Source organism: Methylocella sp. CPCC 101449 (genome assembly GCF_031921685.1).
GTDB lineage: Bacteria > Pseudomonadota > Alphaproteobacteria > Rhizobiales > Beijerinckiaceae > Terripilifer.
In genome coordinates, this window is sequence record NZ_JAPDHU010000001.1 from 461374 (window position 1) to 519044 (window position 57671).

The 57671-nt window shown below is 60.7% G+C and carries 38 protein-coding genes (2 of these 38 only partly in view); 7 read left to right on the plus strand and 31 right to left on the minus strand.

Annotated features, from left to right (window positions below; genetic code table 11):
- The 10 genes from OIM99_RS02125 to OIM99_RS02170 form a co-directional block, all read right to left on the minus strand.
- On the minus strand, window positions 1-449 hold the start of the coding sequence (locus OIM99_RS02125; RefSeq protein ID WP_311848662.1) for a cyclic peptide export ABC transporter. Its footprint begins 1240 nt before the window's first position; only the first 449 of its 1689 coding nucleotides appear in the window; it begins with the start codon at window positions 447-449; its stop codon lies off the left edge, out of view.
- A gap of 425 nt (window positions 450-874) precedes the next feature.
- Window positions 875-1159: a hypothetical protein gene (locus tag OIM99_RS02130; RefSeq protein ID WP_311848663.1), complete on the minus strand. Its 285-nt coding sequence runs from the start codon at window positions 1157-1159 to the stop codon at window positions 875-877.
- A gap of 65 nt (window positions 1160-1224) precedes the next feature.
- Window positions 1225-1809 (minus strand): invasion associated locus B family protein, encoded by a 585-nt coding sequence (locus OIM99_RS02135; protein ID WP_311848664.1) that lies wholly within the window; start codon window positions 1807-1809, stop codon window positions 1225-1227.
- 113 nt (window positions 1810-1922) lie between these two features.
- Complete coding sequence (locus OIM99_RS02140) at window positions 1923-14444, minus strand: MBG domain-containing protein (RefSeq protein ID WP_311848665.1); 12522 nt, start codon at window positions 14442-14444, stop codon at window positions 1923-1925.
- 10 nt (window positions 14445-14454) lie between these two features.
- A complete protein-coding gene (locus tag OIM99_RS02145) occupies window positions 14455-16185 on the minus strand; it encodes a ShlB/FhaC/HecB family hemolysin secretion/activation protein (RefSeq protein WP_311848666.1) in 1731 nt (576 codons plus the stop codon).
- Window positions 16186-16497: 312 nt separating this feature from the next.
- On the minus strand, window positions 16498-17406 hold the full coding sequence (locus tag OIM99_RS02150) for a hypothetical protein (protein WP_311848667.1): 909 nt from the start codon (window positions 17404-17406) through the stop codon (window positions 16498-16500).
- The gene (locus OIM99_RS02155; RefSeq protein WP_311848668.1) at window positions 17384-18340 is read right to left on the minus strand and encodes an AraC family transcriptional regulator; all 957 of its coding nucleotides are present in this window, start codon (window positions 18338-18340) and stop codon (window positions 17384-17386) included. Before OIM99_RS02155 ends, OIM99_RS02150 begins: the two co-directional genes overlap by 23 nt.
- A 208-nt stretch (window positions 18341-18548) precedes the next feature.
- Window positions 18549-19541: a tripartite tricarboxylate transporter substrate binding protein gene (locus tag OIM99_RS02160; RefSeq protein ID WP_311848669.1), complete on the minus strand. Its 993-nt coding sequence runs from the start codon at window positions 19539-19541 to the stop codon at window positions 18549-18551.
- Window positions 19542-19719: 178 nt separating this feature from the next.
- A complete protein-coding gene (locus tag OIM99_RS02165; protein WP_311848670.1) occupies window positions 19720-20472 on the minus strand; it encodes a 3-oxoacyl-ACP reductase family protein in 753 nt (250 codons plus the stop codon).
- A gap of 32 nt (window positions 20473-20504) precedes the next feature.
- Entirely contained in the window at window positions 20505-21905 is a 1401-nt protein-coding gene (locus OIM99_RS02170) for an aldehyde dehydrogenase family protein (RefSeq protein WP_311848671.1), read from the minus strand.
- A 325-nt stretch (window positions 21906-22230) separates the two neighbouring features.
- On the opposite strand from OIM99_RS02170, the gene OIM99_RS02175 reads away from it, so the two are divergent.
- Entirely contained in the window at window positions 22231-23142 is a 912-nt protein-coding gene (locus OIM99_RS02175; RefSeq protein ID WP_311848672.1) for a LysR substrate-binding domain-containing protein, read from the plus strand.
- 2 nt (window positions 23143-23144) lie between these two features.
- Here the strand turns inward: OIM99_RS02175 and OIM99_RS02180 are convergent, their stop codons facing one another.
- The 8 genes from OIM99_RS02180 to OIM99_RS02215 form a co-directional block, all read right to left on the minus strand.
- Window positions 23145-24404, minus strand: a complete 1260-nt coding sequence (locus tag OIM99_RS02180; protein WP_311848673.1) for an FAD-binding oxidoreductase — start codon at window positions 24402-24404, stop codon at window positions 23145-23147.
- A 34-nt stretch (window positions 24405-24438) separates the two neighbouring features.
- Window positions 24439-25938 (minus strand): tripartite tricarboxylate transporter permease, encoded by a 1500-nt coding sequence (locus OIM99_RS02185; protein WP_311848674.1) that lies wholly within the window; start codon window positions 25936-25938, stop codon window positions 24439-24441.
- 12 nt (window positions 25939-25950) lie between these two features.
- Complete coding sequence (locus OIM99_RS02190) at window positions 25951-26406, minus strand: tripartite tricarboxylate transporter TctB family protein (protein WP_311848675.1); 456 nt, start codon at window positions 26404-26406, stop codon at window positions 25951-25953.
- A complete protein-coding gene (locus OIM99_RS02195) occupies window positions 26390-28765 on the minus strand; it encodes a molybdopterin-dependent oxidoreductase (protein ID WP_311848676.1) in 2376 nt (791 codons plus the stop codon). Before OIM99_RS02195 ends, OIM99_RS02190 begins: the two co-directional genes overlap by 17 nt.
- A 20-nt stretch (window positions 28766-28785) precedes the next feature.
- Window positions 28786-29757: a tripartite tricarboxylate transporter substrate binding protein gene (locus OIM99_RS02200; RefSeq protein ID WP_311848677.1), complete on the minus strand. Its 972-nt coding sequence runs from the start codon at window positions 29755-29757 to the stop codon at window positions 28786-28788.
- Between the two features lie 104 nt (window positions 29758-29861).
- Entirely contained in the window at window positions 29862-30641 is a 780-nt protein-coding gene (locus OIM99_RS02205) for an SDR family oxidoreductase (RefSeq protein WP_311848678.1), read from the minus strand.
- An 11-nt stretch (window positions 30642-30652) separates the two neighbouring features.
- Window positions 30653-31600, minus strand: a complete 948-nt coding sequence (locus OIM99_RS02210) for a 4-hydroxy-tetrahydrodipicolinate synthase (RefSeq protein ID WP_311848679.1) — start codon at window positions 31598-31600, stop codon at window positions 30653-30655.
- 183 nt (window positions 31601-31783) lie between these two features.
- A complete protein-coding gene (locus OIM99_RS02215) occupies window positions 31784-32494 on the minus strand; it encodes a TetR/AcrR family transcriptional regulator (RefSeq protein ID WP_311848680.1) in 711 nt (236 codons plus the stop codon).
- Window positions 32495-32790: 296 nt separating this feature from the next.
- Between OIM99_RS02215 and OIM99_RS02220 the strand changes: the two genes are divergently transcribed.
- The 4 genes from OIM99_RS02220 to OIM99_RS02235 all read left to right on the plus strand — a co-directional run bounded on the left by OIM99_RS02220 (window position 32791) and on the right by OIM99_RS02235 (window position 38315).
- On the plus strand, window positions 32791-33291 hold the full coding sequence (locus OIM99_RS02220; RefSeq protein ID WP_311848681.1) for a sigma-70 family RNA polymerase sigma factor: 501 nt from the start codon (window positions 32791-32793) through the stop codon (window positions 33289-33291).
- A 34-nt stretch (window positions 33292-33325) separates the two neighbouring features.
- On the plus strand, window positions 33326-34258 hold the full coding sequence (locus tag OIM99_RS02225) for a FecR family protein (protein ID WP_311848682.1): 933 nt from the start codon (window positions 33326-33328) through the stop codon (window positions 34256-34258).
- Between the two features lie 400 nt (window positions 34259-34658).
- Complete coding sequence (locus OIM99_RS02230) at window positions 34659-36935, plus strand: TonB-dependent siderophore receptor (RefSeq protein ID WP_311848683.1); 2277 nt, start codon at window positions 34659-34661, stop codon at window positions 36933-36935.
- Between the two features lie 75 nt (window positions 36936-37010).
- A complete protein-coding gene (locus tag OIM99_RS02235; RefSeq protein ID WP_311848684.1) occupies window positions 37011-38315 on the plus strand; it encodes a PepSY-associated TM helix domain-containing protein in 1305 nt (434 codons plus the stop codon).
- Window positions 38316-38356: 41 nt separating this feature from the next.
- Here the strand turns inward: OIM99_RS02235 and OIM99_RS02240 are convergent, their stop codons facing one another.
- From OIM99_RS02240 to OIM99_RS02255, 4 genes are read right to left on the minus strand one after another with little or no spacing between them, the layout of a single operon-like run.
- Window positions 38357-38731: a hypothetical protein gene (locus OIM99_RS02240; protein ID WP_311848685.1), complete on the minus strand. Its 375-nt coding sequence runs from the start codon at window positions 38729-38731 to the stop codon at window positions 38357-38359.
- A 25-nt stretch (window positions 38732-38756) separates the two neighbouring features.
- On the minus strand, window positions 38757-40130 hold the full coding sequence (locus tag OIM99_RS02245; RefSeq protein ID WP_311848687.1) for an MFS transporter: 1374 nt from the start codon (window positions 40128-40130) through the stop codon (window positions 38757-38759).
- A 43-nt stretch (window positions 40131-40173) separates the two neighbouring features.
- Window positions 40174-41973, minus strand: coding sequence for a hydantoinase B/oxoprolinase family protein (locus OIM99_RS02250; RefSeq protein ID WP_311848688.1), 1800 nt, complete (start codon window positions 41971-41973; stop codon window positions 40174-40176).
- Window positions 41970-44066, minus strand: a complete 2097-nt coding sequence (locus OIM99_RS02255; protein ID WP_311848689.1) for a hydantoinase/oxoprolinase family protein — start codon at window positions 44064-44066, stop codon at window positions 41970-41972. Before OIM99_RS02255 ends, OIM99_RS02250 begins: the two co-directional genes overlap by 4 nt.
- Before the next feature lie 235 nt (window positions 44067-44301).
- On the opposite strand from OIM99_RS02255, the gene OIM99_RS02260 reads away from it, so the two are divergent.
- Window positions 44302-45105, plus strand: coding sequence for an IclR family transcriptional regulator (locus OIM99_RS02260; RefSeq protein ID WP_311848690.1), 804 nt, complete (start codon window positions 44302-44304; stop codon window positions 45103-45105).
- Between the two features lie 56 nt (window positions 45106-45161).
- Here the strand turns inward: OIM99_RS02260 and OIM99_RS02265 are convergent, their stop codons facing one another.
- The 9 genes from OIM99_RS02265 to OIM99_RS02305 form a co-directional block, all read right to left on the minus strand.
- A complete protein-coding gene (locus tag OIM99_RS02265) occupies window positions 45162-46748 on the minus strand; it encodes an aldolase/citrate lyase family protein (protein WP_311848691.1) in 1587 nt (528 codons plus the stop codon).
- Window positions 46749-46808: 60 nt separating this feature from the next.
- A complete protein-coding gene (locus OIM99_RS02270) occupies window positions 46809-47534 on the minus strand; it encodes a hypothetical protein (RefSeq protein ID WP_311848692.1) in 726 nt (241 codons plus the stop codon).
- A 40-nt stretch (window positions 47535-47574) separates the two neighbouring features.
- Window positions 47575-49188, minus strand: coding sequence for an ATP-dependent acyl-CoA ligase (locus OIM99_RS02275; RefSeq protein ID WP_311848693.1), 1614 nt, complete (start codon window positions 49186-49188; stop codon window positions 47575-47577).
- Window positions 49185-50264 carry an LLM class flavin-dependent oxidoreductase gene (locus OIM99_RS02280; RefSeq protein WP_311848694.1) on the minus strand — a complete coding sequence of 360 codons (1080 nt, stop codon included), beginning with the start codon at window positions 50262-50264 and terminating at the stop codon, window positions 49185-49187. The genes OIM99_RS02275 and OIM99_RS02280 overlap by 4 nt, the downstream gene beginning before the upstream one ends.
- A gap of 113 nt (window positions 50265-50377) precedes the next feature.
- Window positions 50378-51106: a GntR family transcriptional regulator gene (locus tag OIM99_RS02285; RefSeq protein ID WP_311848695.1), complete on the minus strand. Its 729-nt coding sequence runs from the start codon at window positions 51104-51106 to the stop codon at window positions 50378-50380.
- Window positions 51087-52931, minus strand: a complete 1845-nt coding sequence (locus tag OIM99_RS02290) for an ABC transporter ATP-binding protein (RefSeq protein WP_311848696.1) — start codon at window positions 52929-52931, stop codon at window positions 51087-51089. Before OIM99_RS02290 ends, OIM99_RS02285 begins: the two co-directional genes overlap by 20 nt.
- A gap of 1 nt (window position 52932) precedes the next feature.
- Window positions 52933-53814 carry an ABC transporter permease gene (locus OIM99_RS02295; protein WP_311848697.1) on the minus strand — a complete coding sequence of 294 codons (882 nt, stop codon included), beginning with the start codon at window positions 53812-53814 and terminating at the stop codon, window positions 52933-52935.
- Window positions 53811-54830 (minus strand): ABC transporter permease, encoded by a 1020-nt coding sequence (locus OIM99_RS02300; protein WP_311848698.1) that lies wholly within the window; start codon window positions 54828-54830, stop codon window positions 53811-53813. The genes OIM99_RS02295 and OIM99_RS02300 overlap by 4 nt, the downstream gene beginning before the upstream one ends.
- Window positions 54831-54898: 68 nt before the next feature.
- Window positions 54899-56395: an ABC transporter substrate-binding protein gene (locus tag OIM99_RS02305; protein WP_311848699.1), complete on the minus strand. Its 1497-nt coding sequence runs from the start codon at window positions 56393-56395 to the stop codon at window positions 54899-54901.
- 392 nt (window positions 56396-56787) lie between these two features.
- Here OIM99_RS02305 and OIM99_RS02310 point away from each other — a divergent pair, with 392 nt between their 5' ends.
- On the plus strand, window positions 56788-57671 hold the 5' portion of the coding sequence (locus OIM99_RS02310; RefSeq protein ID WP_311848700.1) for an NADP-dependent oxidoreductase. Its footprint extends 58 nt past the window's final position; the window shows 884 of its 942 coding nt (coding positions 1-884); its start codon is at window positions 56788-56790; the stop codon falls past the right edge of the window.

The following is a 57671-nucleotide window of genomic DNA, read 5'->3' on the forward strand; positions in this document are numbered from 1 at the left end:
TAAGCAAAACAACCCGTCACGATGACCAGCGAGATGGCGAGCGGTGTCGCCATGAAGGCGGCATCGCTGATCATGTCGACATCATGCGTCAGCACCGGCAGGATTTTATGGGCCTTGTAGCGCTCCAGCGCCTCGACCGGCGCGCTCAAGATTTTACGGCCGAGCCAGGTGCGGACCTCGGCCACGAGCTTCTGGCCGATGAGATTGGTGGCGATATCCGATCCGGCACGGGTGAGCAGCGTGACCGCGCAAAGACCGGCGAAGGCCAGCAGGAGACCACCGGCCAGACCGGCTTCGCCCACCAGCGCCTGATTGATCAATGACAGCAGGTAGACAGTGCCAAGCCCCGACACCAACCCCATGACCACCGAAGCGCCGATGAGAGCCGAAAACGGCTTGAGACGGTGTCGAAACCAACCCTGCGTCGGAAAAACCTTCAAACTGAACATCGATGGTTGCTTTGACTCACACCTTTTGGGGCAAACCACCCCCTTACTGGTTAGACGTATGACGGCCGGAAAATCTGACCCCGGATCGCAACTTTTGATGAGAAAAAGACCAGGGTCGTTCAGAGCCGCGCTTAACCGTCTGATAGCATTGGCGAACCCCTCCCGCTTTCCACGGCTCGCCAGTGGGGAACGCACAGTGTTCGTTTGGCGTGGGACCGTCTGAGCGGTGGGCGCAACGGCATGACCGCGCTGCATTCTCCGGCGATCCAAACAAAGGAATCGCGGCGGCCTTCGATTTCGGCCGGAGTTTGAAGATTTTCGCTGAGAAGCCCCGAGCCTTCATCGGCTGTTTCGGCGCGATAGAGCAAGATGGCAAGGAACGCATCCTGCACGATGTCGACGACAAGGAATGCGCCTCGGCAAAATCAAGCGCTTGAAGAAACTCGCACTTTTCCATCCCGCTCACGCGTCGGGCTCATCTGTTCTTGCAAATCGATGATCCACCCACGCAAGTCGTCCCATTTGAGCTTGAGACGAGCCAGTCGCCCGCGCATGTCCGGATCATCGGCGTCGATCAGACCTTTTTCCAGCAGGTCAACCAGATGGAGCAGGCCTGCCTTGGCATCGGTATGGGCATGACAGAGATGAATCAGGCGCTCCGTCGCCTGCCCTTCGCATCCGGCGGCGAGATTCAGATGGTCCTTCAGCATAGCTTGCACGCGCTCTGGCTGTGGGGCGTGGGTGGGAGGGGCTTGCCCTCCCACCCTGATATAGATCAGCGCGATAGCGTTCCCACTCGGTCCAGCGCGGTGCCAAAGCCCTGCAGCGAGATCGAGAACGGAGCGTTGGCGCCGCCATCGGCCGTCGCTTTCACCTTCAGCGCCGAACCCGCGCGCAGAGCTGCGAGCGTCGACGCGTCGAAATTGACAGCGACAAGGCAGCCACCCGGCATGCAGGTGCGGAAACGGATCGGCTGCATGGCCGGCTTCTCGTCGATCTGGAACGTCACGCCGGAATCGAGTGCGAGCCCAAACGGCAGGACGAGCGCGCCAGAGACCGTGTTGCTGTTGGGCGCATTCAGTTCGATCGCCAGGACGCGCTGACCGTTCTGCTGCGATTGGATCTGCGACAGTACGCATTGCTTCTGCGTGCCCTGCTGAGCGCAGGCCACGCGCCAATCCCTATAAGTTTCATTGAGCGATGACGCACCGCCCGGAAGGGTGGACGCGGCGCTCGCGGTCTGGCTTCCGGACTGAGCCTGCGCCGGAGCAGCGCCCGACACCAGGGAGAACATTACGCCGGCGGCGACCGTGAAGGCCGCGGCCATGGAGCGGCCAGGAACGCGGTTTGTCTTACTCATCAGAACACCTTTCTTCATTTTCGTCTTTCTTTTGCGCGCCGCGCATAGAGATCAACAAGATTCCACCAGTTCATTCGCACGAGTCCTGCGTCGTCCGATGAGTGGCGAGATGGTTATGGCCTGGCCTGGGAGAGAAGCGGACGGCAGCTGGCCTGCCCCTCGAGACAGATCAACGTTCCATCGAAACGCGGATCGACAATGCGGAACTGGTTGCCATCTCCGCCGTCGGCAAAGACAGGCCGGATCGGCACCGAGCGACCCGCGTCGAACGCAGCGGCGATCGATCCCGCCAACGTACCCGGATCGGGACTCAGGACTCCTTCCACAGTCAGCTCACCGGGAATGAAGCTCATGCGATAGTTCGCAGATGCAGCCAACGTTCCCTGGGTGATCGCATATTGGCCCGGCTCGCTGAAGCTCGTCGCTGATGTCACGAGACTTCCAAACAATGTATCGCCATTGACCAGGCCTGCCCCACCAACCGCATAGGTGAGAGCCGGATTGGCGGCACCGGCAGTACGGCTGAAGGAATTGGCGATAACGATGATATCTCGCGGATTCACCGTGAGGTTCGCACCCGTATAGGTGATCGCGTAATTGGCGTTGGCGAGCGAGCCCTGATTGACCGCATAGGTGCCGACACCCGAGAACTGGCCTGCCGAAGTCGACAGCGCGCCGGAGAGCGTGTCGTTGTTGACCAATCCTGTAGCCGTATAGGTGAGTGCCGGATTGACGTCACCGTAGACCTTGCTCTGTGCATCTGCTGCCACCGTGATCGCCTTCGGCGTGATCGAGAGATCGGCGCCCGTGTAGGTGATCGTGTAGTTGGCGTTGGCGAGCGTACCTTGATTGATGGCATAGGTGCCAACGCCCGAGAACTGGCCGGCCAGGGTCAAGAGAGAACCGGAAAGCGTGTCGTTGTTCACGAGGCCCATCGCCGTATAGGTCAACGACGGATTGAGATCGCCATAAACCTTGCTCTGCGCATCCGCCACCACCGTGATCGCTTTCGGCGTGATCGACAGATCGGCGCCCGTGTAGGTGATCGTGTAGTTGCTCGAGGCAGACAGCGAACCCTGGTTGATGGCGTAGATACCGACACCCGAGAACTGACCGCCCAAGGTCGATAGCGATCCCGTAAGGGTATCGTTATTGACGAGACCCGTGGCCGTATAGGTCAACGACGGATTGAGATCGCCATAGACCTTGCTCTGCGCATTGGCCACGATCGAGACCGTCTTTGGCGTTACCGACAGATCGGCACTCGTATAAGTGATCGTGTAGTTCGCGTTCGCCAGGGTGCCCTGGTTGATCGCATAGGTGCCGACACCCGAGAACTGGCCAGCCGATGTCGACAGCGCGCCCGTCAGCGTATCGTTGTTGACCAAGCCTGTCGCCATATAGGTCAGGTTAGGATTGACGTCGCCATAGACCTTACTCTGTGCGTCCGCCGCCACCATGATCGCCTTCGGCGTTACCGACAGGTCGGCGCTCGTGTAGGTGATCACGTAGTTGGCGTTGGCCAGGGTTCCTTGATTGATCGCATAAATGCCAACGCCCGAAAACTGGCCGGCGGAAGTCGAGAGAGAGCCGGAGAGCGTATCGTTATTGACCAACCCCGTCGCCATATAGGTCAACGACGGATTGACGTCGCCATAGACCTTACTCTGTGCGTCCGCCGCCACCATGATCGCCTTCGGCGTTACCGACAGGTCGGCGCTCGTGTAGGTGATCACGTAGTTGGCGTTGGCCAGGGTTCCTTGATTGATCGCATAAATGCCAACGCCCGAAAACTGGCCGGCGGAAGTCGAGAGCGCGCCGGAGAGCGTGTCATTGTTGACGAGCCCCGTCGCCACATAGGTCAGACTCGGATTAACGTCACCATAAACCTTACTTTGCGCGTCCGCCGCCACCGCGATCGCTTTCGGTGCTATCGACAGATCGGCACCGGTGTAGGTGATCGAGTAATTGGCGTTCGCCAAGGTTCCTTGATTGATCGCATAGGTGCCGACGCCCGAGAACTGGCCGGCGGAAGTCGAGAGCGCGCCGGAGAGCGTGTCATTGTTGACGAGACCCGTCGCCACATAGGTCAGGCTCGGATTGACGTCGCCATAAACCTTGCTCTGTGCGTCCGCCGCCACCGTGATCGCCTTCGGTGTGATCGACAGATCAGCGCCGGTGTAGGTGATCGAATAATTGGCATTCGCCAATGAGCCCTGGTTGATCGCATAGGTGCCGACACCGGAGAACTGACCGGCCGAAGTCGAGAGCGCGCCACTCAGCGTGTCGTTGTTGACCAGGCCCGTAGCCACATAGGTCAGCGGCGGATTGACCTCGCCATAGACTTTGCTCTGAACATCGGCTGCTACCGCGATCGCCTTCGGTGTGATCGACAGATCCGCCCCAGTATAGGTGATCGCATAATTGGCATTGGCCAATGAGCCCTGGTTGATCGCATAGGTGCCGACACCGGAGAACTGACCGGCCGAAGTCGAGAGCGCGCCACTCAGCGTGTCGTTGTTGACCAGGCCCGTAGCCACATAGGTCAGCGGCGGATTGACCTCGCCATAGACTTTGCTCTGAACATCGGCTGCTACCGCGATCGCCTTCGGTGTGATCGACAGATCCGCCCCAGTATAGGTGATCGCATAATTGGCATTGGCGAGCGAACCTTGATTGATGGCATAGGTGCCGACACCCGAGAACTGGCCGGCAAAGGTCGAGAGTGCCCCACTGAGCGTGTCGTTGTTGACCAAGCCCGTCGCCACATAGGTCAGCGACGGATTGACATCGCCATAGATCTTGCTCTGGGCGTCCGCCGCCACCGTGATCGCCTTCGGCGTGATCGACAGATCGGCGCCTGTGTAGGTGATCGAGTAGTTCGCATTGGCGAGCGAGCCCTGCGCGATGGCGTAGGTGCCGACGCCGGAGAACTGGCCGGCAGAGATCGACAGCGAGCCGCTCAGCGTGTCGTTATTGACCAGTCCCGTCGCCACATAGGTCAGCGACGGATTGACATCGCCATAGATCTTGCTCTGGGCGTCCGCCGCCACCGTGATCGCCTTCGGTGTGATCGACAGATCGGCGCCTGTGTAGGTGATCGAATAATTGGCGTTCGCAAGCGAGCCTTGATTTATGGCATAGGTGCCGACACCCGAGAACTGGCCTGCGGAAGTCGAGAGCGAACCGCTCAAAGTGTCATTGTTGACCAGCCCCGTCGCCACATAAGTCAGCGACGGATTGACGTCGCCGTAGACCTTACTTTGAATATCGGCTGCCACCGTGATCGCCTTCGGCGTGATCGACAGATCGGCGCCCGTATAGGTGATCGCATAATTGGCATTGGCCAATGAGCCCTGGTTGATGGCGTAGGTGCCGACACCCGAGAACTGGCCGGCCGAAGTCGACAGAGCTCCTGTCAGCGTATCGTTGTTGACCAGTCCTGTGGCTGTATAGGTCAGCGATGGATTGAGATCCCCGTAGATCTTATTCTGCGCATCCGCCGCCACCGCGATCGCCTTCGGTGTGACCGACAGATCGGCGCCTGTGTAGGTGATCGAGTAGTTCGCATTGGCGAGCGAACCTTGATTGATGGCATAGGTGCCGACACCAGAGAACTGGCCCGCGGAGGTCGAGAGCGAGCCACTCAGTGTGTCGTTGTTGACCAGCCCCGTCGCCACATAGGTCAGGCTCGGATTGAGATCGCCGTAGACTTTGCTCTGGGCGTCCGCCGCCACCGTGATCGCCTTCGGCGTGATCGACAGATCAGCGCCGGTGTAGGTGATCGAATAATTGGCGTTCGCCAATGAGCCCTGGTTGATGGCGTAGGCGCCGACACCGGAGAACTGGCCGGCTGAAGTCGAGAGCGCGCCACTCAGCGTATCGTTGTTGACGAGACCCGTCGCCACATAGGTTAGCGACGGATTGAGATCGCCGTAGACCTTGCTCTGCGCATCCGCCGCCACCGTGATCGCCTTCGGTGTGATCGACAGATCGGCGCCTGTGTAGGTGATCGAATAATTGGCGTTCGCCAATGAGCCCTGGTTGATGGCGTAGGCGCCGACACCGGAGAACTGGCCGGCTGAAGTCGAGAGCGCGCCACTTAGCGTATCGTTGTTGACGAGTCCCGTCGCCACATAGGTCAGCGACGGATTGAGATCGCCGTAGACCTTGTTCTGCGTATCCGCCGCCACCGTGATGGCCTTCGGTGTGATCGAGAGATCGGCGCCTGTGTAGGTGATCGTGTAATTGACGTTCGCAAGCGAGCCCTGGTTGATGGCGTAGGCGCCGATACCGGAGAACTGGCCGGCCGAGGTCGACAGCGAACCGCTCAGCGTGTCGTTGTTGACCAAACCGGTCGCGACGTAAGTCAGAGATGGGTTGATATCGCCATAGATCTTGCTCTGAGCTTCCGCCGCCACCGTGATCGCCTTCGGTGTGACCGACAGATCCGCGCCCGTATAGCTCATCGCGTAGTTGCTGGAGGCCGATAAAGAACCCTGGTTGATGGCATAAGCGCCAACACCCGAGAACTGACCGGCCGAGGTCGACAGAGAACCGCTCAGCGTGTCGTTGGCGACGAGACCGGTAGCCGTATAGGTCAGCGAGGGGTTGACGTCGCCATAGACCTTGCTCTGGGCGTCGGCTGTCACCGTGAGAGTGCGCGGCGTGATCGACAGATCGGCGCCCGTGTAGACAATATTGTAATTCGCATTGCCCAACGACCCGATGTTGATGGCATAGTTGCCGACATTGGTGAACTGCACCGCCCCTGTCTCCAGCGAGCCACTCAACGTGTCGTTGTTGACGAGGCCCGTCGCCGTATAGGTCAGCGACGGATTGACGTCGCCATAGGCCCTGTTCTTGGCATCGGCCACCACCGTGATGGTGCGCGGCGTGATCAACAGATTGTTGCTGAGATAGACGATGTTGTAGTTGGCGTTCGCCAAGCTACCCCGCTCGATAATATAGCTGCCGACACCCGAGAACTGGCCCGCCGAGGTCTCCAGCGAACCGGAAAGGGTATCGTTGTTGACAAGGCCCGTGGCTACATAGGTCAGGGATGGATTGACATCGCCATAGGCTTTGCTTTGGGCATCCGCCGCCACTATGATCGTCTTCGGAGTGACCGACAGGTTCGCACCCGTGTAGGTGATCGCGTAATTGGCGTTGGTCAGAGTGCCCTGGCTGATGGCGTAGGCGCCGACATTGGAGAACTGGCCTGCCGAGGTCTCCAGGCTGCCCGAGAGCGTATCGTTGTTGACGAGGCCCGTCGCCGTATAAGTCAGGGATGGGTTGAGATCACCATAGGTTTTGCTTTGGGCATCGGCTGCCACCGTGATCGCCTTCGGTGTGATCGACAGATCGGCGCCCGTATAGGTGATCGAGTAATTGGCGTTCGCAAGCGAGCCTTGATTGATAGCGTAAGTGCCAACTCCCGAGAACTGACCGGCTAAGGTAGACAGCGAGCCACTCAGCGTGTCGTTGTTGACGAGACCCGTCGCTACATAGGTCAGGCTCGGATTGACGTCGCCGTAGACCTTGCTTTGAATATCGGCTGCCACCGTGATCGCCTTCGGTGTGATCGACAGATCAGCGCCGGTGTAGGTGATCGCATAATTGGCATCGGCCAATGAGCCCTGGTTGATCGCGTAGGTGCCGACACCCGAGAACTGACCGGCCGAAGTCGACAGAGCTCCTGTCAGCATATCGTTATTGACCAGTCCTGTGGCTGTATAGGTCAGCGACGGATTGAGATCGCCGTAGACCTTGCTCTGCGCATCGGCCACCACCGTGATCGCCTTCGGCGTGATCGACAGATCGGCGCCCGCATAGGTGATCGAGTAGTTCGCATTGGCGAGCGTACCCTGGTTGATGGCGTAGGTGCCGACGCCGGAGAACTGACCGGCCGAAGTCGACAGAGCTCCTGTCAGCGTATCGTTGTTAACCAGTCCTGTGGCTGTATAGGTCAGCGATGGATTGAGATCCCCGTAGATCTTATTCTGCGCATCCGCCACCACCGTGATCGCCTTCGGTGTGATCGATAGATCGGCGCCTGTGTAGGTGATCGCGTAATTGGCGTTCGCAAGCGAACCCTGATTGATGGCGTAGGTGCCGACATCGGAGAACTGGCCGGCAGAGGTCGAGAGCGCGCCACTCAGCGTGTCGTTGTTGACCAAGCCCGTAGCCGTATAGGTGAGTGCGGGATTGACGTCGCCGTAGACCTTGCCCTGAGCATCCGCCGCCACCGTGATCGCCTTCGGCGTGATCGAGAGATCGGCGCCCGTGTAACTGATCGCGTAATTAGCGTTCGCAAGCGAACCCTGGTTGATGGCGTAGGTCCCGACACCAGAGAACTGGCCGGCGGAGGTCGAGAGGTCACCGGAAAGCGTATCGTTATTGACGAGACCAGTTGCCGTATAGGTCAGGGACGGATTGACGTCACCATAGACCTTGCTCTGCGCGTTCGCAGCCACGGTGATCGTCTTGGGCGTGATCGACAGATCGGCCCCCATATAGCTGATCGTGTAATTGGCGTTAGCGAGCGAACCTTGGTTGATCGCATAGGTGCCGACACCCGAGAACTGGCCTGCGGAGGTCGAGAGTGCCCCACTCAGCGTGTCGTTGTTGACCAAGCCCGTCGCCACATAGGTCAGGGACGGATTGGTGTCGCCGTAGACCTTGCTCTGCGCGTCCGCCGCCACCGTAATCGCCTTCGGCGTGATCGACAGATCGGCGCCAGTATAGCTAATCGAATAATTGCTCGAAGCAGCCAGGCTGCCCTGGTTGATGGCATAGACACCGACACCTGAGAACTGGCCGGCAGAGGTCGAAAGGTTGCCAGAAATCGTGTCGTTATTAACGAGACCCGTCGCCGTATAGGTCAGCGACGGATTGACGTCGCCATAGATCTTGCTCTGCGCGTCCGCCACCACCGTGATCGTCTTCGGTGTCACCGACAGGTCGGCACCGGTATAGTTGATAATGTAGTTATTCGACGCGGACAGGCTACCCTGGTTGATGGCGTAGGCGCCGATGTTCGCGAACTGACCTGCAGAGGTCGCGAGATCGCCGGAGAGTGTGTCGTTATTGACGAGACCGGTCGCCGTATAGGTCAGGTTCGGATTGAGATCGCCATAGATCTTGCTCTGCGCATCCGCCACCACCGTGATCGCCTTCGGCGTCACCGACAGGTCGGCACCGGTGTAATTGATAATGTAGTTGTTCGAGGCGGACAGGCTGCCCTGGTTGATGGCGTAAGTGCCGACCCCCGAGAACTGACCGGCGGACGTCGATAGAGAACCGCTCAGAGAGTTGTTATTGACGAGGCCAGTCACCGTATAGGTCAGGGACGGATTGGCGTCGCCATAGGTCTTGCTCTGCGCATCCGCCACCACGGTGATGGTGCGCGGAGTGACCGTCAAACCGCCGGAGCCATAGGCGATATAGTAATCGCTCGCCGAACCCTTGGCATAAGAGAGCGACAGAACGTTCGCGCCGTTCCAGGCGTAGGTGCCGACGTTGGTGGAGCCGGAGATGGCGTATCCCCAATTGACGATGAGGTTATTCGTACCGACGCCCTGGAGCGGCACGTTATTGGCGGAAGCGACATCGCCATAGGTGGTGGAAAGATTGCCGTCGATCCGGACATAATAATTGTAGATCGGCGTGGCAGTCATGCCCCGCAGCACCGGCGGGCCGCCGGCCTTCCGCGTGGCCCAGACCGAAGCGAAATCCCAGCCCGCATCGATGAAACGGAAAGGATCGTTCATCTGGGCTGTGGCGAGGCCGGTGGCCGCGCAGCTGCTGTAGGTGGCGCCGCAAGCATTGCTTCGGCCGCTCGTCTGAGCGTTCCAGAAGCTGTTGGCGAAAGAGCCATCGCCTATGGCCATGCCGGCCAGGCCGCCACTCATATTCCCGGAAACGAGGCCACTCGCGTAAGCGTTTGCGACAGCCGCCTGATTTTGCCCGATCAGTCCGCCGACGTATTGGTTGCCAGAGACATTGCCCGTCGCATAGACATTGGTGATCGAATTATGAGCCAGTCCGATCAGTCCGCCGACGAATTGGTTGCCGTAAACATTACCCGTCGCATAAGCGCCATTGATCGGGGCGTTGCTGATTCCCAGCAGGGCGCCGACGTTATTATTCCCGCTGACCGCCACATTCGCCGCATAGATATTCTGGAACGAGCCTAGGTTCGCATTGCCCACCAAAGCGCCCACGGCATTGTTGCCAGTGACCGAGCCACCGACGAGGCCGACATTGCGGATTGTGCCTTGGTAGGTAACGCCGAACAGACCAACGCTGTCTGTGCCCGACCGATTGATCGACAGATTACTGATCGTGTGGTTTTGGCCATCAAACGTGCCCGTGAAATATCCAATCGTACTATCTCCGATCGGCATCCAGCCGCTCGTCGACCAGATGCCGCTCGCCGCGCCGCCCGTCGTGGGGCTTGCGTCGATATCGGCGACGAGCTTGTAATTTCCACCGACGTTGGCGCCCATCAAGGCGAGCTGATGCAGATTGGAGATGGCAACATAGCCATCGGCGCCGGCAGGCGCTGCCTCCGCGCGCAGGATCGGACGCATATCGCCGTTCTGATACCAGACCGAGCCGAAGTCCCAGCTCGTATAGTTGGACTTGTCGCGCGCCTGCGCCGTGGTCAGCCCGATGACGTTCGTCACGATTCCATTGAAATTGTAGCCAACCGCATTGCTTCGGCCGGTCGTGTTGACATCGAAATAGCTGTTGTAGGCCGTGCTGTTAAAGCCAATGTAGCCGACGAGGCCGCCTGATCCATAGTTGCCGTTGGCGTAACCTGTTGCATAGGATTCGCTGACGCTGGCATTTGTAATAAGATACCCAGCCAGCCCTGCCGCATAGCCATTGGCGGAATAAGTCGATCCCGTCGCATAAGACTGACTGATCGTCGAGGTTTCCGCACGGCCCACCAGTCCGCCGGAGTTGGACGATGTCGCCGCCGCGGTGTTCGAGACATTTCCGGTCGCATAGGATTGATTGACGGCCGAGTTCAGCATGCGGCCCACCAATCCGCCGGCCTGGACTTCGGATCCCCCGCCCGACACCGTTACGTTACCCGTCGCGTAGGACGTGTTGACCTGGGCCGCGCGCCCGTTTGATTGCATCGCCCCGACAAGGCCGCCAACACCGCTGGTTCCTGCCGGAGAATTCGCATTGACCGCGCCGGTGGCGTAAGAGCGATTGATGACGCCTTGATTGAGACCGACAAGACCGCCGATGTTCGAAGAGCCGGCATTGCCGGTCACCGTTCCCGATGTCCGGGAATCGCTGATCGTCGTCCAATAGTTGTACCCGACGAGGCCACCGATCGATGCGCCATTGCCCGTCACGGTCGCGCTCGACCAGACGTTGGAGATCGTGGCCGTGTCGCTGACACCGATCAAAGCGCCTACGTTCGAGCGGCCTGTGATGCTGCCACCGACGAGACCGATGTTGCTTATGGTGCCGGGATAAGGCGTGTTCCAGCCAGACACGTTGGCGAAAAGGCCCACCCCATCCGTACTCGGCCGATTGATGTAGAGATTGCTGATCGTATGGTTCTGGCCGTCGAGAGCTCCAAAAAAGGCTTCGACCGGCACCCAACCGCTGGTCGACCAGATGCCGGCGGCACTGCTGCCCGATGTGGCGGTGGCGTTGAGATCGGTGGCGAGCTTGTAATTGGCGGTCGGATTGGCGCCCATCAAAGCGAGCTGATTGAGATTGGAGATGGGGATATAGCCATCCGTATCGGCGCTCGCGGCTTCCGCGCGCAGAATGGGGCGCATGTCGCCGGTCTGATACCAGACCGAATTGAAATCCCAGCCCGCATAATTGGTCTTGTCGCGCGCCTGCGCCGTTGTCAGCCCGACGACATTCGACAGGGTCGAAGGACTGAAGGAATTGTTAATCCCGATGGCCGAGCTTTGACCTGTGGTCTGGGTATCGAAGTAGCTGCTCGAAAGCGTGCTGCTGTAAGCATAGCCGGCAAGACCACCAGCCCCCACGCCGGACACAGAGACGGCACCGGAGGCATAGGATGCATTGATCGAACCTTCGTTTATGGCGCCGATCAATCCGCCGCCATATTGACCGCCAGCAGAAACGGATCCTGTCGCGTAGGACTGGTTGATCGTTACGCCCCAGCCTTCGCCGACCAAGCCGCCAATACCGGAGCCTCCACTGACGGCCCCAGTTGCATAGGAATTGACGATGCCACCGTTTTGCACATAGCCAACGAGGCCGCCAGCGGTGTTGCCGCTGACCGTTCCTGTCGCATACGAACTGCTGATGTTACCGGACGTCTGGCCGACGAGACCACCAACGGTACCCAAACCGTCGACCGCGCCCGTCGCATAGGAACGGCTGATTGTTCCACCGTCGGCTTTGCCGACCAGGCCGCCGACAAAGAAGCTCGTGCTGCCAGAAGCAGTTCCGCTCGTATGGGAGTTATCGATCCCCACGGCGCCGCTCATATATCCGACGAGACCGCCAACCGCATCGTCGCCGCCGATCACATTGGCGCTCGACCAGGCGTTCGAGATCTGGCCCTGATTGAGAGAACCAACCAGACTGCCTACCTGCCCCTTGCCGGTGATGCTGCCGCCGACGAGGCCGATATTGCTGATGTTCCCTTCGACGTTCGAAAACAGACCCACTTTATTGGTCAGCTGCCGGTTGATCGTCAGGCCCGAGATGACATGGCGGCCGCCATCGAAATTGCCGGAGAAGACCGATCCGTTGCCGATGGGATTGAAGCCGGCTCCCGCATTCCAGATCACCGTGCCGGAGGCGTCGATGTCGTTGGCGAGTGTCCAGGAGGCTTGCAGATAGGCTGGGGACGAGCCGACACCCTGGAGGCCGTAGATATCAGCGAGCTGGTAGGGAGTGCCGCTGGTGCCGTCGCCGCCCGTCACACGCAGGAAGGAGCCGCCGTTGATCTGGAAATCCTTGGCGTAGAAGCTCGGAAGCGTCGCGTTGTTCTGCACCCAATTGCCGGTGTTGAGCGCGAAGGTGGCGACATTGACGCCGGCGGTGGCCGAGATGGTGCCACCGGAATAAAGCGAGAGACCGCCGCTGGGGGCGTTGATCGCAGCGTTGATGTTAATGTCGGAAGCGGCGTTCAACGTCAGCGTCGAGCCGGACGTCCAGGCCAGTGGGTCGTTGACGGTGATCGTGCCGGCCTGGGTGCCGGAGGAGCCGGTTGTGACCGTGACATTGGCCGCCGACAGCGCGGTGATCAAAGTATTGACGTTGATGACGCTGTCATCGCCGCTGGCGGTGAAACCTGATGTGTCGGTGCCGCTGGAAATGATGACGTTATAGGGATCGAGCAGCAGGTTGCCGAGGGAGCCTTTGGGCGCCGACAGATCGGTGAAGCCGGTGTAGACGAGCTTGCCCTTACCGGAAACTTCGACCTCGCCGCCATTGCCGGCGTCGGCGCCGCCGTGCGCGGTGATCGTACCGGCAAAATTGGTCAGATTGTCCGACCACAAAACGATATTGCCGCCATTGCCGCTCTTAATAGCGTCGGCCTTGATCACCGTATTGGCATCGACACTCAGGGTTTCGGCGCGCTTCAGCGTGCCCTTGCCCTGGCGCTCACCGCCAATGTTGATCGTACCGCCGCCGGTGCGGCCGGAGGCGTCGATCTTGGCATTCGCCAGCGCTATCTTGCGGCCGGTGACGGTGATTTTGCCGCCCGTACCTCTGTTGTTGCGCGCGTTGAGCGTGCCCGACACCGCAACTTCGCCATCGCCACCGAAGAGCGTGATGTCACCACTCTTGCCGGCGACGCCGCGGGCCTCGATCGTGCCCGACATGTTGATGGCCTGGCGGGCCATGTCGCGCGCGGCGGCCGCCGAGAGCTGCACCGTGCCGCCCCTGGCCGCTATCCGTCCGCTGTTGCTGACGAGCGGGTTGGTGCCTTCCGCCTTGGTGGGGATCGCCACCTGGAGGAAGCCATCGCCTGAAATGTCTAATGTCGCCTGTTCGCCGGAGCCGAGCGCCACCTTGCCCATCGGCACGTTGATGACGCCGGAATTGGCGACGGTGCCGCCGATCAGCGCCATGTAGCCGCCGCGGTTGATGGTGATCGTGCCCGCGTTGGTCACCGGGGCGGAGGCGCCATTGCCGGTGAAGGTGCGTTTGCCCGACATGAAGTCTTCGTCGGAAATCCCCAGGGTCGAAGCAACGAAAGCGCCGGTGTTGACCGTGCCCGTCGAAGTGATGGCGATGCCGTTGGGGTTGACGAGATAGACCTGACCATTGGCGTTGAGCGCGCCGGCAATGATCGAGGGGGTTGAGCCAAGAACGCGATTGAGAATGGCCGAAGAGGCGTCGGGCTGGACGAAAGTGACGCTGTTGCTCTGGCCGATGTTGAAACTCTGCCAGTTGATAATCGCGCTGTTGCTGTTCTGATTGATCGTCATGGCGCCGTTGGAGGGCGCATTGATCGTCGCGCTGCCGGCCGCGACCTGGCCGCCGGTCGGCAACGCTTGGGCGAACACAGCTTGGGCAAACACGGAATTGCCGACCAGCGCCGTCGAGGCCAGAAAGGCCGCGAACCGGGACTTGTGGGAATAGGAACGGCGATCTGAAGAACGAAACATGGATGAGGCTCTAGAACTGGAACGCTGCGGAGAGCGTGAAACGGTTGCCGTTGGCGCCTTTGCCGAAGCGTTCGACGCGGCCGTATTCGAGGCTGAGGTTCATGTTGTTGAAGCTGGACTGCGCGGCGCCGCCGAAGCGCACGCCGACGCCATAGGCGGCACCACGCAGATAGGCGGCTTCGAGCACCGTCGGGGCGTAGCGTTTGACGCCGCCATAGGCACCGAACAGATAGGGTGAGATGAGGACCACGCCGCTCGTCTCGCCTGCCGATGGCAGGCCGGTGCCTTGTTGCGCGGGAAATTCCGGCAGACCGAACGGCAAGGTGAAAGCGGTGCTGAACGGGAACTGCGTCTCGCCGCGCACGACGAAGCCGGAATCGCCTTGCACCGACCCCAGTGCGAAGCTCGACAAGCCGCTGGGCGAGACGAGACCGATCTGTTCGGAATTCAGAAGCGGCTGGCCAAACGAAGTTTGCGCCCTGGCTCTCAGATCGAAGGTCAGATGTTCAAAGACCGGCTGCCGGTAGCCGAGCGTGACGTCGATCTTCTGAAAGTCTGTATCGGCACCTTGGCGCGACAGCGGCGTGCCGCTGATTGAAGCCTTGGCGGCGCTGCGCGCCCCAAGCCCATTGATACCGAAGGAAGCGGTGAAGCCCGCCGTCAGAAGGCTGTCGCCGGTGACATACCAGAACAGGTTGCTACCGGCGCGCAGGATGCGCAGGCGATCCTGGGAAATCGTGAACCCGCCGCCATTCAGCAAGGTCAACATTTCGTCCTGGGCATCGAAGGCGGCACTCACGTTCACCGTCAGGTTGCGCGAGCGGATCACCGGATAGGCAAGGCGCGCCGAATAGCGCGTGAAATCGGACATGAAGTAGAGGCCGGTCGACGATTCCGGCAGCGTGCGCGAGACCGTGCCTTCAAGGTTGAGCGTCAGACCGTCGATACCAAGCGGCACGACGATGCCACCAGCGAGCGTGCGATTGCGCGGATGGTTCGAGAAGAACCCATTGTAGGAATCGAAACGCGGCGCGCCAGAAGCGCGCACGTAAATCAGTTCGCCGAAACTGAGGACAGAGTTCAGTTCGGCACCGATGCCGAGATTGTAGGTGCCGAGCTGTTTCGACATGGTGTTGTCGAAGGACAGCGATCCCGTCGCGGGCTTGTAGCGCGCTTCGATGGTCAAAATGCTGGCGCCCGACTGCTTGCCGGGCGAGAGCGTCGAGCGCAGCACGGTGCCGGGCATATCGCCTGCCAGCAACAACCGGCGTTCGATCACGCCATTGGTGAGCCCTCTCTGCCCAACGAGCGGTGCCAGCACACTCTCGATCCGACCGCGGATATTAGCCGGCAGATGCGACGTATCGATCTTCTCGACGAAGCCGTCGATGACGACCATGCGCAAGGTCGCCCCGTCGGTCAGGCGCTGCGCTGGCAGAACGACGCGGATCAACCCGTAGCCGCTGGCGGCATAGGCCTGTTCCAGGCGACGGGCGGCGGCGAATAGATCGGCGGCGGTCACGGTCTTGGCCGATAGACTAGCCTTCACCTTAGCGGCCTCGTCAGCCAGTGCCGGCAGGCCGCCCTCAATGGTTACGCCCGCGATGCGCACGTGAAGTTTTTCGGCGCCCGCCGGTGCGGTCGGACCCATGCCTTCAGGAATGATGATGCCGCTCGTGCGCTTCTGGAGCTGCGGTTCGAATGTCTGCGGGGTTACCTGCGAGGCGGTTTGCGCCAGCACAGGCCCAGCCCAAATGAATGCAACCGCCGTTCCTGCGAACAGCCCGATCCGCCGCGCACGCCCAATTACCTGACGCAAAGTCCAACCCCTGCCCTAGCCGCACAGTAACCTTACGCAATGCACATGCGGCTCGCTTCTCACTGAGCGCAGGGGCATTCGGAATCCCCCTCCGCAAAATGCGGCTTTTGCTTGCGATTGCATGATTATGGCGCCCCCCAGGCGCCTTTCAGGCCTAAAAGCTAGGGACAGGCCGCATGACGGTCTGCGTCCATTTTTGACAATGGCCAAGGTCTTGAAGGAATCCGCGCTCTGCTAGGCGTCCGCAATGGCGGGCTTGTCGGATAACGATCCAGTTAACGTGACCGCTTTGGCGAGCGCGCGGTCGATAAGGAGCAGCTTGCGCTCCTGCACACCGGCATATTCCTCGTAAAAGCCCACTGAAATCCAAAGGCGCGACCGCCCCCGCTGTCCGCTCCAGCCCAGTCCGCCGATCGATTCGGCTGCCGCAAGCTTGCGGCTGGTATGGGCGCGAGACAGGCCGAAAGCCTGCGCCAGAGAAGAAATCGACGTCACATCGGTGAGAAGCTGGCCCTGCTCGGCACGCGCTTCCCAGTCGATCCCGGAAATGAGCCGGTCCACCAACAGGCCGCCCGCATCGGCCCAGGTGAAGATCGTATAGAGCGGCCCCGCACCGCGCACCTCGGGCGTCGCCAACAAGGCCTGCGCGGCAAGCGGCGCGACGACGGGCAATAGGGTGTCCAGGCGAGACTGAAAGCGGAGAGCCCTGTCTGCGCCATCGATGAGGTCGAGCGTCCGGAAGTGGAGGCTATACCAATGGGCCAGCCAGGCGAGAATCGATGGCGCCAGCACAACGGGGTCTGTTCGAGCATCGCCCGAGCCGTCGGCCAAACGGATGACGTCGTATTTCAGCGCTTCGTCGAAGAAGGCGTAGGCCGTATTGCGACTGGAAAGACCATGCCGCAGTGCCAGATGGCCCATCGCGCTGCGGGTCAAACCAGGCTGGCCGGTCTGCAGCGCCCGAAAATAATGGTCCAGACCCGCATGGCACAAAAGCCAGCGCTGTTGGGTGGCGAATAGTGCGGCAACACGCGGGGAAGCCTCGTGAACGGCGATGAAGCTTCGCGCCAGGAACAGGATCGCATCGCGGAACGCCTCCCTCCCGATCAGCTTCTCCATCTCACCCTCGGAAATGAGCGTCACGGGCGTCTCCGGGCGACATCCCGTAAGTGCCGTTGAAGACGCGATAGAAGGTGGCGAGACTGTCGAAGCCGCAGGCATAGGCCACCTGAATCACCGGTAGAGCAGGAAACTCAAGCAGCAGCCGTTTGGCTTCCTCAACCCGCATCAGAGCCAGGGTGCGCGAAAACGTCAGTTCCGCGCTTTCGAAAACCACGTGCAGTTGGCGCAGGGAAATGCCCAGTGCAAGCGCGACCGCGGCCGGCGTCAGCTTCTGCTGATGCTTGCGCTGCGTCATAATTTCCTGTGCCGCATAGCAGAGGCCGGAACGCAGTGCCGCGCGCACTTCGGGCATGCCCGGCGACAATCGCCCACGTGCCATCATGGCGAGCCGGGCCATATGGGTCACGTCGCGGATGGGATCAATCAGCTTCCCCTGTTCGGCGTTGAGCGCGTTGAACAGCGCCCGGAAGGGCCGGGAGAACGCGGTCTCATCCATATAGCGGGTGGCGAAAAGATCATGTGCCGGCTGCCCAAGCATCAGCTCGTGATCGACCGGAATTTTGAGCATCTGATAGTGGAAATCGTCACTGCTATCCGGCACCCCCGCATAGGGAAGATCGGAATGGCAGATCACAATGTCGCCGTTTCGCACCGCCTGCATACGGCCTCCTCCGGTATCGAGCATCCCTGGGCCCTTCACCTGATGGGAGATGCACAGGCTGTGACCGGCGATGCGGGCGATATCGGCTGTCGTGCGGCTCACCCGATAGGCGGAGGCCTGCATTTCGGACGCCACGGCCCCACCCACGGCCTGCGCCCGAAACGAGCCTTTGAAAGTGTGCCGGCGGTCGGGAGGCAGTTCGATCGTCACGCCGAACAGGCTCTTGCCGCGAACTTCACGCCACTGGTCGAAGCGGTCTTCCGGGGGGATGTCGTCTGTCGAAAAACGGATCATGGCGCCCTGACCTGCGAGGACCAGCGTTCATTCGGTCGGCGTATCTACAGGAAAGGGAAATCTCGGCAAGATAGATTTTTATATATTTTTGATCGGGTTGCACCCCGCCGGCCCGGACGATGGGCACCGTCCGGCGTCGAGTCAACGAAAAAGCGGGGCCCGGAAACCCCGGCCCCGCCCCCCTTTCGGCTGCTTCTTCGAGACGCTTTCAGTCGATGCGGATGTTGGCTTCGCGCAGGACGCGGCCCCACTTGTCGCGCTCGACCGTGATAAAGCTCTCGATCTCGGTGAGCGACATCGGGCGGCCGGTGAAGCCGAGCGACAGCAGGCTGGCCTGAACCTTTTTCTCGCTCATCATCTGGCTGACGGTCGTATTGAGCTTGTTGACAATGTCCGCCGGCGTACTGGCCGGCAGCACAAGCAAGTTCCAGATGTCGGCCTCATAGGTCGGCAGGCCGGCGGCCTCGGCGACGGTCGGCAGATTGGGCAAGGTCGGCAGCCGCTCGCGCGACGTCAGACCCAGACCCAGGACATCGCCATTCTCCAGCATGGGAAACACGCTGGCGATGCCGACCGAGGCAATGTCGAGCCGCCCCGACATCAGATCGACCATCAGCGCCGAGTCCCCCGCATAAGGCACATGGGTCATTTTGATCGATGCCATGCTGCTGAGATATTCGGCGGCGAGATGCCCCGGCGACGTGACACCGGCCGAGCCGAAGGTGATGGCGCCGCTCTTGGCCTTCGCCGCATCGATCACCTGACGCAGCGTATTAAAATTCGAGTCCTTGCGGGTGATGAACACCATGCCCGAAGAGCCAAGATAGCCGACGGCCTTGAGATCCTTCAGCGGATCGTAAGGCAGGTTGCGCCCCAACAAGTGCTGCAGCATCGTCGGCGACACGCCCGAGACCGCCATGGAATAGCCATCGGGCGGCGAGCGCAACGCCTGGCCGACGCCGAGCGATCCGGAGGCGCCGACCCTGTTCTCGACCACGACGCTTTGACCCAGGCGCTCACCCAGCTCCTTGGCGACAATGCGTCCGGCGAGATCGGTCGTTCCGCCGGCGGCATAAGGTACGATCATCTGAATCGTGCGATCGGGATAGCGAACCTGCGCCTGAGCGGAAGCAAGCATCATGTGCAATCCCAGCACAGCCAACAGACCGGCGGCCCACCGGCCATACCCTCTCGATTTCATGGATCCTCCCTCCCCCAAGAAGCCTTGTTACTCAGCCGGACCTGGATCGGCCAAAAAATGGACGAGCCTGAACGCTGAGACGCGTGGTCGAGCAGATATAAAGTCGACGTCAGCACGACACACCTTCCAAGGAGTCACGCTGACCTAACTTTAGGTTACAGTTCTCATGTAGTTCAGCTCACGCCATCATCGAGAGGCCGCCGCTCACCTCGATCACTTCGCCGGTGATGTAATCGGCCAGCGGCGATGCAAGAAACAGCACTGGCCCAGCGATATCGCTCGGCGCGCCAACGCGGCCGGCGGGAATGCCTTTGATGCGCTCGGCGTATTTGTCGGCCACGTTGACGTTGCCGTAGAAGGCCGTGTCGATCAAACCCGGCGCCACCGCATTGACGTGAATGCCTTTGCTGCAGAAGTCCTTGGCGAAAGCCTTCGTCAGCGACGATACGGCGCCTTTGGCCGCAGAATAGGCGCTGCCGCCGGGCGCTCCACCATTGCGTGCAGCCGTCGAACTGATGTTGATGATACGGCCCTTTTCGGCGCGTTCGAGCAACGGCAGGCAAGCTTGCGTGACGAGAAATACCGAGCGCAGATTGATGTTGATGACTTTGTCCCAGACAGTGGCCGGCAAGTCTTCGAACGGCATTTTGTTGGGCGAGGCACCGGCATTGTTGACGAGCACGTCGAGCTTACCGAACTTGGCTTTGATCTCGCCAGCGATACGCGTCACTGTGGCTTCGTCGGTAAGGTCGCCGTCGACGAGCAAAGTCTTCGCACCGAGTTCTTTCACCAAAGCTTTTGCCGCATCGGGCAGACCGAAGTCATGGACGACGACGGTGGCGCCGCAACGCGCGAAATCGCGCGCGATCTGACTGCCGATCCCACCGCTCGCGCCGGTGACCAGAACGACCTTTCCCGAAAAATCCAACATACTTTCCCTCTATCCTCTTTGCTGTAGTGCCGTTAGGCGTGAGCGATGAGATAAGCCTTCTTGCGCGTGAAGCGCGTGATCGAGTCATATCCCAGCCTCGATCCGGATAGCCCCGAGCGCTTGAAGGCATTCTTCTCGTGGAAGTCCCCCTCCCCGATCGCCGCTGTTCCCAGCCCCGTGCTGTTAATGCTGACGGCGCCAACTTGCACGCGTTTTGCGATCGCCAGAGCTTCATCGGTTGAGCCTGCGAACACTGCGGCACTCAGACCATAACTGCTGTCGTTGGCGAGCTTGATGGCATCGTCGACATGGGTGAAGGTCATGATCGGCATGATCGGACCGAAGGTCTCGTCGGTCATCAGCTCCATCGAATGATCGACACCGGTGATGACGGTCGGCTCGGCCCACCAGCCGCCTGCACGCTCCGTCACTTCGCCGCCGCACCGGATCGCGGCGCCCTTTTGCACGGCATCGCGCAAATGCCGGTTGATGATATGCGCCTGGCTCTCGGTGATGATCGGCCCGAGCGTACCGTCCTTCACGGTCGGATAAGCGATCTTGACCTGGCGGGCTTTGTCGACGAGCCGGTCGACGAAAGCATCGGCGACATCTTGCGCCACATAGATACGTTCGATGGATACACAGACCTGCCCGGCATTGGCGACCGAGCCCGCCAGCAGAGACGCCGCCGCTTTGTCGAGATCGGCGCTGGCGGTGACGATGGCCGGATCTTTGCCACCCAATTCCAGGAAAGCCGGAATGAAGGCCTTGCCGGCTGCTTCGGCAACCTTCTGTCCGGTCGCAGCGCTGCCCGTGAAGCAGACCGCATCCACCGTGTTGATCAGCGCTTCGCCGACCTCCCGGCCGCCGGAAACATAATGAAGAACGGCTTCGATCTCGGGGATTTTGCGAATGGTGTCGACCAACGGCTGAACGAAACGCGGCGTGACTTCGCTCGGCTTGACGATCGCCGTACAGCCGGCAACCAAAGCTGGAATGGTATCGAGCAAAGAACTCGACAGCGGGAAATTCCATGGGCTGATGACGCCAACCAAGGGAAACGCGCTGAGGCCGCCCTGGACTTCCACGTTCTTCATGGAGCGCAATGTGGCGCTGCGACCGGCGAAGACTTCCCGCGCCATGACGGTCAGTTTGTCGATGGAGCTTGGAAGCCGCAACATCTCCTTTTCGGATTCGACGACGCGGCCGGTGTCTTCGATGAGCGCCGCCAAAATCGCATCGTGGTTCTTCGCCACTTCCTGACGCCAGGCATTGAGCACGTCCAGCCGGCCTTCCAGGCCGAGCTGTTCCCAACGCTCCTGATTCTTGCGGAGCCTTTCCGCGATGGCCGACAAGTCGGCCGGGTCCGTCAATTCCAGATTGAAATCATACTTCCCCGTGCGCGGATTTCTGACCGGTAGTGTCTTGCTCACTTCAGACGTTTCCATTTTCTCGCGCGTCCGCGAGGCGCTGGGCGGACCCGGCACCGATCATGCGGTTCGCCACGTCAATAAGTAGCGCGATCCTAGTATGGGCTAAGGGCGGTGGCGCTTTCCGAAACGGCGGGTCACTTGAGTTTTTGTCATGGCTCGATCAGAATGGAATCGGGCGCTCGATCGGCCGATGCCCCAAAACTCATGGATTGAGGGCCAATTTTAGGGACAAAGACCACCCTTTTCGCTGTAGATGCCGGCATTGCCCGGCTTCCCCTCAGCTCTTAGTGTCCCATGAGTTTTCCTCAGGTCACCCTCACCATCGATGAATTCGAAGGACCTCCCTCCGCTCAATCCGCTGCACGTTTTCGACGTGGCGGCCCGTGTCGGCAGCTTTGCGCAGGCTGCGGTGGAGTTGAATGTGACCCAGTCGGCGGTGAGCCGGCAGATCGCCACCCTTGAGGGGAGCCTGGGCATTCGCCTTTTCGAACGCGGCCGCCGGGGTCTCACGCTGACCAATGCCGGCAATGCCTATTGGCGGGAAGTGGCACCGGCCTTCGCGATGATCGCGGCGGCGACCCAGCGCGTCAAAAGGGATGTGCGGCTGGAACCGCTGCGCATTCGCATCTATGCGACCTTCGCCATGAAATGGCTGATCAAGCGGCTGCCGGACTTCGAAGCGCAGTTTCCCGGCATTACCGTGCAGATGAGCACCATCGTCACGCCCGTGAATTTCGCCCGCGAAAATGTCGATCTCGCCATCCAGCTCGGCCGCGCCGATGGACAGAAGGCGGAATTGATCGAGCTTTTCCCGGACATCATACAGCCGGTCTGCTCCCCCAAATTGCTGAAGAAGAAACCGATCGCAACGCTCGACGATCTCCGTCATCACCGCTTGCTGCACTCGCACTATCGCCGCAACGACTGGTCGGATTGGCTGTCCGCAACTGGGCGCACGGACCTCCTGAAGGATCAGGACAATTATTATCCCAACTCGCTTCTAGCTTACGAGGCGGCCGCGAAGGGCATCGGCGTGGCCATCGGCCAGGTGCAGCTCTTGGGTGACGATTTCGCCGACGGCACCTTGGTGCCCCTCTTCGACCGTCCGATTGATCGCGGCCTGGCCTATTATGCGGCCTGGTCGAAGGAGCGCGAGCCTGACCGCAAGGTACGTGTTTTCGTGTCCTGGCTACGCCGCAACATCAGCGAGAGTATTACGGCGGTGCGTGCTTCCTGACCTCAGCGCTTGAAACGCGCGGCGGAGAGCGGCGCGACATCGACATGCGGCACATTGTTGCCGATCAGGTCGGCAACAATGCGCGCCGTGGCCGGTCCCGTCGCCAATCCGACATGTCCGTGGCCGAAGGCATGGATGACATCGGCGCATGCGCTCGCCGGACCGATGACAGGCAATCCATCGGCCATGGAGGGACGATGGCCCATCCAGCGATCGATACGGCTTTCATCGAACGATTTTGACAGCTTGCCATAGGCGCGCTTCGCATGGCCGAGCAGAATGTCGGCACGCTTCCAATCGGGCGCGGCATCGACATCGGCAAGTTCGACTTGGCCGGCGATGCGCAAACCAGCACGCGTCGGATTGTTCCCCATCTTGCCGTCGCCTGGCATGATCGGCATGGCGCCACGGGCAATGTCGGGCGGGATGACGACGTGATAGCCGCGTTCGCTTTGCAGCGGCACATTGTCTCCGACCGCCGTCGCCAGGCTTTTGGAACGAATGCCAGCGGCTATGACCGCCTTGTCGCAGGCCAATGCAGCCTTCTCGGTGCGGACAGCACGCAATCGGCCACCGGCTAAATCGAAGCCTGTCACTTGGCCGGTCACACGCTTGGCGCCCTTGGCAATCGCATGCGCCGCGATCGCGCCGACATAGCCGCCGGGATCGACGCAGTGGCCGCCTTTCTCGACGAGGGTTGCGAAGGTGTAGCGCGGTAGAAGATCCGGCTCGAGGGCCGCGAGTTCCTGGCCAGACAATTCGCGAAAGGCCACCCCATTGTCTGCTCTCAGCCGCCAGGCCAATGCCTCTTGCTGGAAGGCCGCGCGATCGGTGTAGACGTAGATCAAACCTTTCCTGACGATGAGATCGGGCCGGCCGATCTCATCCGCCAGAGCCGCATGCCGCTCCGGACAGTCATGAAGCAGGCTCGACAGAATGGCGGCCGTGCGCTCGACTTTCGGCACCGTCGAACCGGCGGCGACAAAGCGCAGGAGCCAAGGCGCGAGCCCCAAAAGATAGCGCCAACGAATGGCCAGCGGCCCCGTGGGATCGGCGATATAGCCCGGAACTTTCTTCCAGAGCCCGGGCATCGACATCGGTACGACGGAAGCGGGACTGAGCCAACCGCTGTTGCCATAGCTCGCCGCCTGCCGGCCGCCCGGCGTTTCGGGCTCGACGATGGTGACGTCATGGCCATCGCGAAGCAATTCTACCGCCGTCGACGCACCGACGATGCCCGCGCCGATTACGACTACGCGCATCGCCGACGCCGCTTCGAGAGATTAAACGGGTGCCTCATTCCTGAAATGCTTCCTCACGTGTCGCGCGGAAACGCGGCATGATGACGACGACGAGGACGAGAACCGCAACGATCAGAAGCCCGGCGGAAATCGGCCGGTCGACGAAAATGCTCACCTTGCCGCGCGACAGGAACATGGCGCGACGGAAGTTCTCCTCCATCATCGGCCCGAGCAACAGACCCATGACGAGCGGCGCGGCATCGCAATCGAGCTTGACGAAGATATAGCCGGCGATGCTGAACGCGGCCAACAACCACAGATCGAAAACCGAATTGTTGAGCGACAACGTGCCGATGGCGCAGAAGACGAGAATGGCCGGATAGAGATATCTGAAGGGCAGCGTCAACAGCTTCGTCCAAATGCCGATCAGCGGCAGGTTGAGAACGAGGAGCATGAGATTGCCGACCCACATGGAGACGATCACGCCCCAGAACACTTTGGGATGATCGCTGATCAGCGTCGGCCCCGGCGCGATGCCCTGCATGATGAGCGCACCGAACATCAATGCCATCACCGCATTCGCCGGCAGGCCGAGCGTCAGCAGCGGCACGAAAGAGGTTTGCGCACCGGCGTTATTGGCGCTCTCCGGCGCGGCAACACCCTCGATGGCGCCATTGCCAAAACCCTCTTTCGGCTTGGCGACGCGCTTCTCGATCGCATAAGCAGCAAAGGCGGCCAACAAAGCACCGCCGCCAGGCAGAAGTCCGAGAACGGCGCCGATGCCGGTGCCGCGCAGGATGGGTGGCACCATGCGGCGCCAATCTTCACGGGTTGGGAACATCGACATGAAGGGCGCCGAGATCGCCGAGCGGCTTTCGGCATGTTCGAGATCTTTCACCACTTCGCCGATACCAAACAGGCCCATGGCGACAATCACGAAATTGATGCCGCCCGTCATTTCGTCGAGGCCCAAGGTGAAGCGCGGCTCGGCCGTCTGCACATCCTGCCCGATGAGGCCGATGAGAATACCGACGAAGACCATGGCCAGCGCCTTGGGGAGCGACCCGCGCGCCAGAACGACGGAGGCGAGCAGACCCAGCACCATGAGCGAAAAGTTTTCGGCCGGGCCGAATTTCAGGCCGACTTCGGCGAGCGAAGGCGCGAACAGCGCCAGCAGCAGCGTGGCGACGGTGCCGGCGAAGAAGGAGCCAATGGCGGCGGTGGCGAGCGCCACGCCGGCGCGGCCCTTGCGCGCCATCTTATAGCCGTCGATCGCCGTCACCACCGAAGAGGTTTCGCCGGGCAGATTAAGGAGAATCGCGGTCGTCGAGCCGCCATATTGCGCGCCGTAATAGATGCCAGCGAGCATGATCAACGCGGTGACAGGCGCCAGCCCCATGGTGAAAGGCAGGAGGATCGCCATGGTCGCGGCCGGTCCAAGGCCCGGCAATACGCCGACGAGCGTACCGAGCAATACGCCGACAAAGCACCAGAGCAGATTGACCGGCATGACGGCCTGATCGAGGCCAAGCAGCAGAGCACTGAAGATTTCCATCGCGCTCGCTCCTCAGACGCCAAACCACGGGCCGATGATCGCCACGGGCATGCCAAGCCCTTTGACAAAAACCAGACTGCACGCCGCGCCCATCAACAACCCATAGGCGATCATCATCAGAGGGCGGAAAGGCCTGGATGCCAAAGCTGCCACGACGCAACAGGCGAGAACAGCGGGCAGCAGACCGGCGCCCCGCACCGTGAGGCCGAACACCACGATGGAGGCAACGATGACTGCGATGTTGCCGAACTGAAACGAGAGCGGTTCCCCATCCTTAGCCCGCAAGGATTTGATGGCGACGAACAAGCCCATGGCGATCAATGCAACCGACACCATCGCCGGGAAACCACCGGGGCCGATTTTGCGCCAGGTGCCAAAGGACAGACCATAACTGCCGACAAGAAAGGCCGCGCCGATCAGAACGAACAACAGCCCTGCGATGGTTTCGCTGTTAAGCCGCGAATTCATTCTTTTTCCCCTTCGTTATTATTCCACGTCCATCCGCCACGAACTCCGGCGGCTGGTAGACTCTGACCTGCGGCGCTTCACCAGAGAACCGCGTGATCTCGACAAGACAGGCATTGGGGCTCGGGCCTTGCGACAGACGTGAAGTGCCATGGTCCGGCGTGAGCACGTTCGGATTGCCGTTCAGTTCGAGCGCCTCCGGTGTGCCCGACTTCCAGGGATCGAACCAGGCACCGGTGGCGAGCTGGACGACACCCGGCATCACAGCCTCGGTCAAAGCGACGATCGCCAAGCAGGCGCCACGGTCGTTACTGATCTTCGCCAGATCGCCTTCGGCAAGCCCCCGTGCGGCAGCATCGCGCGGATGAATGCGCACCGGCTGGCGACCGCAATGCTTGGTCTTGCGCGAGGGCGCCGCATGATCCCACTGGCTGTGCAGTTTATCGTGCGGCTGGCAGGAGAGCAGATGCAACGGGAAATGCTCAGCGCTCTTGGCGCCCAGCCATTCCGCTGGCTCCAGCCACGCGGCGTGACCAGGACAATCAGCATAGCCGAAACTGGCGATCCGCGAGGAGAAGAGTTCAATGAGGCCCGATGGCGTGCGCAGCGGATGGGCCTGCGGATCGGCGCGAAATGGTGCCAGGAATGGGCGAGACGTCGCATGCTCGACGAGATCGATCAGCCCGGCGGCACGAAAATCCGCGATCCCCGGCAGTTCGATGCCGCGACCGGCAGCATCGTTTCGCGCTTCGCCGTAGAGCCGTTCAAGCCACTGGGCTTCCGTCAGACCTTCGGTGAAGGCTTCCTCCGCACCGAGGCGCGCGGCGAGGCGACGCAGAATCTCATGATCGGTCGGTACGTGCTGGGGGGCTTCCGCCACGCGCGAGGAATAGGCGATGAAACTGTCGCGACCGCTGGCCACCACATCGTCGCGCTCGAGAAAGGTCGAGGCCGGCAATACGATGTCGGCATGACGGGCCAGCGGATTCCACCAATGTTCGTGCACGACCACGGTTTCGGGGCGCTGCCAGGCCTCCGTCAGCCGATTGAGATCTTGATGATGGTGGAACGGATTGCCGCCCGCCCAATAGATGAACTTGATATTGGGATAGGTGCGTTTCGCACCGTTGTATTCATATTCACGGCCAGGCGAGAGCAGCATGTCGGCAATGCGCGCCACCGGAATGATTTCACGTTCGGGATTTCGCCCCTGCGGCAGAGACGGCCAGCGTACGACGGACGAGGGCTGGCCGATGCTGCCGACCGAGGCATAGCCAAAGCCGAAGCCCTGTCCGGGAAGACCGATGCCGCCGAGCAGAGCAGCCAGCGTGACCAGGGCCCAATAAGGTTGCTCGCCATGATCGGCCCGCTGCAACGACCAGGCCATCATCAGAAAGGTCTTACGCGACGACATTTGCGTGGCGAGGCCGCGAATGGCGTCCGCGGCAAGCCCTGTGATCGCCGACGCCCATTCGGCATCCTTGACGATGCCGTCCGTTTCGCCCGCCAGATAAGCCTGCACCTGCTCGAAGCCAATTGTGTAGCGCTCCACAAAAGCCTTGTCGTAGCGATCGCTGGCAATGAGCGTGTGCGCCAAGGCGAGCAGCAGTGCCGTATCGGTGCAAGGACGCAGGGCCATCCATTCCGCGCCCAATTCGTCGGCCGTATCGTCGCGCACCGGCGTAACATTGATAAGACGCGCACCGGCATCGCGGCAGGCGAGCAGTGCCGAGCGTGCGGTGTGATGCACGATGCCGCCAGAATTGACCTGCGCATTGCGCAAAGGCGTGCCGCCAAACATGACGATCAATTCGGCATGTCCAGCAATCAGGGACCATGGTGTGTGGCCCGTAGTCATGCTCTCAGTCGTGCCGATCACATGCGGCAACACCACTTCGCCGGCGGCATAGCTATAGGTCTGAACCGAGCGGACGGAACCGCCGACCATGTTGAAGAAACGCTTGAGCTGGCTTTGCGCGTGATGGAAGCGCCCGGCGCTCGACCAACCGTAAGAGCCTGAAAAAATCGCCTTGCTGCCGTAAGTCTCGCGAACCCGCGTGATTTCGCTGGCGACCAGATCGAGCGCTTCGTCCCAGGACACTTCGACGAACGGCTCGGCGCCCCGTCGGCCTTTGGCCGTTCCTGGTCCGTGTTCGAGAAAAGAGCGCCGCACGGCGGGTTTGAGAATCCGGGACGGCGCAAGCCGGTCTGCGATCAAACCGGCGGCGAAAGCCGCCGGATCGTCATCTTGCGCAAGCGGGCGCAGCGTTTCGGGCGATCCTTGATGTTCGTAGAAGCCCCAATGCGACCCGATCAGTCTGGACGACGAAGGCTCCGGGCGTTCCTTCTGGTGTTTGGACATGTCCGGAGACTTCGACATCGTCACTCGACCTTCAGATTTCCAGCTTTGATGATGTCCGCATAGCGCTTGCTTTCATCGACGACGAAAGCCTGCAGGTCGGTGCTGTTCTTGTACATCGGCTCGAAACCGAACACGGTGAGCTTTTCCTTGAACTTGTCGGACTTCACCACCTTGGCGATGGCGTCGTTCAGATAAGCGGCGGCCTTCGGATCGAGATTCTTCGGGCCCCAGACCGCATACCAGGACAGCATTTCGAGAGCCGGCATGCCGCTTTCGGCAACGGTCGGCACATTGGGCGCGAGCGGCGAACGCGTGGCGCTGGTGACCGCCAGCGCTTTCAAGCGGCCGGATTTGACGTGCGGCAGCGAGGACATCATCGGGTCGGCCATGAGCTGAACCTGGCCGCCCATCAGATCGGACAGCGCCGGGCCGGCACCTTTGTAGGACACAACATCCGTGTCGATGCCCGCCTGTGCCTTCAACGATTCGATCGCCAGATGGCCGGCGGAGCCATAGCCGGACGTGGCGAAATTGAAGGCGTCCGGATTGGCCTTCACCGCGGCGAAGAATTCCTTGAGTGTATTGGCCTTCGTGCTCGGCGGCGTGCTGATGATCAGCGGGCCAGCGGCAACGCCAGCGATGCTGGTGAAATCGTTGATGACGTCGAACGGCACCTTCTTGTTGAGAAGTGGCGTCACGACGTGGATCGAGGCATTGAACAACAGCGTATAGCCATCCGGCGTCGATTTCACGACCTCGGAAGCGCCGACCACACCATTGCCACCGCCCGCACGATTGTCGACGACGAAGACCTTGCCGGTCGTCTCCGCCAGCTCGGCCACGAGGACGCGCGCGACGCTGTCAACCGATCCGCCCGGCGGGAAAGGAACGACGATGCTGACCGGACGAGACGGAAACTCCTGCGCCAGCGCAGCTCCCGCCAAGGGCGCTGCCAACAGCAGCGAAAGCAACAGTGATCCAACGCGCTTCATGAATGGCTCCATTGTTCCAATTTTCATTGTCTGAGCTCGCCGCACCCACACCGGGCAGCGGCGCGCGCCGGCTTCAAGCCGCCGCCAAATGATGATCGGTCACGTCAAAACGTGCCGGGATATTGACCCCCGTCCACGAGCAGATTTTGTGCCGTCACGAAGCCGGCCTGCGTGGAACAGAGAAAAGCAATATAGGCACCGATCTCGTCGGGAGAACCGTAGCGGCCCGCTGGGTTCTGGGACGCGCGCTCGCGCCAGATGTCATCATACGGCCGCCCCGTGGTCTGCGCCAGACTTTCGACATGTTGGCGCTGTCCGTCGGAGGCGACGATCCCGGGGAGAAGATTGTTGATAGTCACATTGCGCGCGATCGTCTGCCGCGCGATGCCGGCAACGAAACCGACGAGGCCGGAACGCGCAGCGTTCGACATGCCCAGTTCCGGCTGAGCGATTTTGACGCTGCGCGAGACGATGTTGACGACACGGCCGAAGCCACGCGCCATCATGCCATCGATGGTCAGGCGGATCATCTCGATCGGCGTCAGCATCATGCGATCGACGCCACGGATCCAGTCTTCGCGGCTCCAGTCGCGGAAATCGCCCGGCAGTTCGCCGTCGGCATTGTTCAAGAGAATGTCCGGCTCGGGGCAGGCAGCCAGGGCAGCCTGTCGGCCGGCCGGCGTCGTGATATCGCCGGCGACCGCCTGAACTTCAACGCCTGTCGCGTCGCGAATGTCGGCGGCGGCTTTCTCGAGCGTTTCCGGCGTGCGCGCCAGAATCGTCAACGCCACCCCTTCATGCGCCAGCGCCAGGGCCGCCGCCTTGCCCATGCCCCGGCTCGCGCCGGTGACAAGAGCCTTTTTGCCAGAAATGCCAAAATCCATCAGACGCGCCCTTACGCTGCAGCGGCCAGCGCGCGCTTGAGATTCCAGCCATAGACTTTATCGAGGCCGAGTTCCTGCACGATGCGAACACCGCGCGCCAGAGCCTCGCCTTCCAATCCCGTCAGCGGACGGCGCAGCTCGCCGGCCGGCAGACCGACGGCCTTCATCAGCGACTTGATGGCGACCGGATTGATGGCCGAATAGTTGAAGTGCAGCAACGGCAGCAGACGCAGATAGGTTTCCTTGAAACCTTCCGCTTCCGCATAGGACGTCCAGGGCTTCGAAATGGTGGCGACTTCCGCCGGCGCGATATTGCCGCCCATGTTAGCCGTGCCGTGGCCGCCGAGGCTCATGGTGGGGACGACGAGGCCGAGATTGGGGCTGTCACAGCACATGACCGACACATCGGGCTTGGCCGCCAGAATCTGCGCCACCTGACCGACGCGGGTGGTCGACTCTTTGTGGATGACGTAGTTCGGATGTTTGAAGATGCGCAGCAGGTGATCCCAGTGCAGATCGCTCTTCACGCGCGGCGGATTGTTGTAGATGCCGAGCGGCAGATCGGTGGCATCGGCGATTTCGAGGAAATAGCTTTCGATGTCGGCTTCTGGCGCGCAGATATAGGCCGGCGCGGCGAGGATGGCGCCATCGGCGCCATTGGCGCGCGCGAAGCGAACGTTCTCGATGGTGGTGTCGGTGTTATTGCCGGTGCAGCCGAAGAACAGTGGCATCTTGGCCGATTTCATCTTCGCGGTTTCGACGATGATCTTCTTCTTCTCGTCCGGCGACAGCATCGAGACTTCGCCGGTCGAACCCATGATCAGAATCGCGGAGGTGCCGTGCGTCTCATGAAATTGCAGCAGTTCCCGGAAGGCGCCAAAATCCACGCCGCCCGAGCGGTCGAAGGGAGTGATCAGGGCAACGAAAGAACCGGTGATTTTCGGGGTCGCAGCAGACATCGAGACGCTCCGTGACGGATTTAAAACAGTTTTTCAAACGTAGTTTAAATTCAGCCGTCGTCAACGTCTTTCTCGAAGCATTACGCCCGTAAATCGAGCAGGGATTGCTCGATTTACGGGCCATTTAACCGTTTTCTCCGATTAATCGTGCCTGCGCGTGGTCAAGCTTCGGGCATCGAGCCGTTAGCGAAACAGCTTGGCGGTTGGATCGGCGGCGGGGCTGGCAAAGCCCGCGCATACGAAGCTGACGAGCTGGGCGATGATCTGTTCGTCGTCCGTCGTATCGCACAGCCCACCCGAGAGCTGCTTCAGGCGCGAGGTCGACGGCTCGGAATCGATCAGCACCTGCATGATCGCGCCAATGGCGAAATTGTAACGCCAAAAGATATCGCGGCGGCCGAGCGACGGCAGCGCCCGGGCGAAGGCGTCGATGAAACGAAACACGACGGGATCGACGCGGCGAATGAAGAAACGCGTCGTCATCTCGCGCGGGCGCGAACGCACCTGGAGAAGAAACCGCGTCAGTGGGCGCGCGCCGGATTCGTCGCGGCTGAGCCGGACCATGGGACGCACGAGCGCTTCCACGACGGCGGCCACGCTCGGCCCATCCTGATCGGCGGCGGCCTCACAGGCTTCGAGCGACCTCAGACGCGCGTTGGTGTAGGGCTCCATCATGAGATTGAGGACTTCGCTGATCAGCTCGTCCTTGGAGCCAAAATAATAGTTCACCGCCGCCAGATTGACGTCGGCGCGCAGAGTAATCTCGCGCACGGTCGCCAGATCGAAGCTCTGCTCGATGAAAACCTCCCGCGCGGCGGCGATGATGCGCGCACGGGGATCGTCCACCTTTTCAGAGGCACTTACGGTTTCAGCCAAGCGAGCTTTTTTGACCATTCGCGTCTATCTATGTCCTTCGCCACATCACGCGTTTTTCCGTCTGAACACCGGCACCCTTTGGCGCTGGCCTGGGAAAATTCGCGACGTTCTTCCTGTGTTTTGATTGATGATTTTGCAGCCGTTGTAAACTTGCCATTGGCGAGACACCAATACGGCGCATGCCTCCAGAGACTTCTCGCCCAGTTTCGAATCATTCAAATTATTAAATGGAAACAACGGATTGCGAGAAAATTCCGGTTCATGTTACGGACCTTTGTCGATCCGCGCGGCGGTGTCCGACGTGAGTGACCTGTATGAGTGTGCGCGCCATCGACATCGCTTATCTATACGCGTCCGAGCGCGGGCGATTGCGCCAACTGGTCCGTCGCTTCGTCGACAACAGGGCCACCGCCGACGATTTGGTGCAGCAGGCGTTTGAAAAACTGCTGCGCGTCGCCGATGCCGGTCCTATCGACAATTGCCCGGCTTATCTCACCTGCACCGTCCGCAATCTCGCGCTCAATCATTTGCGCGACCAAGCTCGGCATGCCGAAGTCGTCGTCGCCGATATCGAACTGCATGGCATGGCGGATGCCAGCCCGTCGCCCGAAACCACGGCCATCTATCGCTGCGAACTGCGCCGGGTTCTCGCGGCGGTGGCCGCGCTGCCGCCGCGCCGCCGGGAAGCTTTCGTGCTGAACAAGTTCGAGGGAATGAGCTACGATGAAATCGCTGCGCGCCTGGGTATCTCGCGCCATACGGTAATTTCGCATATCGTCATCGCGCTTGCGGATCTCGATCGCCAGCTCGGATAGAATGGGCCGCATCAGGGATCGCAACGGTCACGATATGAAAGAGGAAGCCACAGATCCCGTCGTCATGGAGGCGCTGGAATGGTTCGTGCGGATGCGCGACGACAAAGTCAGCCCCGCCGACCGGCAGGCTTTCGACGCCTGGCTAACCGCTGACGAGACGCATCTCGCCGCCTGGCGACGTGCCGAGTCCTTGTGGAAGCGCTTTGACATCGCGCAACCGGAATTCGATCGCGCGCGGCGCGGCGGCCGTAGCCTGTCGCGCCGTAAGATTCTATTCGGCTCGATCGTCGCGGCCGCCGGCGGCGGTGTCTATCTCTTGAGCAGTTCCGATCTGGCGGCGGATTGCGTGACCGGCGTGGGAGAACGCAAGACATTCCCCCTGGCGGACGGCAGCTCGGTCGAGTTGGGCAGTTCCTCGGCGCTCTCGATCAAGTTCAGCGACAGCGCCCGACGGCTCGTGCTGCATCACGGCGAGGGTTTCTTCGATGTGGCGGCCGACAGCCGGCGACCGTTCATCGTTGAGGCCGCGGATGGCACCGCGACGGCGCTGGGAACGCGCTTCAATTTGAAATATATCGACGGCATCGCGACCGTGGCCGTCAATCAACACGCCGTGCTCGTCCAGGCCGGAGCGGTTCCAGCGGTGCGGATCGATAACGGCTGGCAGGTGAGCTATGGCAGCGACGGCCTCGGCCAACCCTCACCCGCCAATTTAGAGACAATCGAAGCCTGGCGGCGGGACCGACTGGTTTTTCAGGACGCACCGCTTGGCCGCGTCTTGAGCGAACTCGGGCGCTATCGCCGCGGGCGCATCATCCTGATGGACAAGCAGGTCGGCACCATCCCCGTGACGGCCATTTTCCATACGAAACAAGCCGACAATGCCCTGCGCACGATCGCCGACACCCTGCCGATCCGTGTTTTCTACGCTACCAACTATCTGGCTTTCGTATCCGCCGGCCAATAGAGCGTTTTCAAGCGAAGTGGACGCCGGTTCGCGTGAAGAAAACGCGTCAAAACAAGCGCCCGATCCTCTTCCGCAAAAAAATTCAAAAGGCGTTCATTAGTTCGGCGTGCCCCGGTGTCGTACCTTATGGGGGCCATCAATCAGATCGCCCTCATGGTTAGCACTCCCGCCGGACGCGGGTCAGCGCGCAGGCAGGGCAATGCAGTCTTCCTTTCAGAATGATGTTTTCCAGAATCAGCCTCTTAACCGGCTGAGAAATCGGTCTCTTCTTCTCGCTCTCACGGTCACGACGGCGCTGGTCGCGATTTCCGCGATCGCCGCACCGGCGGCAGCTCAAACAGCGAACACAGCCGCGAGAACCAATTTCGATATCCGCCCCCAGCCCTTGTCCGAAGCCCTGGTGCAATTTTCCAACGCCACTGGCTTGCAGCTCTTCTTCAATATGGATCTCGCCCGGGGCCTCCAATCGCCTGGTGTGCAAGGTTCGCTCAGCCGAACGGAAGCGCTGAACCGCATCCTATCCGGGTCCGGCCTGCAATATTCCTTCGCCAATGCCACCACGGTGACCATCCGGCGCAACGAACAGCGCTCGCAGAATTCCGGCGTTCCGCCCGTTGAAGGCGGCATCATGCTCGACGAAATTCAGGTCGATGGCGGCAGCGGCGGCGTCATCACCGCGAGCGGCTATGTCGGCCGTAGCAGCGCGACCGGCACGAAGACCGACACGCCCTTCGTCGAGACGCCGCAGTCGATCTCCTCCGTGACCGAGAAGCAGTTGGAGGATCGCAAGCCGCAATCGCTGCTCGAGGCCATCTCCTACACACCGGGCGTCCGGGTGAACGCCTATGGTACCGACCCGCGCTACGATTCATTCTTCGTGCGTGGGTTCAATATCACCAATACGGGCGTCTTCCGCGACAATCTGCGCCAGCCCACCGCCGGCTATGGCATCTTCATGACCGAGCCCTATGGCATCGAAGGCATTTCGATTCTGCGCGGGCCTTCCTCGGCGCTTTATGGCGCAACGGGCGCGGGCGGTCTCTATAACGTCATTACAAAGCGGCCGACCATGACGCCTTTGCGTGAGATCGGCATTCAATACGGCACCTATGATCGGCGGCAGGCGCAGTTCGACCTTTCCGGTCCCGTTGAGGGCGTCGACACGCTCTACTATCGCCTGACGGGCGTTGGCCGCGTGGCGGGGACGGAATTCAAATCGGTGCCCGACGATCGCGTCTACATCGCACCGGCACTGACCTGGAAGCCCAACGAAGACACCAAGCTGACGATCCTCGGCGAATATTCGCGCGCCAAAACTGGCGGCAGCCCGGGCTATTACAACGACTATTACGGCCACGTCACCCGCATTGAATCCGGCGATCCGGCTTACGGCGGTATGACCCATGAGCAGGCGCGGATCGGTTGGGAACTCGAACACCGGATCAACGACACTTTCACTGTTCGCCAGAACGCGCGCTATTCGACCCAGGATATCGACGCCAAATATGTCTATACCTACAATGGCGCGGCCCATGCGCTTGATCCGACCCTGATCGATCGCGGCTCCGGACGCGATGTGCAGAGGCTCGATGCCTTCGTCATCGACAATCAACTGCAAACCAAGATTTCTACAGGGCCGCTCGATCATACGATCCTGACGGGCGTCGATATTACCTGGACGCGTTTCCGCGCCTCTTCGGGAACGGGTACGGCGCCGCCATTGAACATGCTGATCCCCAACTATGGCGGTTATATCGCACCGGTCGCACTCACCTCGCTTGCCAGTCAGCGACAGATGCAAACCGGCGTCTACGTGCAAGACCAGATCCGTCTCGGCGGCTGGACTCTGACGGTCGGCGGACGGCACGATTGGGTGTCCACGAAAACAGAAACGACCGACCTGACAACCGCCACGCTGACCTCAGCGCAACAGGACGATCGCGCGTTCTCCGGCCGCGTCGGCCTCTCTTATAAGACGCCGTTCGGCCTCGTTCCCTACGTCAGTTTCTCGACCGCCTTCTCGCCCAACATCGGCTGGAACAAGACGACCCAATCCACATTCAAGTCGACGACCAGCGTACAGCAGGAGATCGGCGTCAAATATCTGCTGCCCGACACCAACATCATGCTGACGGCGGCCTTGTTCAACGTCGACCAGAAGAACGGCATTTTCTATGAGGTGATCAACGGCATTAATATGCAGGTGCAGCGCGGCAAGCTTCGCTCCCGCGGCGTCGAACTGGAAGCCGTCGCCAGCCTCGACAATGGTGTCTCCTTTGCCGCGTCCTATACTTTCACCGAGCTTAAAGTGCTCGAAGGGCCTTCGACCACTGTCGGCAAATATGTGTCGAGCGTTCCCTTGCACACGGCTTCGCTCTGGACGAACTACAAACTGCCGACGGATAGCGTCCTCTATGGGCTGAGCGGCGGTGTTGGTGCCCGCCTCACCAGCTCCAGCTATGGCGACGACAAGAACAGTCTGAAGAACAGTGCCCGCGCCGTTTTCGATGCCTCCCTGCGCTTCGACTTCGAGGCCGTCAGTCCGCAACTCAAGGGCGTGAGCCTCCAGGTGAACGCCACGAACCTGTTCAATCGCCGGGATACGACCTGCACGTCTGGCTATTGCTATCCCGATCCAGGCCGAACGGTACTCGGAAGCCTGAAATACACTTGGTAAGCCCCGCGCTCGGCAAGCGATGACCGCTTGCCGAGCGTCGACATTTTTCATCAATGAAAGTTTCAGGAGAAAAACGTGCGCGCCCTCTTCACGCTCATTCACCGCTGGATAGGGCTCGCGATCGCCTCCTTCATCGTCGTCAGCGGTCTGACCGGCGCGATCATCTCCTGGGACCATGAACTCGACGATCTGATCAATCCGCACCTGATGTACAGTACCCAGCAGGACGAACGACTGCCGCCACTGGAGATCATCAGGCGCGTACAGGTGGCCGAGCCGCGGGTCTTCATCACTTATATGGCGCTGAATCCGGAAGCCGGGAAGACCTATGAGCTCGTCGTCGAACCCAAGACAGATCCTGCGACGGGCAGGCTCTACGATCTCGATTTCAACCGGCTCTATTACGATCCGGTCACGGGCGAGGAGGTCGGCCGGCGCAATTGGGGCGCCGCATGGCCTGTCACGCGCGAAACGGTCATCTCGTTTCTCTACAAGCTGCATTATATGTACCACATCCCCGCCATGTGGGGCACCGACCGCTGGGGCTATTGGCTGCTCGGCATCGTCGCTCTGGTCTGGACGATCGATTGTTTCATCGGCTTTTATCTGACGCTGCCGCTAAGGCAGGCGAAGCGCAAGCAGCGTGCGGCGCAGGGGGCACGACAGCCGGGCAAAAGTTATTGGGAGCGCTGGAAGCCAGCCTGGAAAATCAAAACGAACGGCAGCGCCTATCGCATCAATTTCGACATACACCGCGCCTTCGGACTCTGGTTCTGGCTGGTCCTTTTTGTCGTCGCATTCACGGGCTTCTCGCTGAACTTGTATCGCGAAGTGTTTTATCCGGTCATGTCGATGGTTTCGAAAGTCACGCCGGACATTTTCGCGACGCGGCCGCCGACGCCCATCGATCAACCGATTGTTCCCAAACTGACCTTCGCCGAGATTTTGCAGAAGGGCGAAACCGAAGCAAAGGCGCTTGGCATCAAGGAGCCGCCGGGCGCGCTGTTCTATGCACCGCGATGGGGCGTCTATGGTGTGAGCCTGTTTGAACCGGGCGAGGGGCATGGCACCGGCGGCGTCGGACCAGAATTTCTCACCTTCGATCAAGGCGACGGGCGCTCGCTGGGCCGACGGACGCCCTGGAAGGGAACGGCCGCCGATATTTTCGTGCAGGCGCAGTTCCCGCTGCATTCAGGACGCATCCTGGGCATACCAGGACGTATCCTGATTTCTCTGGCCGGGCTCGTCTGCGCCGCCCTGGCGATCACCGGCGTGGTGATCTGGTATCGAAAGCGACGGGCACGGATGCGGGTCCGCGTGGCGGAACTCGATCGTGCAACACCAATGCTGCAGCCCGTGACCGTTCGCGCCAAACGCTGAGGCGGCGCTATTAAAGTTTGTCGAAAGCAGTGCCGCTTCGCTCAAGCGCAGGCAAAGCGGCTTGTAGATGATTCATTTCGCATCGATAGAAGACTTTCTTGCACGTCTTCCCTCAAGCGCTGTCTTTCGGCCTCAGAAAGCCTATTCGTAATCTTGCGCAGCCAACCGACGAGATCGCCGTCCGAGGTTTCCAGCCGATCATAGAGAGCACGGCCGATCCGCGATCCTTCGTTTTGGTACTTCTGCACCAAATATCCGATCAGGCCCTGTTCGATAATCACCGCGTCGGGAGAGATATCCATGGGCATCAGACAGGTGCAGAACGGTGAATGGATCGGGTTGGAGACGGCCTGATCCCATAGCTCCGCGATCGGTTGCCAGGGATCATTCCGCTCATACTGCAATCCAAATTTCACCGTTCTTCGTCCTTGAAACAATCGCTTAGGGAGAGATTTCCTCCAAGACCTTTCCTGACGTCTCCTCAGCGAACAGGGTACAGATGATTCCGCCCACCAGGGAAATGCAGCCGACGAAGAGGAACACGCCTGCCGTTCCGCCGATCGGCAAGATCCAGCCGACGACCAGCGGACCGAAGATCGAGGCCACGCGCAGCCAGAATGTCGACCAGGCGGTGCCAAGAGCGCGCATGCGTGTCGGATAGAGTTCGGGCACATAGAGATAGAGCGCGCCCGAACAGATCGAGACGAACAACATGCTTAGCGCGGCAGCGATGCGGACGCTGTCGGCCGTTCCGCCTTGCAGATACCAGAGGGCGAAGAGCGGCAGCGAACCAGCGATGAAGCAGAAGGCAAACATCCGTTTTCGTCCTGTCCAATCGATGATCATCGCCGCAACCAAGAATGAGATCATGCTCATCACCTGTTGCAGCAGAGCATAATTAATCGATTCCTGGACCGACAGATTATAGACCGTACGATAGATCGTCGGCAGCCACACCATGAGGCCATAAGTCACCATATAGGCGCAGATCCACAGCAGGCTGACGACGATGGTCCGCTTCAGATAGATACCCTTGAACAGTTCAGAAATGCCGATATGCGCCTTGGCCGGCGGTACCGGCAGATCGGGCACCGGCGGCAATGGACGTGTACCATTGGCGGATACGGCCGCTTCGATCTTTGCCATCGATGCTTCCGCTTCGGCTTGACGCCCGCGCGACGCCAGCCAGCGCGGCGATTCCGGGCACCACATGCGCATGGCGATGACAATAAAGGCCGGAACCGAGCCGATATAGAACATCCAGCGCCAGCCATAGGTCGGCACGATCCATGAGGCAAGCAGAGCCACGACGAGCAAGCCCGCCGGGAATACCGCTTCATAGAAGAGGAAGAAGCGTCCACGTCCCTTCGCCTTGGCGATTTCATTGATATAAGCCGCCGCCAATGGGACTTCGCCGCCGAGGCCGATGCCCTGGAAAAAACGATACCAGAACAATTGCTCATAGTTCTGCGCATGAGCGCACATCAAGCTCATGATCGCGAAGATCAGAACGGTGAGCATGGTCATGCGCACGCGCCCGTAGCGTTCGCCAAGCCAACCGAACAGCAGAGCACCGACGGCCTGGCCGGCGAAGCCGATGGAGAACAACGGCCCGATCTGGGCCGGCGAGAAGTGCCACTCGCCCAAAAGTTGCGGCACGATATAGGCGATCGCCAGAGCATCGAAGGCGTCAAAGAATGTTGCCACACCGAGAATGATGCGCATTCTGACATGCCATGGCGAATATGGCAGGCGCTCGATGCGCGCGGCGATCTTGATTTCATCCTGCGCGGTTGCGCCGGTCACCAAAGTCATCACGTCCCTCCCCTTTTAATCTTCCCTCCGCCCTTCCGCTTTTTCAGCCCGTGGGCGTCACGAGTTCCCCTGCCTCTTGAATCGTTCGGCGCGCGCGCAGAGCGCGTGTCTGTTCCAGATCGACCTTGCCGCTCGGATCGACCGCCACGCCATAGATCGAAGCGGCGGCCTCCCGACTGACATAGCCTTCGACCACATCGCGGGCGACCGCATCGGCGGAGCGTTCATGCGGATCGCCGAAGCCACCGCCACCGCCGGAATTGATGCGATAGGCATCGCCCGCACGGAGGCGATGCGCGGCGATCTTGGCGTTGGGCAAATCCTCCTGCCACACGCCGTTGGTACGAAGCGCAATGCCATTGCCGGCGCCTTCCAAGCCGCCATGCAATCCCCACGGACGGCAATGGGCCCGCTCGATGGTAGAATTGACCGACATGGGCGCCAACGCCTGCACGATAATCTCCGCACCCAGGCCACCGCGTTGCCGCCCCGGGCCACCGGAATCCTGACGCAGCTCGTATTTTTCGATCATCAGCGGGTATTTACTTTCGACCTGTTCGGTGGGGCTGTTGTGCGTATCACCATCGTTGATGCACACCGTCACCGAGACACCGTCTTCCGAAGACTTGGCGCCCCAACCGCCGCCGACCGGGCCGATAGCCGCGATGTAAAAGCGGCCGTCGGCCGGCGAGACGCCATGCAAGGTCGACGTCACCAGATCGGCGTGATGCCCGGCGATGACGCGGTCAGGAATGGCGCCGGAGAGCGCCTTGAAAATGGTATCGACGACCGTCATCGGAAACGTCATCCACCAGCGCATCGGTGCCGGACGCTGGGCGCTGATGACGCGCCCCTCAGGCATCACCACTTTCAGAGAACGAAAGCTGCCATCGTTCACCGGATGATCGGTCGGCGTCGTCAGACACTTATAGGCGACCTGGGCGCAAGCATAACCCGTGGTGATGCCGGAATTGTAATATCCGCGTACCTGCCGCGCCACGTCGCTGAGGTCGATGGTCATTTCATCGCCCGACACTTCGACACGCACTTTGATCGGCACCCGCTTGCCGATGTCGATGCCGTCGTCGTCCATGAAGGATTCGGCTTCATAGACGCCATCGGGAATGGTCAACGTATTGGCACGTGCCGCGGCCTCGGTGTGATCCATGATGATGCGAATGGCATTGAGAACCGAATCGCGGCCATAGCGGTTCACCAGCTCGAGGAAGCGACGCTCACCGGTGGTCACGGCCGTCACCTGCGCCCGGAGATCGCCCAGGCCCAATTCGGGCAAACGAACGTTCATGGCGATGAGATCGAGCAGGTCCTGATTGACCACCCCGGCCTTCTGATACTTCAGAATGGGGATTTGCAGACCTTCCGAATAAATATCGGTGGTCACCATACCGATAGCGCCACCGATATCGATCCAGTGCGCCATGCAGCAGGTGAAGGCGATCAGCTCGCCTTCATGGAAGATCGGTAAGGTGAAGGTTACGTGATTGAGATGGCTGCCGGTGATATAGGCATCATTGGTGACCAGAATGTCGCCGGGCTGGATGCCGCCGCGTGTCTCGAAATGGCGGAGTTTGGCTTTCACCGTCTCCGACATGCCGCGAATGAACATCGGCAGGCCGAGCCCGATCGAGATCGTCTCGCCGGTGGCGGTAAACAGACCGACCGTGAAATCGAGCGCCTCGTAGATGATCATATTATAGGCGGTGCGCATCAGATTGGTCTTCATCTCTTCGGTCACGGCGATCACGCCGTTGCGAACGATTTCAACCGTGATGGGATCCACACCCGCCGCATCGAGAGCGACGGAAGCCGAACGGGCAGTCATGACAAAGTTCCAATCGCGATGTTGAGATTGCCGAAACGGTCGACCAACAGCTTGTCGCCGGGTGCCACGACCGTCGTGGAAGCATGTTCTTCAATGAGGGCTGGCCCCGCGATGTGGTTTCCGGCCTGAAGTTTCGTGCGCACATAGATGGGCGTCGAGACCCAGCCACCGGCTTCGCGGAAATAAACATCCTTGCGGGAGCGCAAAGCCTCCGCCGGCGGCGCGTCTGTCCCTTGCGATACTTCGCTGCGCGGCGGCTTCGGCACGGTGCCGATCACCGTGACGCGGACGCTGACGAGGTCGGCCGGTTCATGGGGCGCCGACGTGCCATATCTTTGCAGATGCACGGCATCGAAGAGCTTCTTGATGCCGTCGCGATCCTGGCGCTCGAACAGTTCGCTCGGCACTTCGACCGTGACCGCATGTTCCTGGCCGACATAGCGCATGTCGGCATAGCGCGTGATCAGGACGGCTTCCGGGCGCACGGCCGAACCGGCGATCGCATCCCGCCCCTGCTCCTCCATGTCGCGATAAAGCGCTTCGATCGTGTCGAAGGGCGCCGTCGCCAGCTTTTGGAAGCAGGATCGCACGTAGTCGTAACGCAGATCGCTGAACAACATGCCGTAGGCCGAGAAATGCCCTGGCGAGAAGGGAATCAGCACGCGCGTGATGCCGATTTCGCGCGCGATGGCCGAAGCGTGCAGCGGGCCCGCGCCGCCATAAACCACCATGGCGAAGCCGCCAGCATCGAGGCCACGTTCGGTGGTGACACCCTTGACGGCATAGGACATGGCCGTCACGGCGATGCGGATGATCCCTTCGGCCGCCTGATCGATGTCGAGCCCGAGCGGATCGGCTACTTGCTCCTTGATGGCACGCCGCGCCGCTTCAACATCCAAGGCCATTTCTCCGCCGAGGAAATGCCCGGCATCAAGACGACCAAGCACCAGATTGGCATCGGTCACTGTCGGATCCTGGCCACCGCGTCCGTAGCAGGCGGGACCTGGCATGGAGCCAGCGCTTTGCGGCCCGACCCGCAACGCATTGCCCTCGGCAAGCCGCGCAATCGAGCCTCCGCCCGTCCCTACTTCGAAAATATCGATCATCGGGATCTGGATCGGCAGTGCGCGTTCATAGCCGCCGATCAAGGCGCTGCCTGTCGTCAGCGGTTGATTGTCCTTGATCACGCCTGCTTTGGCCGTCGTCCCGCCCATGTCGAAGGCGATGGCGTCGGAGAGGCCGAGCTGGGCGCAGATCGCTTGCGTGCCGATGACACCTGCGGCCGGTCCCGATTCCAGCATGCGTACGCAATCGCGGCGCGCGTGCTCGACCGGAAACAAGCCGCCCGTCGACTGAACGGCGAAGAAATCGCCAGGAAATTTTTTCGTCTCGAGATGGCGTTCGAGTTCGCCAAGATAAGTGCCGACGCGCGGCCCGACATAGGCATTGGCAACGACCGTCGAAGCTCGCTCAAACTCACGATATTCCTGCGACAATTCATGAGAGGCGCTGACGAAGACATCCGGAATTTCTTCCTGGATGATCTCTTTCACCCGCTGCTCATGCTGCGCATTGCGATAGGAATGCAGCAGCAGAACGGCGACCGCTTCCACGCCCCGTTCGCGCAGCTCGCGCGCCACTGTGCGCACGCGCTCTTCGTCCAGCACTTTATGGACGGCGCCATCGGCGCGCAGGCGCTCGCTGACCTCGTAGCGCCAGGAGCGGTTCACCAGCGGATCATGCTTTTGAAAGAAGAGGTTATAGGCGTCCGGCCGATTGATGCGGCCAATCTCATAGATGTCGCGGAAGCCTTCGGTGATCAGCAGCGCGGTCTGGGCCCCGTTGCGTTCCAGCAAGGTGTTGATCGCTATCGTTGAACCGTGAAGGAACAGATAGGCGTTTTCGAACGAAACGTCGGCGCCTTCCACCGTTTGCTGAATGCCGTCGACCAAAGCCCCATGCGTCGAGAGCGCCTTGCCGAAAGACAGCATCCGGCCGCGCTCATCAAAGGCTGCAAGGTCTGTAAACGTCCCCCCGATATCGACCGCGATCCGCAAACTGGGCTGCGCAGGCTCCCTCCCCGCATTCAACATCAATCGTTCCTCACTCAAGTCACGCGCATCCAGATCGGCTATGAGCGGCGTTTCCTATTTTCATCTATGATGAAACCATTCACTATAGATGCATAACGGCCGAGGAGGCGTCAAGCCTTTTGACTTGCCTTTTGACTTGCCCTGGCAACTCAGCTTTTTAGGCCCAGCTTGATCGCATCGTGATGCATCCGCCGCGCCTGGCCCGCATGGTGGACATGGAGATTTCGGAGACCGCATGCCCGCCAAAAGGGTCAAACCCGCCAAACCGACCAACAAACGCGATCCGTCAGGCATTCAATCGGTGGAAATCGCCTTGCGCGTACTGCAAACGCTGATGCGTCAGAACGGCGCCACGAGCCTTGGCGATCTGTCGCGCGCCACAGGTCTGCAGCCGAGCAAGCTGCATCGCTATCTCGTCAGCCTGGTGCGATCCGGCATGGCGGGAAAATCAGTAACCACGGGTCTCTACGATCTCGGCCCCGCGGCGCGGCAACTCGGCGTCGCCGCCTTCAGCCGTTTCGACAGTTTCGGAATCGCGCAAGAGCGCGTCGTGGAGCTCGTCAATGAAACCGGGCACGATGCGCTGCTCTACATCTGGTCCGAACATGGCGCGACCCTCATCGGCCAGCAGACCGGCGTGCATCCGATGCCGATGATGCTACGGCTGGGATCGACCGTTCCGCTGCGCCGCTCCGCCGTCGGCCATGTCTTTCTCGCTTATCTTCCCGAGACCCACACCGCGCCACTGGTGTTGGAGCAAAGGGGAGATGAAATCGAAGCGGAAGACGATAAGGCGGTGCAGCAGCGGCTCGAACAAATCCGCAAGGATCAATATTACTGGTCGAGCCAGACCATTCTTCCCGGTGGCGTGGTTCTGGCCGTCCCTGTCTTTGGGACGCAGCAGCAACTCCACAGCGTGCTGGCGATCGCGCTTCCGGTCCGCGCGGCGACGCAGCAGCGCAAAGCGGTTCTCATCAAGAAAGTGGTCGAGATCGCCGCCGCGCTTACCCAAGAGCTGGGAGGCGCGGAAAGCGCTTAGTGGGAGACCGCCATCATCCGGTGTTGCCGAGATAATGGCGGTCGATCTTGCCGGCCTTACGCCGGAACCAGAGCCAGCACGCGCAGCGGGCTGCCAGAGCCCTTTTCGATCTTCAGCGGCGCGGTGATGAGGACAGCGCCGGTCGGCGGCAGTTTGTCGAGATTGCACAGGCTCGCAAGACCCAGCTTGTTGGCGCCATGCATGAGATGATGCGCCGGGAAAGCCGGCTCGAACGCGAAGGCCTGTCCCGCATCGGTACCAACCGCTTCAACGCCCCAGCCATTGACGTTGCGTTGCTCGACGAGGAATTTCACCGCCGCGGCCGACGGCCCCGGGACATGCGGACCATCTTCCTTCATATTGAGGAAGGCAGACGGATCTTCGCGCTTCGACCAATCGGTGCGCATCAACACCCAGGAACCATCGGGAATGCGGCCATGGCGCGCCTCCCACGCTTCGATGCCGGCCGGCTCGAGCAGAAACTTTTCATCGGCTGCCGCTTCCTTCGAACAATCGATAACAACGGCTGGCGCGATAAAGCGATCGATCGGAATGGTGTCGGTATAGCCATTCGCATTGTGCTGGCCGGTGACCCAATGGCAGGGCGCATCGAGATGGGTGCCGGTATGTTCGCCGCAGGCGATGTTGTTCCAATACCAGGCCGGCCCGCGCTCGTCATAGCGGGAGATTTCGGTGGTGCTGAAGGGGTCGGACTGCGCGAAGGGCGGCGGCAGTTGAATGACCGGCGTCGACGGTCGCAAGGTCTGCGTCAGATCGACCATGCGAATCTGCCCGCTCGATATGACCGAGACGAGCTGTGTAAGAAGCGCTGCTGACATATCCTTGCTCTCCTTCGACTGACCATAACCGGACTGAACCTTCGTGGAGCGGCCCGAAAAGCGTTTCATCGCCTCCGCGAAACCGCCGCTGACGATATCGATGTCGTTGGCGACCACGACGATATCGAATCCCTGCTGCCGCCGTTTCAGAGCGGCCTCCGCTTGCCCGGTGAAAATACCGCACGGCACGCCGGCTTTCCGGCAGGCCGCAAGCACCTTCAGGCAGGCCTCTTCATGGCGGCCATCGATTTCGGGAAAACAGCCCAAGGAAATCGCCAAGTCGCCGGTTCCGATGAAAACAAAATCGATGCCAGGCGTGCGCGCGATGGCTTCGGCCTGTTGCACGCCCTGCGCGGTTTCGATCATGACGGCAACGACGGTGCGCTCTACCGCTGCCTGATAATAAGCCGCGAAATTGCGGCCCAACGGGCGCACGCCACCGCCCGAACGGCTGCCTTGCGGCGGAAAGCGCGCAGCAGACACCACGGCGGCAGCTTCGGCCGGCGTCTCGATCAATGGAACGATGACGCCTTCGGCGCCCGCATCCAGCGCCTGACCGATGGCCAGCGCGGAATTTTCAGCCACACGCACCAGAACCGGAGCACGGGTGCCGACCGGGCCGATCGCTTCCTCGATGGTGCGGCGTTCCCACAACCCGTGCTGAGCGTCGATGACAACGGCATCAGGATGGGATTCGAGCGCCAATTCGACAATCGCCGGCGTGCCCATCGACATCCAGAAAAGACCGACGGACGCATTGCGACCAATCTGGCGCCGCAGATATATCCCCTCCGCATCGGTCATTCCTATCTCCTGCGCCCGATTATCTTCAGCCTAGCGCGGCGGAAGCGCAACAGGCGAATGTTATCTTGCCCGACCACCGCGCACCGAAAGAGTGTGAAACGGATAATGCGCCGCTTCGCCCGTGAACGGCGGGAAACTATGAAAATCCTGCCGAAGCGCGTCGCGAACAGGTGAGAGCATGGCGGCATTCATGGCGTCGGCACTGTCGAACACGGTCTTGTTGCGCTGCATGGAGGTGCGGAACGGAAACGGCAGGCCGGAAATGACGACGGCTGGCGTATAAATTTCAATGCCGCGAATACCAGGGAATTTCGACAACAGATGCGGATGCTTGCCGACATAGAAGCGATGCCACGCCTGTTCGTCCTCCGCCGGGCCGGCATATTCGACGAGATAGCTGAGAAGACCTTCAGGCGATGTGGATGTGGCCACGGGCTGCGGCTCGGCGACTGGATAGCGACGGGTCAGCATGGCTTGGTGCGAGGCGATCGCGCCCGCGACGCTCGGCAAAAAGTGCGGATCGGCGAGACAGGACAGATAACCGCCGGCCTGCAGGCCATTTTCAAGATCAGCGATCTCAGCGAATTCAAGCTGCAGAACGAGAACCGGCGCTCCGCCAAGATCGGCGTAATGGGGATCATGGGCCTGTGCCGGCGAAAAGACATGACCTTCGATCAGGCCTGGGCACCCTCGCAAGAGTGCTGCCAGTGCCTGCCGATCATAAGGATCGAGAGCCGGGTTGGCTTCTTTCGAGCGATCCCATTGACAGAACCAAGAAATCGTCATGCGCCTGCCCCACTGCTGTTCTTGTTTTCTATGAACCCGACTAGCGCTTCACTTCTATGCCGGCTTTTACGAGATCCCATGTCGCGGACGAGCGTCCCTGCTCGCGCAATTTAAATTTCTGGATTTTGCCGCTTTCGGTACGCGGCAGAACCTCAAGGAATTCGATGAAGCGTGGAATGGCGAAGTAAGAGAGTTTGCCCTCGCAGAAGCGTACGAGATCGGCAGGATCCACTTTCCCGCCCTGCTTCAGGACGATCGCCGCCATCACCTCATCTTCGGCGAGATCCGAAGGCACCGGAAAGACAGCAGCGACTTCGACCGCCGGATGCGATGACAAGACCTGCTCGACCTCGAAGGACGAAACGTTCTCGCCGCGTCGGCGGATCGTATCCTTCATCCGGTCGACAAATTTGAAATAGCCTTTGCTATCTCGGACCACCCGATCGCCCGTGTGGAGCCATAGATTGCGCCAGGCTTCGACGGTTTTCTCGGGCATGCCGAAATAACCCGCGGCCATGGCGAAAGGCTCATCGGCACGCAGCAGCAATTCGCCCGCCTCGCCATCGGGCAATGGATTGTCTTCTTCATCGACAACCCGCGCCTGAAATCCCTCCGCCAGGCGGCCCATCCAACCAGGGCGCAGCGTATCGACCATGGTGCCGATCACCGCGTTGCTTTCGGTTGCGCCATAGCCATCCAAGAGAAGAATGCCGCTGCGCTCCGTGAACACCACGTGAAAATGTTCGGGAACGCCCGGCGCCAAGGCAACGCGGACGCGGTGCCGCTTCTCGTCCTCGCTGTGCGGACGCGAGAGCAACATCGGCACCATGGCTCCCAGGACATAGGTGACCGTCGCACCCGACGCGACAAGACGAGACCAGAACTGCGAGACGGAAAAGCGGCGTTCCACCACTTGCGTGCCGCCATGCAGTAGTGCTTGGAAGAAGCAATTCAGCGCATTGGTGTGGAACAAAGGCAAAGTCGTGTGCAGGACATCGCCTTCCACCACGCCCAATTGGCGGCCGGTGTAAAACGCCCACCAGAAATATTGCGCGTGCGGACAGCAGACGCCTTTCGAAGGTCCCGTGGTCCCGGACGTGAACAGAATGGTCAGGAGATCATGCGGCTGGAGTTTCGCCGCCTCGACAGGCACGCCATCGCGCGGCAGGGACATGAGGGCGATCCCATTAAAGCGCGGCACGTCCGCAGCATCGGCCGCCTGATCGATGATCCAAATCGTCCGAACGCCGGCGGAGAGGAGATCGATCCCCTCAAGCGCTGGAAGCAGTTCCCGTTCAACGGCGATCAGACGACTGCCGCTGACATTGAGGATATGCTGGAGCTGAAAGCCGCGCGCCGCCGTGTTGATTGGAACGGATACGGCGCCGAGCCAGGCGCAGCCCAAAAACAATTCGAGGAATTCGGAGCGGTTGTTGCATAGGAGCGCAACCCGATCGCCGATACCCACCCCCGCCGATCCGAGGGCGCCCGCGCATCGCGCCGCGATGCTAGGCGCATCGGCGAACGACCATGTGTCTTCGCCGCAGACAAAAAGCTGGCGCGCGCCATGACGCTGCGCCTGACGGCGCAGCATTTCCGGTACGACGCGCGTGGCCGGCGGAAATGCCGAGGGCAGATCGGTCGTTTCCGTCACGAACGCAGCCCTGCCTCCTTCAGGAGCGGTATCACCTCCTGGCAGAAATACGGCAGCTCGTCCTTGTAATTGACGAAGGACAATGCCGCGCCGCCATAGCCAACCTCCGCGAACTTGGCCAGGTCTTCCGCGATCTTTCGTGGCGTTCCCACCAGTGGATAGCTGCCGGTGCCGGCAGCAAAACGCTGCTTATAGAGGCGGAAGGCTTCATCCTCGTGGCTCCGGCTAAAATTCTTCTTCTGCTGCATGTGATAATCGACCGCCAGCTCATCGATCATGTCGCGCGAGTAATAGTCGTAATAATCCTCGGCTTCCGCCTGGCTCGGCCGGCAGACCACATGACCGATCGTGTAGACGCCAACCGAGCGGCCGAATTTCTGAGCGCGCGCACGGATGTCGGTGACGTGTTCCTTGCCGGTCTCCAGATCGGTGAAGCTGGTGAACAGGTGATCGCAATTTTCGGCCGCGAAATCCCGGCCCGTCGGTCCGAACGCTGCATTCATCGTCACGGGACGGGGCTTTTGCAGCGAGGCCGGGCGGCTCACCGCAGCTTTGAGCTTATAGATCTCGCCATCGAAATCGACAGGCTTGTCGCTGTTATAAGTCTTGACGATGATGTCGAGCCATTCCTTGGCTTGCGCGTAAGGCTCTTTCTGCAAGGTCACGCCGAACATATCGAATTCGTCCGGGTTCCAGCCGCAGACGATGTTCAGGCCGGCGCGGCCATGGCTGATGTGATCGACGGTCGCCAGCGCCTTGGCCGCATAGAGCGGGTGCAGCAGCGGCACGTGCACGGTCATGAAGAGAGCGATGCGCTCGGTGATCGAGGCGAGACCGGCCGCGAAAGTGAAGGTCTCAAATGACCATTCGCGCACATTGGTCGATCCGCCATAGCCGCGCCAGCGCGCGATCGGCAGAAAGAAATCCATGCCGGCCCGATCGGCGATCTGCGCCGTGGCGGCCACGTCATCCCATTCCGCCTTCCAGGCTTCGGGCACGACCGAGAAGCTCAGCCCGCGATCCGCATTGGCGGAAAAGACGCCAAGCTTGAAGCCCTTTTGGTCGGGATCAGACATTGGGTTGGAGATCGGCACCATAGTCTCCCGTGTCAAACAATATACTGTATATTAAATGCCCGCCCACAAACCTTGTCAAGCGACCGCAGCCGGCGCGCTGAGAAAAGCCGAAGTCAGTCCTCGCCTTCGGCCTGAAAGGCTTCGACGGCCGCATCCACGTGTTTGATAAAGAGCGCGGCGGCATCGGGCCCCTTGCCGCTGCGGAAAGCTTTGTGGATCGCCCTCAACCGTTGCAGCACGTCCTGACGCACACTTTTTCGCGACAGCGTCTTGAGGCGCACGGCCTGAACGTGATCGATGTAACGGGCGATCGCCCGCGCCAGGCTGACGTTTGGCACTTCCGCCAGCCAAGCGCCGCGAAAGGCCGCATTGGACAGGATGAAAGCCGTCGTATCGCCCGCATCGCTCGCCCGCGCGCAATCATTGATCGCCGCTTCGAGCTTCTGCAAAACCGCCGGCGTCATGCGCGTGGCCGCACTGGCCGCGGCCGCCGGTTCGAGCAAACGCCGGATCTCGAAAATATCTGCCATTTCCTGGCGACTGATCCGGCGCAGCACGAAACCGCGCGAGGTGCTCTCCAGCATGCCCTCGTGCACGAGCTGCATCAGCGCTTCGCGAACCGGCATGCGCGAGATGTTCAGGTCAGCGGCGATGTCCAGATCGACGAGACGTTCGTCGAACGTCAATTGCCCCTGGGCGATGCGATCGCGCATTAGGTCGTAGACCTGCTCGCGCAGATTCTTCGGCTTCGTCACCATGGGGCCGCGCGGGGCTTTGCGTCCCCGGGCGAGACCCTTCTTCGCGACCGTCAGGTCCGCGCGCTTATCCGGCCGAGCTCCCAAGCCAACCTCCACCTTTCGTTTCCGGCGGCACCGATTCCATCAAAAGCTTGGTATAAGGATGTTTCGGCTTGGCGAATACCTCTTCGGTCTCGCCTTCCTCGACGATTTCGCCGCGATACATCATGAGAATGCGGCTGCAAAGATAGCGCACCACCGCCAGATCATGGCTGATGAAGACCATGGTCAGATTCTTCTGACGATTGAGCTCCAGCAGGCAGTTCAAGATGTGAGCCTGCACGGAGACATCGAGACCCGAGACGATTTCGTCGGCCACCACGAGTTTCGGCTCCAGACAGAGCGCCCGGCCGATGTTGACCCGTTGCCGCTGTCCGCCCGACAATTGCGACGGAAAGCGGCTGAGGCAATCCGCCGGGAGGCCGATATCCTGCAGAATATTGTCGGCGGCGGCCTGCCGCTGCGGCGTGGACAAACCGTTCGGCCCGACCTCCAGCCCCTGAGTCAGCAATTGCAGAACGCTGCGACGCGGGTTGAGCGCCGATTGCGGGTCCTGGAAAATCAACTGGGTATCGCGGCGGGTCAGATGCAGCGTGTTGCCATGGGCACCCCGCTCCTCGCCAGCGATCCGGATCGTTCCTTCGGTGGACTGTTCGAGACCGACGATCAGGCGGCCGATGGAGCTTTTACCGCTGCCGCTTTCACCGACAATGCCCAGAATCTCGCCCGGCCGGACCGCGAAACTCGCCGAGCGCACCGCATCGAACGAACTTTTTCGCAGCCCCAGGAAACCGCGCCTCGCCTTATATTGCAGGCGAACGTTCTTGAATTCGACGGCTGGCGCCTCGCGTTCGTTGATGCCCATCGTCTCGATCAGCAAGGGTTCGCCGCTGGCGAATTCGAATCCACCGCAGGCATCGCCGCAGCGGGTCCAATGTCCCTCCTCCACGAAGCGGCGCTGCAATGTGGCGCTGACGCAAGATGGGTCCTTCGCCGGGCAGCGCTGGGCGAAACGGCACCCGGCCAAAGTCGCGAAGGTTTTAACGCCCGGCATCTGTTCGGACAGTGTCGGCAGCATGCGCCGCTCACCCGTCATGCGTGGAATCGCCGCCAGCAGGCTCTTGGTATAGGGATGCGAGGGTGATTGCAGGACCGCCGCGGCCGGCCCGTATTCCACCATGTCGCCGGCATACATCACGCCGACGCTTTTACAGACATTGGCCGCCAGTCTCAGATCATGGGTGATGAACAGGACGGCGGTGCCGTGCTGCGCCTGCTGAGCAGCGATCAGCCGCATGATCTGCGCCTGCGTCACGACATCGAGCGCCGTCGTCGGCTCATCCGCCACGACCAAAGCCGGCTCGCCGCTGAAGGCCATGGCGATCAGGACGCGCTGGCACTGACCGCCCGAAAGCTCATGCGGATAGCGCAGGAGAATTTCCTCGGCATTGGCCAGGCCAACCTGCTGCAAGCGCTCGATCATCAAGGGCCGAATGGCCTCCTTGGCGATGCCGAGATGTTTCAAATGTTCCTGGAACTGATCGCCGATGGCGCGCACGGGATTCAGAGCGCTAAGCGGTTCCTGCGGAATGAAGGCGATGCGACGGCCGAGCAGATCGCGGCGCGCCGCTTTGCTCAGTGTCAGAAGGTTCAGACCTTCGAACTTCACCTCACCCGACGAGACGCTGAAGTTATCCGGCAGGAGCCCGGAGATCACGCGTCCAATCATGCTTTTGCCGGCCCCAGATTCACCGACGAGGCCAATCACCTCGCCTTTCTCCAAGGCGAAGGAAATGTCGCGCAGCAGCTCGACATTCGCAGCCTTCATATGGGCCGTGACGGTGACGGATTCAAACGACAGTACAGCCATATCAGCTGGTCCTCCGCCGGAAACGCGGATCAAGCGTCACGCGCAATCCTTCACCCAACAGATTGAAGCCGAGAACCGTGACGAACATAGCCAGGATCGGCAGCAGAATGCCCCACGGCGCCTGATACATATAGCTGCGCGCACTGGCGATCATCATGCCCCAGGCCGGCACATCGGCTGGAACGCTCAAGCCGACGAAGCTGAGAATAGCCTCGACGATGACACCGATGCCCACTTGCAGACTGAACAGTGTAATCACCAGCGGCGCGACGCTCGGCAGGATTTCGCGCAGAATGATCCGCGTATGGCTGAAGCCCAGAAGCTGGGCGGCCGAGACGAAATCCTTGCGGCGCACCACCAGCACTTCGGAACGGACGACGCGGCAGAAGCGTGTCCAGTCGACCAGGACGATGGATAAAATCACATTGCCGATGCCGGTACCGAAGCCGACCATCAAGGTCAGCGACAGAACGACCGGCGGCAGCGACATCCATAGATCGACGAAATAGCCGATGAGGCGATCGACCCAGCCGCCGAAATAGCCGGCGATCAAGGCCAATGTGGTGCCAAACAGCATGGCGCCGATCGCGGCCAGAAAGCCGACCATCAGCGCGACGCGGGCGCCGTAGATCATTTGCGACAGGATGCAGCGGCCGAGACTGTCTGTGCCAAAAGGATAGTCGGATATGCCGCCCTGTGCCCACATCGGCGGCAGCAACATATTGGCCAAGTCCTGATTGGCCGGGTCGTTTGGCGCGATCTGCGGCGCGAAAATCGCCAATATGATCATCGCGCCCACAATCAGCGCGCCGACGACGGTTTTCGGCGAGCGGATCGATTGATGCCAGGCCTCGGCGGCGAAGGATCTCTCTTCGGCACTCATGACGCGCGCCTCAGCTTGGGATTGAGAACGACATAGAGAATATCGACGACTGTGTTGATCAGCAGCGTCATGACGCAGAAGATGAGCGCTATCCCTTGGATAAGCGGAAGATCGTGATTGCGTACAGCCTGGACCATCAGATTGCCGAGACCGGGCAGCGAAAAGATCGATTCGACCAGCAACGTGCCGCCGAAAAGAAACCCGAACTGCGCGCCGATCAAGGTGATGGTCGGCAAGGCCGAATTCTTCAGCATGTGCGAAATGATGATCTTGCGCTCGGACAGGCCGCGCTGGCGCGCCGCCATCACATATTGCTCTTCGGAGGATTCAAGCAGGGAGGAGCGCAGCACCCGGATCACCAAAGGGCTGAAGCCCAGCGCCAAAGCGGACGCCGGCAGCAGCAGGTGCGACCAGGCATTCAGCCAACTGCGCCATTGCCCCGTGATCAGATAGTCGATCAGCAGAAAGCCCGTTCCGCCGGGAATGGCTAGGCCGGAATCGACGCGGCCGGCGATCGGCAACCAGCCCAAAGCGACGCCAAACCCGAGCATCAGAAAAATCGCCCAGAGGAAGGCTGGAATGCACAACATGCAGATGACGGCGATTTCGAGCGGCGGCTCGCCCATCGTGCCGCGCGCGGCATAGAGCAGAAGGCCGCCGGGAATGCTGATCAGCAGAGCGAACAGCAGGCCGATGAAGGACAGCTCCAGTGTCGCCGGCAAAGTGTTGGCGATCAGTCGCGTCACAGGCTCGCGAAAGGAAATCGAACTGCCGAGATCGCCGTGCAAAGCATTCTTGAGCCAGATGGCATATTGCACGGGAATGGATTGATCGAGGCCCAGGGCCTTCCGCACGACATCGGCATCGGCCTGCGTCGCATTGGGCGGCAGCAGCAAAGCCAGAGGATCGGCCGGCAACGCCCGCAGAACGACAAAGACGATCATGGACAGAAGAAGCATCGTTGGGATGGCCCCCACCAATCGCTTCAAGGCAACACTCAGCAAAGCCTGAAACATAGATACCGTCGCGCCACTTCTAAGACGGCCATCCGCCGAACGGATGGCCGCTCCACATTCAGGATCGATCAGGCTTTGCGGGTCGCTTCGGCCGGCAGAACGTAACCTGGCGTATAGGTCGGGATTTCAACCGTCTTCTTGGTCACGATATTGCCGACCGTTTGCAGCAATGGAATCGACCAGGAATTGTCGGACGCATCCTTCATCAGCGCGCGATAGGCATCGAGCCGCTCTTCCGACAGTTTCATGGCGAAGAGTTTGTCGATTCGATCGACGAGGCTCGGCTCCTTCCAGGCCGAGAAGCGCAGATTCGGATTGAGAATGCGGCCGGCATAGTTTTCCGGATCGCCGGTGGCATTGGCCCAGCTGTAGAACATGATGCCCGGCAGTTTGGCCGCATGATTCAGCTCGAGATATTTGGCAATCGTGGTCTCCTCCAGCTTCACGTCGACGCCGATCTGGCGCCACATCGCCGCGATCGCCTGGGAGATTTCATAATCGTTCGGGAACGAGCCGTTCGGGCACAGGAAGGTAAGGCGCAAGGGCTTCGCCTGACTGTAACCGGCTTTCTTCAACAATTCCGCGGCCTGCGCCCGATTGAACGGAAAGCTGTAACCGGGGATATCGGCGCTCGATCCCGGCGTCGTCAAAATGGACAAGGGCTTGGCCGTGCCGGCGAAGAAGCCTTTCGATAAGGCCTGCTTGTCGATGGCCATATGCAACGCAGTGCGGACGTCCTTGTTCTGTAGAACTTCCACATAGCTTGGAACCTGCAACATGTAGATTTCGGCCTGCGGATAGATTTTGACCGTCAGATCCGGCTTGCTTTGCAGGCGGATCGCCTCGCGAAACGGCAGCTGCACGGCAATGTCGACCTGACCGGATTCAATCGCCGCGACACGGGTCGAGGCTTCCGTCAAAGCCTGGAAGGTGACGTTCTTGATCGGCGGCACGCCGCCCCAATATTTATCGAAAGCTTCCAGGACGATGCGCGAACCGCGCTGGTAATCCACCAGCTTATAGGGCCCCGCGCCGATCGGTTTGGCGAGGAAGCCATCGTCGCCGACGCTCTGATGATAGGCCTTCGGCAGGATGTAACAGCATAGGAAGCCGAGATAGAACTCCACCGACGGCGAGGGCTTGGAGAATACCATCACGCCCGTTGCAGGCGATTGGATCTCGATGTCCTTGAGATCTTGCAAAAGCCCGGCAACAGCCAGTTTCTTGTCCTTCTGCGGACGATCGACCAGGCTGTATTTCACATCCTCCGTCGTCAGCTTGGAGCCATCGTGGAACAGGATGTTGTCTTGCAGCGTGAATTCCAGCCGGGTCCGCTCATTATCAAGCCATTTCCGCTCTTTGATCTGGCGCGGCAACAGCTTTTGATCCGGCGAATAGTGCAGCGGCGAGTCGAACACGCTCTTGTAGATGGATTGTCCGAGCGGAAAGGTGACCGCCGTGGGGTCCCAGCTCTGCACATCGACGGGGAAAGCGATGTTGAGAGCAGCGGCTGTTTGCGCGCTCGAAAACTCCGGCAGAAGCGCCGTCGCGGGAAGCCCCAACATCAATGAAACGAATTCCCGCTTTGAAAGCTGATCTATCCCGCTCATCAGACACCTCATCGAACGAAAGCTGTGTTGCGCCGACTCAATCTTCTCGGATTCACCCGCGGCGTACCCTGCAAGGTTCGCGCCGTGTGGCGTGTCATCATTTCTTTTGTGCTGTGAGCCTTCCCCTCCCAAACGAGCGTGCCGCCATTCTGCCGCGCAAGCGGTTTGCGAACGAAACGGTCAAGCTATCCCCTCTCCGTAACAATATACTGTATGTTTTTTGAAATGCTATTATGCTCCAATCTGGCAAGTCAAGCGCCGAACGCGAAAAGATGATCGCTCGCATGCGAATGCGGATCGAACAGATGAACGATTGGTCAGACGCCTTATTTAGGAGCAGTCCCCTGATGCTTGCTGTGCAATTCGCTGAATATGGTGGCCCCGACGTCCTCGTTTTGCGAGAGATCGACGTGCCCCAACCAGCCGCCAATGAAGTTCTGATCGACGTTCATGCGGCCAGTCTTAATCCGATCGATTGGAAGATTCGCGCCGGCCTTTTGCGCGCCGTCATTCCCCTCACCCTGCCGGCAACAGTCGGGCGAGATGGCGCCGGTATCGTCAGTGCCGTCGGCTCCGACGTCGATCCATCGCTGTTGAACACTCGCGTTTGCTTTTTCGCCCCACGCGGCGTCGGCACATGGGCGCAACGGATCGTGCTGCCCAGCTCATGTGTGGCGCCTCTCCCAGACACCGTTTCCATGCAGGACGGGGCGGCACTGCCCCTGGCTGGCCTCAGCGCCTGGATTGCCTTGGCCGAGACGGCGCATATTGCGCCCGGCATGCGCGTTCTCGTTCACGCCGGAGCCGGCGGCGTCGGCTCCTTCGCCATCCAGATCGCCCGCGCGCGCGGTGCTTATGTCATCACCACCTGTTCGGCACGCAACCGCGACTTCGTTACCAGCCTGGGCGCCAACGAAGTCATCGCCTACGACCAAGCGCCGTTTGAATCGCAGCTCCGCGACATCGACATCGTCTTCGATTTGCTGGGTGGCGATGTGCATAAACGCAGCTATGCGGTGCTCAAAAGCGGCGGCACGATGGTTTGCCTGGTCGCGGCACCATTCGAAGACCAGAGCGCCAAGTTTGACGTCAAGGTGGTGGTCGCGCAGATCATGCCCAAGCAGGAGAGCCTGATGGCTTTGGTCGACCAGGTGGCTTCCGGGGCACTACGCGTTCCCGTGGAAAAGCGATTGCCGCTCGCCGATTTCAAAGTGGCGCACGAGCAATCTCA

Bases quoted from the DNA above. Each gene is read 5' to 3' on its own strand.
- OIM99_RS02190 (WP_311848675.1), bottom strand. From the start codon at position 26,406: ATGAATTCGCGGCTTAACAGCGAAACCATCGCAGGGCTGTTGTTCGTT.
- OIM99_RS02220 (WP_311848681.1), top strand. From the start codon at position 32,791: ATGAGTGTGCGCGCCATCGACATCGCTTATCTATACGCGTCCGAGCGC.
- OIM99_RS02270 (WP_311848692.1), bottom strand. From the start codon at position 47,534: ATGACGATTTCTTGGTTCTGTCAATGGGATCGCTCGAAAGAAGCCAAC.
- OIM99_RS02255 (WP_311848689.1), bottom strand. From the start codon at position 44,066: ATGTTGAATGCGGGGAGGGAGCCTGCGCAGCCCAGTTTGCGGATCGCG.
- OIM99_RS02205 (WP_311848678.1), bottom strand. From the start codon at position 30,641: ATGGATTTTGGCATTTCTGGCAAAAAGGCTCTTGTCACCGGCGCGAGC.
- OIM99_RS02295 (WP_311848697.1), bottom strand. From the start codon at position 53,814: ATGAGTGCCGAAGAGAGATCCTTCGCCGCCGAGGCCTGGCATCAATCG.
- OIM99_RS02260 (WP_311848690.1), top strand. From the start codon at position 44,302: ATGCCCGCCAAAAGGGTCAAACCCGCCAAACCGACCAACAAACGCGAT.
- OIM99_RS02140 (WP_311848665.1), bottom strand. From the start codon at position 14,444: ATGTTTCGTTCTTCAGATCGCCGTTCCTATTCCCACAAGTCCCGGTTC.
- OIM99_RS02155 (WP_311848668.1), bottom strand. From the start codon at position 18,340: ATGATCCGTTTTTCGACAGACGACATCCCCCCGGAAGACCGCTTCGAC.
- OIM99_RS02130 (WP_311848663.1), bottom strand. From the start codon at position 1,159: ATGCTGAAGGACCATCTGAATCTCGCCGCCGGATGCGAAGGGCAGGCG.
- OIM99_RS02165 (WP_311848670.1), bottom strand. From the start codon at position 20,472: ATGTTGGATTTTTCGGGAAAGGTCGTTCTGGTCACCGGCGCGAGCGGT.
- OIM99_RS02180 (WP_311848673.1), bottom strand. From the start codon at position 24,404: ATGCGCGTAGTCGTAATCGGCGCGGGCATCGTCGGTGCGTCGACGGCG.
- OIM99_RS02250 (WP_311848688.1), bottom strand. From the start codon at position 41,973: ATGACTGCCCGTTCGGCTTCCGTCGCTCTCGATGCGGCGGGTGTGGAT.
- OIM99_RS02200 (WP_311848677.1), bottom strand. From the start codon at position 29,757: ATGAAGCGCGTTGGATCACTGTTGCTTTCGCTGCTGTTGGCAGCGCCC.
- OIM99_RS02280 (WP_311848694.1), bottom strand. From the start codon at position 50,264: ATGTCTGATCCCGACCAAAAGGGCTTCAAGCTTGGCGTCTTTTCCGCC.
- OIM99_RS02290 (WP_311848696.1), bottom strand. From the start codon at position 52,931: ATGGCTGTACTGTCGTTTGAATCCGTCACCGTCACGGCCCATATGAAG.
- OIM99_RS02300 (WP_311848698.1), bottom strand. From the start codon at position 54,830: ATGTTTCAGGCTTTGCTGAGTGTTGCCTTGAAGCGATTGGTGGGGGCC.
- OIM99_RS02210 (WP_311848679.1), bottom strand. From the start codon at position 31,600: ATGTCTGCTGCGACCCCGAAAATCACCGGTTCTTTCGTTGCCCTGATC.
- OIM99_RS02160 (WP_311848669.1), bottom strand. From the start codon at position 19,541: ATGAAATCGAGAGGGTATGGCCGGTGGGCCGCCGGTCTGTTGGCTGTG.
- OIM99_RS02215 (WP_311848680.1), bottom strand. From the start codon at position 32,494: ATGGTCAAAAAAGCTCGCTTGGCTGAAACCGTAAGTGCCTCTGAAAAG.
- OIM99_RS02225 (WP_311848682.1), top strand. From the start codon at position 33,326: ATGAAAGAGGAAGCCACAGATCCCGTCGTCATGGAGGCGCTGGAATGG.
- OIM99_RS02185 (WP_311848674.1), bottom strand. From the start codon at position 25,938: ATGGAAATCTTCAGTGCTCTGCTGCTTGGCCTCGATCAGGCCGTCATG.
- OIM99_RS02175 (WP_311848672.1), top strand. From the start codon at position 22,231: ATGAATTCGAAGGACCTCCCTCCGCTCAATCCGCTGCACGTTTTCGAC.
- OIM99_RS02265 (WP_311848691.1), bottom strand. From the start codon at position 46,748: ATGACCGATGCGGAGGGGATATATCTGCGGCGCCAGATTGGTCGCAAT.
- OIM99_RS02135 (WP_311848664.1), bottom strand. From the start codon at position 1,809: ATGAGTAAGACAAACCGCGTTCCTGGCCGCTCCATGGCCGCGGCCTTC.
- OIM99_RS02245 (WP_311848687.1), bottom strand. From the start codon at position 40,130: ATGACTTTGGTGACCGGCGCAACCGCGCAGGATGAAATCAAGATCGCC.
- OIM99_RS02195 (WP_311848676.1), bottom strand. From the start codon at position 28,765: ATGTCCAAACACCAGAAGGAACGCCCGGAGCCTTCGTCGTCCAGACTG.
- OIM99_RS02305 (WP_311848699.1), bottom strand. From the start codon at position 56,395: ATGTTGGGGCTTCCCGCGACGGCGCTTCTGCCGGAGTTTTCGAGCGCG.